At 32.7% G+C, this 56,075-nt stretch carries 60 protein-coding genes, 1 other RNA gene and 1 pseudogene; 28 read left to right on the forward strand and 34 right to left on the reverse strand.

Annotated elements, in window-relative coordinates; genetic code table 11:
• Positions 1-114 precede the first annotated feature (114 nt).
• Positions 115-960, reverse strand: a complete 846-nt coding sequence (locus TD18_RS06920; RefSeq protein ID WP_040250402.1) for a hypothetical protein — start codon at positions 958-960, stop codon at positions 115-117.
• A 44-nt stretch (positions 961-1,004) separates the two neighbouring features.
• The gene (locus tag TD18_RS06925; protein WP_040250405.1) at positions 1,005-1,586 is read right to left on the reverse strand and encodes a non-canonical purine NTP diphosphatase; all 582 of its coding nucleotides are present in this window, start codon (positions 1,584-1,586) and stop codon (positions 1,005-1,007) included.
• Between the two features lie 107 nt (positions 1,587-1,693).
• Here TD18_RS06925 and TD18_RS06930 point away from each other — a divergent pair, with 107 nt between their 5' ends.
• The 4 genes from TD18_RS06930 to TD18_RS06945 all read left to right on the forward strand — a co-directional run bounded on the left by TD18_RS06930 (position 1,694) and on the right by TD18_RS06945 (position 6,588).
• Positions 1,694-3,334, forward strand: a complete 1,641-nt coding sequence (locus TD18_RS06930) for an AMP-binding protein (RefSeq protein WP_040250407.1) — start codon at positions 1,694-1,696, stop codon at positions 3,332-3,334.
• Between the two features lie 107 nt (positions 3,335-3,441).
• On the forward strand, positions 3,442-3,741 hold the full coding sequence (hpf, locus tag TD18_RS06935; RefSeq protein WP_040250411.1) for a ribosome hibernation-promoting factor, HPF/YfiA family: 300 nt from the start codon (positions 3,442-3,444) through the stop codon (positions 3,739-3,741).
• Positions 3,742-3,864: 123 nt separating this feature from the next.
• Positions 3,865-5,934 carry a M3 family metallopeptidase gene (locus TD18_RS06940; RefSeq protein ID WP_040250414.1) on the forward strand — a complete coding sequence of 690 codons (2,070 nt, stop codon included), beginning with the start codon at positions 3,865-3,867 and terminating at the stop codon, positions 5,932-5,934.
• A 6-nt stretch (positions 5,935-5,940) separates the two neighbouring features.
• Positions 5,941-6,588, forward strand: coding sequence for a hypothetical protein (locus tag TD18_RS06945; RefSeq protein ID WP_152611329.1), 648 nt, complete (start codon positions 5,941-5,943; stop codon positions 6,586-6,588).
• A gap of 3 nt (positions 6,589-6,591) precedes the next feature.
• On the opposite strand, the gene rlmH is transcribed toward TD18_RS06945, so the two are convergent.
• Entirely contained in the window at positions 6,592-7,065 is a 474-nt protein-coding gene (gene rlmH / locus TD18_RS06950; RefSeq protein WP_040250419.1) for a 23S rRNA (pseudouridine(1915)-N(3))-methyltransferase RlmH, read from the reverse strand.
• A gap of 89 nt (positions 7,066-7,154) precedes the next feature.
• On the opposite strand from rlmH, the gene nadC reads away from it, so the two are divergent.
• A complete protein-coding gene (gene nadC / locus TD18_RS06955) occupies positions 7,155-8,015 on the forward strand; it encodes a carboxylating nicotinate-nucleotide diphosphorylase (RefSeq protein WP_040250421.1) in 861 nt (286 codons plus the stop codon).
• Between the two features lie 149 nt (positions 8,016-8,164).
• Here nadC and TD18_RS06960 read toward each other — a convergent pair whose 3' ends face one another.
• Entirely contained in the window at positions 8,165-9,586 is a 1,422-nt protein-coding gene (locus TD18_RS06960) for a CCA tRNA nucleotidyltransferase (RefSeq protein ID WP_040250424.1), read from the reverse strand.
• A 273-nt stretch (positions 9,587-9,859) separates the two neighbouring features.
• Between TD18_RS06960 and TD18_RS06970 the strand changes: the two genes are divergently transcribed.
• Positions 9,860-10,576, forward strand: a complete 717-nt coding sequence (locus tag TD18_RS06970) for a sulfotransferase family 2 domain-containing protein (RefSeq protein WP_160289456.1) — start codon at positions 9,860-9,862, stop codon at positions 10,574-10,576.
• A 10-nt stretch (positions 10,577-10,586) separates the two neighbouring features.
• On the opposite strand, the gene TD18_RS06975 is transcribed toward TD18_RS06970, so the two are convergent.
• Positions 10,587-11,657 carry a glycosyltransferase family 2 protein gene (locus TD18_RS06975; protein ID WP_040250433.1) on the reverse strand — a complete coding sequence of 357 codons (1,071 nt, stop codon included), beginning with the start codon at positions 11,655-11,657 and terminating at the stop codon, positions 10,587-10,589.
• A gap of 113 nt (positions 11,658-11,770) precedes the next feature.
• Here TD18_RS06975 and TD18_RS06980 point away from each other — a divergent pair, with 113 nt between their 5' ends.
• Positions 11,771-12,991 carry a glycosyltransferase family 4 protein gene (locus TD18_RS06980; protein WP_040250436.1) on the forward strand — a complete coding sequence of 407 codons (1,221 nt, stop codon included), beginning with the start codon at positions 11,771-11,773 and terminating at the stop codon, positions 12,989-12,991.
• Here the strand turns inward: TD18_RS06980 and TD18_RS06985 are convergent.
• Complete coding sequence (locus TD18_RS06985) at positions 12,981-13,871, reverse strand: glycosyltransferase family 2 protein (protein ID WP_040250438.1); 891 nt, start codon at positions 13,869-13,871, stop codon at positions 12,981-12,983. The genes TD18_RS06980 and TD18_RS06985 overlap by 11 nt on opposite strands.
• A 90-nt stretch (positions 13,872-13,961) precedes the next feature.
• Here TD18_RS06985 and TD18_RS06990 point away from each other — a divergent pair, with 90 nt between their 5' ends.
• From TD18_RS06990 to TD18_RS07000, 3 genes are read left to right on the forward strand one after another with little or no spacing between them, the layout of a single operon-like run.
• The gene (locus tag TD18_RS06990) at positions 13,962-14,825 is read left to right on the forward strand and encodes a hypothetical protein (protein WP_040250441.1); all 864 of its coding nucleotides are present in this window, start codon (positions 13,962-13,964) and stop codon (positions 14,823-14,825) included.
• Positions 14,826-14,844: 19 nt separating this feature from the next.
• Entirely contained in the window at positions 14,845-15,636 is a 792-nt protein-coding gene (locus TD18_RS06995) for a glycosyltransferase family 2 protein (RefSeq protein ID WP_040250443.1), read from the forward strand.
• Entirely contained in the window at positions 15,629-16,402 is a 774-nt protein-coding gene (locus TD18_RS07000; protein WP_040250446.1) for a Kdo domain containing protein, read from the forward strand. Before TD18_RS06995 ends, TD18_RS07000 begins: the two co-directional genes overlap by 8 nt.
• Positions 16,403-16,508: 106 nt before the next feature.
• Here the strand turns inward: TD18_RS07000 and TD18_RS07005 are convergent, their stop codons facing one another.
• Complete coding sequence (locus TD18_RS07005) at positions 16,509-17,264, reverse strand: glycosyltransferase family 2 protein (protein WP_040250448.1); 756 nt, start codon at positions 17,262-17,264, stop codon at positions 16,509-16,511.
• A 44-nt stretch (positions 17,265-17,308) separates the two neighbouring features.
• Here TD18_RS07005 and TD18_RS07010 point away from each other — a divergent pair, with 44 nt between their 5' ends.
• Positions 17,309-18,130 carry a glycosyltransferase family 2 protein gene (locus tag TD18_RS07010; protein ID WP_040250451.1) on the forward strand — a complete coding sequence of 274 codons (822 nt, stop codon included), beginning with the start codon at positions 17,309-17,311 and terminating at the stop codon, positions 18,128-18,130.
• A gap of 13 nt (positions 18,131-18,143) precedes the next feature.
• On the opposite strand, the gene TD18_RS07015 is transcribed toward TD18_RS07010, so the two are convergent.
• The gene (locus tag TD18_RS07015) at positions 18,144-19,202 is read right to left on the reverse strand and encodes a glycosyltransferase family 9 protein (protein ID WP_040250454.1); all 1,059 of its coding nucleotides are present in this window, start codon (positions 19,200-19,202) and stop codon (positions 18,144-18,146) included.
• An 82-nt stretch (positions 19,203-19,284) separates the two neighbouring features.
• The gene (locus TD18_RS07020) at positions 19,285-20,100 is read right to left on the reverse strand and encodes a 2,3,4,5-tetrahydropyridine-2,6-dicarboxylate N-succinyltransferase (protein WP_040250458.1); all 816 of its coding nucleotides are present in this window, start codon (positions 20,098-20,100) and stop codon (positions 19,285-19,287) included.
• 406 nt (positions 20,101-20,506) lie between these two features.
• On the opposite strand from TD18_RS07020, the gene ruvX reads away from it, so the two are divergent.
• From ruvX to mazG, 4 genes are all read left to right on the forward strand, one after another.
• Positions 20,507-20,920, forward strand: coding sequence for a Holliday junction resolvase RuvX (gene ruvX, locus TD18_RS07025; RefSeq protein WP_040250461.1), 414 nt, complete (start codon positions 20,507-20,509; stop codon positions 20,918-20,920).
• 65 nt (positions 20,921-20,985) lie between these two features.
• Positions 20,986-21,576: a peptide deformylase gene (gene def / locus TD18_RS07030; protein WP_040250464.1), complete on the forward strand. Its 591-nt coding sequence runs from the start codon at positions 20,986-20,988 to the stop codon at positions 21,574-21,576.
• A gap of 25 nt (positions 21,577-21,601) precedes the next feature.
• Positions 21,602-22,030: a DUF5606 family protein gene (locus TD18_RS07035; protein WP_040250467.1), complete on the forward strand. Its 429-nt coding sequence runs from the start codon at positions 21,602-21,604 to the stop codon at positions 22,028-22,030.
• A gap of 9 nt (positions 22,031-22,039) precedes the next feature.
• Entirely contained in the window at positions 22,040-22,813 is a 774-nt protein-coding gene (mazG, locus tag TD18_RS07040; RefSeq protein WP_040250470.1) for a nucleoside triphosphate pyrophosphohydrolase, read from the forward strand.
• A 237-nt stretch (positions 22,814-23,050) separates the two neighbouring features.
• Here mazG and TD18_RS07045 read toward each other — a convergent pair whose 3' ends face one another.
• The 11 genes from TD18_RS07045 to TD18_RS07095 form a co-directional block, all read right to left on the reverse strand.
• Positions 23,051-24,157 carry a phytochrome family protein gene (locus TD18_RS07045; protein WP_040250471.1) on the reverse strand — a complete coding sequence of 369 codons (1,107 nt, stop codon included), beginning with the start codon at positions 24,155-24,157 and terminating at the stop codon, positions 23,051-23,053.
• A gap of 91 nt (positions 24,158-24,248) precedes the next feature.
• A complete protein-coding gene (locus TD18_RS07050) occupies positions 24,249-25,055 on the reverse strand; it encodes an alpha/beta fold hydrolase (RefSeq protein WP_040250473.1) in 807 nt (268 codons plus the stop codon).
• Between the two features lie 128 nt (positions 25,056-25,183).
• Complete coding sequence (locus TD18_RS07055) at positions 25,184-25,906, reverse strand: YebC/PmpR family DNA-binding transcriptional regulator (RefSeq protein ID WP_040250476.1); 723 nt, start codon at positions 25,904-25,906, stop codon at positions 25,184-25,186.
• Positions 25,907-25,976: 70 nt separating this feature from the next.
• Positions 25,977-27,014 carry a hypothetical protein gene (locus TD18_RS07060; RefSeq protein WP_040250479.1) on the reverse strand — a complete coding sequence of 346 codons (1,038 nt, stop codon included), beginning with the start codon at positions 27,012-27,014 and terminating at the stop codon, positions 25,977-25,979.
• A 1-nt stretch (position 27,015) separates the two neighbouring features.
• Entirely contained in the window at positions 27,016-29,073 is a 2,058-nt protein-coding gene (locus tag TD18_RS07065) for a S41 family peptidase (protein WP_040250482.1), read from the reverse strand.
• A 36-nt stretch (positions 29,074-29,109) separates the two neighbouring features.
• Complete coding sequence (locus TD18_RS07070) at positions 29,110-29,400, reverse strand: 4a-hydroxytetrahydrobiopterin dehydratase (RefSeq protein WP_040250485.1); 291 nt, start codon at positions 29,398-29,400, stop codon at positions 29,110-29,112.
• Between the two features lie 113 nt (positions 29,401-29,513).
• The gene (locus TD18_RS07075) at positions 29,514-30,347 is read right to left on the reverse strand and encodes a sugar nucleotide-binding protein (protein ID WP_040250489.1); all 834 of its coding nucleotides are present in this window, start codon (positions 30,345-30,347) and stop codon (positions 29,514-29,516) included.
• Between the two features lie 23 nt (positions 30,348-30,370).
• Positions 30,371-31,453: a glycine cleavage system aminomethyltransferase GcvT gene (gcvT, locus tag TD18_RS07080; RefSeq protein WP_040250492.1), complete on the reverse strand. Its 1,083-nt coding sequence runs from the start codon at positions 31,451-31,453 to the stop codon at positions 30,371-30,373.
• 179 nt (positions 31,454-31,632) lie between these two features.
• Positions 31,633-32,061, reverse strand: coding sequence for a DUF4268 domain-containing protein (locus TD18_RS07085; RefSeq protein ID WP_040250495.1), 429 nt, complete (start codon positions 32,059-32,061; stop codon positions 31,633-31,635).
• A gap of 5 nt (positions 32,062-32,066) precedes the next feature.
• Positions 32,067-32,741, reverse strand: a complete 675-nt coding sequence (locus tag TD18_RS07090) for a ZIP family metal transporter (protein ID WP_040250498.1) — start codon at positions 32,739-32,741, stop codon at positions 32,067-32,069.
• 32 nt (positions 32,742-32,773) lie between these two features.
• Complete coding sequence (locus TD18_RS07095) at positions 32,774-33,505, reverse strand: class I SAM-dependent methyltransferase (protein ID WP_040250502.1); 732 nt, start codon at positions 33,503-33,505, stop codon at positions 32,774-32,776.
• Positions 33,506-33,593: 88 nt separating this feature from the next.
• On the opposite strand from TD18_RS07095, the gene TD18_RS07100 reads away from it, so the two are divergent.
• Complete coding sequence (locus TD18_RS07100; protein WP_040250504.1) at positions 33,594-34,748, forward strand: THUMP domain-containing class I SAM-dependent RNA methyltransferase; 1,155 nt, start codon at positions 33,594-33,596, stop codon at positions 34,746-34,748.
• 48 nt (positions 34,749-34,796) lie between these two features.
• Here TD18_RS07100 and TD18_RS07105 read toward each other — a convergent pair whose 3' ends face one another.
• The 5 genes from TD18_RS07105 to rlmD all read right to left on the reverse strand — a co-directional run bounded on the left by TD18_RS07105 (position 34,797) and on the right by rlmD (position 38,390).
• Entirely contained in the window at positions 34,797-35,021 is a 225-nt protein-coding gene (locus tag TD18_RS07105; RefSeq protein WP_040250508.1) for a hypothetical protein, read from the reverse strand.
• Between the two features lie 43 nt (positions 35,022-35,064).
• Positions 35,065-35,589: a DinB family protein gene (locus TD18_RS07110; RefSeq protein ID WP_040250512.1), complete on the reverse strand. Its 525-nt coding sequence runs from the start codon at positions 35,587-35,589 to the stop codon at positions 35,065-35,067.
• Between the two features lie 92 nt (positions 35,590-35,681).
• A complete protein-coding gene (locus tag TD18_RS07115) occupies positions 35,682-36,431 on the reverse strand; it encodes a DUF6048 family protein (RefSeq protein WP_040250514.1) in 750 nt (249 codons plus the stop codon).
• The gene (locus TD18_RS07120) at positions 36,397-36,951 is read right to left on the reverse strand and encodes a DUF6452 family protein (RefSeq protein ID WP_052461075.1); all 555 of its coding nucleotides are present in this window, start codon (positions 36,949-36,951) and stop codon (positions 36,397-36,399) included. The genes TD18_RS07115 and TD18_RS07120 overlap by 35 nt, the downstream gene beginning before the upstream one ends.
• An 11-nt stretch (positions 36,952-36,962) precedes the next feature.
• Positions 36,963-38,390 carry a 23S rRNA (uracil(1939)-C(5))-methyltransferase RlmD gene (gene rlmD / locus TD18_RS07125; RefSeq protein ID WP_040250516.1) on the reverse strand — a complete coding sequence of 476 codons (1,428 nt, stop codon included), beginning with the start codon at positions 38,388-38,390 and terminating at the stop codon, positions 36,963-36,965.
• A 107-nt stretch (positions 38,391-38,497) separates the two neighbouring features.
• Between rlmD and TD18_RS07130 the strand changes: the two genes are divergently transcribed.
• The 4 genes from TD18_RS07130 (at position 38,498) to rocD (ending at position 41,337) form a co-directional block, all read left to right on the forward strand.
• A complete protein-coding gene (locus TD18_RS07130; protein ID WP_040250518.1) occupies positions 38,498-39,004 on the forward strand; it encodes a hypothetical protein in 507 nt (168 codons plus the stop codon).
• Positions 39,005-39,556 (forward strand): RNA polymerase sigma factor, encoded by a 552-nt coding sequence (locus TD18_RS07135; RefSeq protein WP_040250520.1) that lies wholly within the window; start codon positions 39,005-39,007, stop codon positions 39,554-39,556.
• Positions 39,546-39,932: a DUF6768 family protein gene (locus tag TD18_RS07140; RefSeq protein WP_040250522.1), complete on the forward strand. Its 387-nt coding sequence runs from the start codon at positions 39,546-39,548 to the stop codon at positions 39,930-39,932. The genes TD18_RS07135 and TD18_RS07140 overlap by 11 nt, the downstream gene beginning before the upstream one ends.
• Before the next feature lie 124 nt (positions 39,933-40,056).
• The gene (gene rocD, locus TD18_RS07145) at positions 40,057-41,337 is read left to right on the forward strand and encodes an ornithine--oxo-acid transaminase (RefSeq protein WP_040250524.1); all 1,281 of its coding nucleotides are present in this window, start codon (positions 40,057-40,059) and stop codon (positions 41,335-41,337) included.
• A gap of 46 nt (positions 41,338-41,383) precedes the next feature.
• On the opposite strand, the gene TD18_RS07150 is transcribed toward rocD, so the two are convergent.
• From TD18_RS07150 to TD18_RS07170, 5 genes are all read right to left on the reverse strand, one after another.
• Positions 41,384-41,791 (reverse strand): DUF2752 domain-containing protein, encoded by a 408-nt coding sequence (locus TD18_RS07150; protein WP_040250526.1) that lies wholly within the window; start codon positions 41,789-41,791, stop codon positions 41,384-41,386.
• Positions 41,781-42,059 carry a CD225/dispanin family protein gene (locus TD18_RS07155; RefSeq protein ID WP_040250527.1) on the reverse strand — a complete coding sequence of 93 codons (279 nt, stop codon included), beginning with the start codon at positions 42,057-42,059 and terminating at the stop codon, positions 41,781-41,783. Before TD18_RS07155 ends, TD18_RS07150 begins: the two co-directional genes overlap by 11 nt.
• An 82-nt stretch (positions 42,060-42,141) precedes the next feature.
• Positions 42,142-42,474, reverse strand: a complete 333-nt coding sequence (locus tag TD18_RS07160) for a CCC motif membrane protein (protein ID WP_040250530.1) — start codon at positions 42,472-42,474, stop codon at positions 42,142-42,144.
• 10 nt (positions 42,475-42,484) lie between these two features.
• Positions 42,485-42,766, reverse strand: coding sequence for a DUF2752 domain-containing protein (locus TD18_RS07165; protein ID WP_040250533.1), 282 nt, complete (start codon positions 42,764-42,766; stop codon positions 42,485-42,487).
• Between the two features lie 55 nt (positions 42,767-42,821).
• Positions 42,822-44,666 (reverse strand): T9SS type A sorting domain-containing protein, encoded by a 1,845-nt coding sequence (locus TD18_RS07170; protein WP_040250535.1) that lies wholly within the window; start codon positions 44,664-44,666, stop codon positions 42,822-42,824.
• Positions 44,667-44,808: 142 nt separating this feature from the next.
• Here TD18_RS07170 and TD18_RS07175 point away from each other — a divergent pair, with 142 nt between their 5' ends.
• A complete protein-coding gene (locus TD18_RS07175) occupies positions 44,809-45,006 on the forward strand; it encodes a hypothetical protein (protein WP_040250538.1) in 198 nt (65 codons plus the stop codon).
• Complete coding sequence (locus tag TD18_RS07180; protein ID WP_040250540.1) at positions 45,003-45,557, forward strand: Smr/MutS family protein; 555 nt, start codon at positions 45,003-45,005, stop codon at positions 45,555-45,557. The genes TD18_RS07175 and TD18_RS07180 overlap by 4 nt, the downstream gene beginning before the upstream one ends.
• On the opposite strand, the gene TD18_RS07185 is transcribed toward TD18_RS07180, so the two are convergent.
• Positions 45,550-46,470 carry a hypothetical protein gene (locus TD18_RS07185; RefSeq protein ID WP_040250543.1) on the reverse strand — a complete coding sequence of 307 codons (921 nt, stop codon included), beginning with the start codon at positions 46,468-46,470 and terminating at the stop codon, positions 45,550-45,552. The two genes, TD18_RS07180 and TD18_RS07185, sit on opposite strands and share 8 nt — an antisense overlap.
• A gap of 135 nt (positions 46,471-46,605) precedes the next feature.
• Between TD18_RS07185 and TD18_RS07190 the strand changes: the two genes are divergently transcribed.
• Positions 46,606-47,745, forward strand: coding sequence for a cysteine desulfurase family protein (locus tag TD18_RS07190; protein WP_040250546.1), 1,140 nt, complete (start codon positions 46,606-46,608; stop codon positions 47,743-47,745).
• Here the strand turns inward: TD18_RS07190 and TD18_RS07195 are convergent.
• On the reverse strand, positions 47,742-50,219 hold the full coding sequence (locus tag TD18_RS07195; protein ID WP_040250549.1) for a TonB-dependent receptor: 2,478 nt from the start codon (positions 50,217-50,219) through the stop codon (positions 47,742-47,744). The two genes, TD18_RS07190 and TD18_RS07195, sit on opposite strands and share 4 nt — an antisense overlap.
• Positions 50,220-50,230: 11 nt before the next feature.
• The gene (locus TD18_RS07200; RefSeq protein WP_040250552.1) at positions 50,231-51,916 is read right to left on the reverse strand and encodes a M23 family metallopeptidase; all 1,686 of its coding nucleotides are present in this window, start codon (positions 51,914-51,916) and stop codon (positions 50,231-50,233) included.
• A 273-nt stretch (positions 51,917-52,189) separates the two neighbouring features.
• On the opposite strand from TD18_RS07200, the gene TD18_RS07205 reads away from it, so the two are divergent.
• The 4 genes from TD18_RS07205 to rny all read left to right on the forward strand — a co-directional run bounded on the left by TD18_RS07205 (position 52,190) and on the right by rny (position 54,680).
• A complete protein-coding gene (locus tag TD18_RS07205) occupies positions 52,190-52,480 on the forward strand; it encodes a hypothetical protein (protein ID WP_040250554.1) in 291 nt (96 codons plus the stop codon).
• Between the two features lie 15 nt (positions 52,481-52,495).
• Positions 52,496-52,789 (forward strand): cell division protein ZapA, encoded by a 294-nt coding sequence (locus TD18_RS07210; RefSeq protein WP_040250558.1) that lies wholly within the window; start codon positions 52,496-52,498, stop codon positions 52,787-52,789.
• A 58-nt stretch (positions 52,790-52,847) separates the two neighbouring features.
• Positions 52,848-52,976, forward strand: a non-coding RNA gene (ssrS, locus tag TD18_RS16985) — 6S RNA.
• Between the two features lie 126 nt (positions 52,977-53,102).
• Complete coding sequence (rny, locus tag TD18_RS07215) at positions 53,103-54,680, forward strand: ribonuclease Y (protein WP_040250561.1); 1,578 nt, start codon at positions 53,103-53,105, stop codon at positions 54,678-54,680.
• A 53-nt stretch (positions 54,681-54,733) separates the two neighbouring features.
• Here the strand turns inward: rny and xerA are convergent, their stop codons facing one another.
• Complete coding sequence (gene xerA, locus TD18_RS07220; RefSeq protein WP_040250563.1) at positions 54,734-55,642, reverse strand: site-specific tyrosine recombinase/integron integrase; 909 nt, start codon at positions 55,640-55,642, stop codon at positions 54,734-54,736.
• A 240-nt stretch (positions 55,643-55,882) separates the two neighbouring features.
• On the opposite strand from xerA, the pseudogene TD18_RS07225 reads away from it, so the two are divergent.
• A pseudogene (locus TD18_RS07225) lies at positions 55,883-56,075 on the forward strand (hypothetical protein); the annotation flags it as partial.

Here is a 56,075-nt window from a genome sequence, read left to right on the forward strand (position 1 = left end):
TGTATATAAAAAAGACCTTACTCAAAAGTAAGGTCTTTTTAGTTGTTGAATTATTTAGTAGTAATTATCGAACGACCTTGTTGTGATGAGCTCCACTTTTATATCTCAGAACAGTCAGTTGTAAAAATAATCAATTTTAAAAACGAGATGATTGTTCTCATCTATTGTCACTCTACTGGTTGGATAACCATTAGTATAAGTCCATTCGAAGGTGTGCGAAAATAAACTGTTTGCTACTGATAGGTGATATTTTGGAACAATTGCAATATCACTAAATACAGCGCTTCCAATATTGTTTTCATATAGCACGTAATTGTTTTTATAGTCTCCAAACATAAAATTTCTAAAAAATTGGAAATTATTAGGAGGAAGTAGATTCTGATCGTAAGTGTAAGTTGATAAAGGTATTGCTGATGAATTGAGTGACATTACATTATAATCTTCATCATATTGAATTTCAATAGTTTCATTAGAATTAACCTCTTTGTAAATAATTCCATCATTATTAAGCTGAAAAATTTTTGTGGTTATTTCTCCATTGTCATTGTTTTCACTAGTTATAAATTGATCTTCATATGTGAAAGAAGTCGTGCTTGTGTAGGTATTAGTTATCTCAGTTGTTTGACTTATTCTACCTAAACCATCATAATCTATAAGAAATTCTTCAATTTGATTTGACGCAGAACTACTAACTTTTCTAAGAACTAATCTGTCATTTTCATAAAAGAAGTTGATGTAAATCCATGTATCATTTGAAATACTGTAAATGGAATCAACTATTGGCCTGTTATTTACATAGGTTTTACTGTTGATGATTTCTGGTTCACCAAGCACAAAAGAGGTTGAAATAATTTTAGATACTAAGTGTTGTTGTGAGACATCATTTACAATAGAGGGAGAATCGTCTGTGTTACAAGAATAACAAGTAATGATAAAGAAAACCAGTAAAATTTTTTTCATACAATAAATATTTATGTCTAAAACTAAACTAAAAAATTAAAGAATCATCTTGATGTAATCATTAGAAAATCAATCAGCTTTTGAATGGCTTTGCCACGATGTCCAATCTTGTTTTTCTCTTCTAAAGACATTTCTGCGAATGTTTTATCATAACCTTCGGCTTTAAAAATTGGATCATAGCCAAAGCCACCTTGTCCATGCTTGGTTTGGGTGATTTCGCCTTTACAAATCCCAGTAAAAGTTTCTAATTCACCATGGAGATGCAGTGCGATAACTGTTTTAAACTGGGCAATTCTATGAGCTTTTTCTTCAAGATTACGTAGTAATTGATTCATATTATCATTCGCATCGCGTTGTTCGCCAGCATAACGCGCACTATAAACACCTGGTTCATTGTTTAATGCTTTAATTTCTAAGCCAGTGTCATCTGCAAAGCAATCAAACCCATAATGTTCTTTTATATATTCAGCTTTCTGAATGGCATTTCCTTCAATTGTTAATTGGGTTTCCGGAAGGTCTTCAAAACAACCAATATCTTTTAGGCTTAAGAGTTTGATGTGCTTTGGAATTAGGGATTGTACCTCTTTAAGTTTGTTGAGGTTATTTGTGGCGAAAACGAGTTGCATGATCTTTAAATTTGTGCTATCAAAGATACTTTAATGCATTCATTTTTTTGTTATTCTTTTACTCAAAAACTTTAGCTATCTTTAGTTTCTACTAACTACAAACAAGAATGCAAGAATTTAAATCACCTCTTGAAGCCTTTCTTTATTGGGAAGCAGAATCACTAAACCAGATTTTTTTAAATCAGCCAGTTAGTGGAAATAAACTCACATTTACGTTCAAAGAGGCTGGACTAGAAGCTCGTAAGATAGCTGCTTATCTCAAATCTTTAAATCTTCCTGACCGAAGTCATATTGCTCTGTTTTCAAAAAATTGTGCCCATTGGGTTATGGCAGATTTGGCTATTATGATGGCTGGTTTTGTTTCAATTCCCATATATCCTACATTGAATAGTACAACAATGCACCAGATTTTGAATCACAGTGATACCAAAGCTATTATAGTTGGTAAATTAGATGATTATAAGTCTCAAAAAGAAGGCATACCAGATATTCCGAGAATTAGTATTGGACTTTTTGGAGTTTTTGATGGAATTGTATGGGAAGATATTATTGAAAACACAAAACCGTTAATTGAGGTGCAACAAACAGATTCAAACGCACTTCATACTATTATTTACACTTCTGGAACTACAGGAACACCCAAAGGTGTGATGCATTCTGGTAGTAATTTTATGGAATCGTCGTCTACTTTAGTTCGTGAATTTACCTTAGATAACAAACCAAAGTTATTTTCTTATTTGCCTTTAGCTCATGTGGCAGAACGATTGCTTATAAATGCAGGAATGGTATTGGGAGGATCTATTACGTTTGCCGAATCTCTTGATACTTTTGCTAAAGATTTAGAAGCCGTTCAGCCAAATTTGTTTTTTGCTGTACCAAGAATATGGACGAAGTTCAGGGAAAAAATTCTAGAGTCTATTCCACAGAAAAACCTTAATGTTTTATTGAAAATTCCATTTATTAATAAATTAATTATCAATAAATTAAAGCAAAAATTAGGACTTAAAGAGGCTGTTTTTATTGCTTCAGCTGCAGCACCAATTGCTTCAGAAATTGTACAATGGTACCTGAAGCTGGATATCACAATCTATCAAGGTTATGGAATGACAGAAGATTGTTGTGTGTCTCATTTTAATAAACCTGGTGCTAGTAAAATAGGTTCAGTGGGTAAAACCTTTGATAATGTAAGAGCTAAATTGTCTCCTGAAGGTGAAATTTGTATTAAAAATAAATGTTTAATGATGGGCTATTATAAAGCTCCGGAGTTAACAGCTCAAGTTTTTGATGATGAAGGCTATCTGAAAACTGGTGATATGGGAGAATTTGATCACGACGGATTTTTAAGCATTGTTGGCCGTGTTAAAGATCAGTTTAAAACCGATAAGGGCAAATATATCTCTCCATCGCATATTGAGTTATTGATGGCAGGCAATACAGACATTGAACAAATATGTATTGTGGGAATTGGAATTCCGCAGCCTATCGCTTTAATAACCTTATCTGAACTTGGTAGGGCAAAGTCAAGTCAAGATTTAATTCGGTCACTTCAAACAAGTATGTCAGCTATTAATCCGTCTCTTGAAAAACATGAACGTCTAGAAAAAGTAGTGATTATGAAAGAGGATTGGAACGTTGCTAACGGATTGACAACACCGAGTATGAAAGTTAAGCGCAACAGTATCGAGAAAATTCATCAGGAGTTCTATTCAACTTGGTTTGATATGTCGGAAATTGTAATCTTTGAATAGATGTATAGAATGTCAAATTTACCAATACTTTATGATTTTTGTCATTCAAAAATACTTTTCAATTTCGTAAATTTAGATATTAAAATTAATTAAAAACAAGATCGATTATGAATGTAAATATCAGATATGTCAATGTTGACGTGAGCGAAACTTTAAACACATTTACAGAAGAAAAACTAGCAAAATTATTCAATAGATATGAATTTTTAATAGGAGCAGCGGTTAGATTCAAACAAGACGACAATAGTCACACGAAGGGTAAAATCTGTGACATAGAATTAAGTTTACCTGGCCCTCGAATATTCGCAACTTCTGATGAAGCACAGTATGAAGTCGCTGTAAGAGAAACTATTAAAGATTTAGAAAAGCAATTAAAAAAACGAAAAGAAGTGTTTAATACACATTAATTCTTTAAATTTTATACGTTAAGGCCTTGTGTAATTCGAAAGAATTTCATGAGGCTTTTTTTCTATATGAAGTATTTATAGTTTAGGAATGATATATTTGTAACGACTTAAATTTTATTTCAAATGAAAAAACTAACTGCTGTTATTGTATTATTGTCACTTATGAATTGTTCTGAAAAAGAAACTCAAAAACAACATACTGAATTACAAAAAGACAATCCGTTCAACGTTGCTTTGAATGAGCCTTTTGATTATGCTAAAGTTACTGGTGAATCTATTCAAGAGTATGTGAGTTACGAAATTGAAAAGGCCAATCTTATCCTTGAAAATATTAAAAAAGAAGCCTCTCCAACATTAGAAAATACGTTTCTTCCATTTGATGCAGCAATGAATAAATTAGGTCAGGCTGGTAGAAATTCATTCATGTTGTACTGGACATCAACTGATTCTATTACAAGAGCTAAAGGTTTAGAGTATTCGCAAAAAGTAGATTCTTTAAATACTGCTATTACATCAGATAAAACCTTATTTAACCAATTCGAAACCTTTAAGGCTTCTGATGCTTATTCTGAATTGAATGACAGAAGACAACGCTTTGTTGATGATATTATCAAAGAATTTGTGCAATCTGGCGTTAATCTTTCAGAAGATAAATTAGAAAAATTTAAAACTCTTAAGTCTGAAATTACCGATTTAACCTCTCAGTATTCCACGAATATGAATACGGCTAACTTAGTATTAACATTAGATGAAGCAGGAGCAGACGGACTACCAGAAAGTTTTAAAGACACCTACAGAACTGAAAACGGCACTTACGAAATTCCTGCTCAACCTTCAACTGGAGGACCAGTTATGGATAATGCCACGCGTCCTGAAACCAGAAAGCAATACCAAATGTTGTATTCAAATCGAGGTGCCGAAAAAAATATTGACATCTTAAATCAGTTGGTAAAAAAGCGTTATCAACTCTCACAATTAATGGGTTATAAATCTTATGCTGAATATAATTTAGTTCCTAAAATGGCTAGTAATCCAGAAACAGTATGGAAGTTTATTGAAGATTTAGTAGCCGAATCTAAAGAAAAAGCAATTCAGGATATTGAAATACTAAAAACAGCCAGAAAAAAACTAGATAATATTGATACTGACAAAGCTTTAAATCCTTGGGATGTTTCCTATTATAAAAATCAAATCTTAAAAACCGACTACCAGGTTGATACTGAAAAAATTCGAGAATATTTACCTGTTGACGCATGCTTAGAAGGCTTGTTCGACTTGTATCAAGAACTTCTGGACTTAGAGTTCAGAAAAATAGAAAATGCTTCAGTATGGCATGAAGATGTGCAAGCATATGAGGTATTTGAAAATGGCACCTTAAAAGGTCGCTTCTATTTAGATTTATATCCACGACCATTTAAAGAATCCTGGTTTTACGCAGTGCCTTTATCAACAGGTAAACAAATGGAAAATGGTTATGAAGTTCCTGTAGCTATGCTTTTAGGCAATTTTACAAAAGGAACTGATAAAATCCCGTCTATGATTTCTCATAACGAATTAAGTACGTTGTTTCATGAGTTCGGACATATTATGGATGCTATGGCTTATGAAGGCGAATACAGTTTACAAGCCGATACAAAAAGTGATTTTGTAGAAGCGATGTCACAAATTTTTGAAAACTGGATTTGGGATTATAACACCTTAAGTGCTTTTGCAAAACACTATGAAACAGGAGAAGTTTTACCTAAAGCACTGTTTGATAATATGGTCAATGCTAAAAACGTATCGTCTGGTTTATCAGCTCAAGGCTCATTGAGAAACTGTATTTATGATATGAATTTATATGACAAATATAATCCGAATCAACCTTTAGATACAGACCAGCTATGGAAAGACATTGATAAACAAATGGGTGTAATGGATTGGTATATTGAAGGAACTCATCCTCAGGCAAGTTGGATTCATATCAATACACATCCAGTATATTATTATGGGTATTTATGGTCTGAAGTCTATGCACAGGATATGTTTACCGTATTTGAGAAGAATGGATTGCGTGACCAGCAAACAGGTGTGAAGTATAGAAAATTAATTTTAGCAAATGGAAGTCAGCGACCAGTTGATGAAACTGTTGAAGAGTTTTTAGGACGACCTATGAATAACAAAGCATATATCAAAAGTCTTGGCTTGGAGTAAACCGTAATGAAACACACAAAATACATTTTTATTTTTTGTTCGTTTTTGTTTTTGTCTAACTACAAAAGCTATAAAGAGTATGAGTTTGATTACATAATAGAATATTCATCTTCAATTCACGGTTCAGAACCTTATTCAGTTTTTTACTTAACGAATTCAAAAGACAATAGTTATTGGGCTAGTTTTTATAATTTAAATGAAGAGAGCTTTAATCTCACATTTAGAAAACATGGTAGTATAAGTAGAAGAGTTGTAATAAATAAAAAAGAGTTTTACAAAGCGGAAACTATTTTTATGGAAAGAGGATTTGCACACGTGAAAGCTATTTCAGAGCGTTCTGCAAAAAAGACTGGTTTTTTAAAATTAAATGATACTATAATTAATAATACAACTCATCAACATTTCGAATTCAAGACATTGAAGTCAAAAAAGAAGGATTTAGTTATTCATTATATAATTGAGCCTAGTACAGAAAATCATTTACCAGTACTTTTCTATCCTGATGCTTATATAGAATGGAAGGTTGAAAAAAACTTGCCTAATGGGATTTTTAAAGAACTTTATTATACCAATGACAATAATGAATTCTTAGAAAATCATTTAAAGCTGGTAGGTTATCAACCATACAATAAAGTGATAAGAATGAGATTTTAATTTTCATCTATGATGATAAGGCTCATTTCGTAAAATCGTAAAGCCACGATACAATTGTTCAATCACAAACAAGCGAATCATTTGATGGGAAAAGGTCATTTTTGACAAGGACAGTTTTCCATTTGCTTTTTGATATACTTCTTGAGAAAAACCATAAGGTCCACCAATAACAAACACCAGTTGCTTAATTCCAGAATTCATGTGTTTTTGTAAATAGTTTGAAAAGGCTACAGAATCCAGCTGCTTTCCATTTTCATCTAATAAAATCAGTACATCTGTAGGATTTAGTTTGTTTAAAATGAGTTCGCCTTCCTTTTGCTTTTGTTGGTCTTCACTAAGATTTTTAGCTTTTTTTAAATCAGGAATAATATCAAACTCAAATTTTACATAAAAGCCCAGACGTTTTTGATAATCATCAATAAGCGCTTGTAATTGTTTATTGTCGGTTTTGCCAATGGCAAGAAGTTTAATTGTCATAGGTCAAAGTTATACTTTTTTAGAATTTGAAATTTATTTTTTAAAATTTTTTAAGATGCAATTAGTATTTTTACAACAAATACTCATCTATGATTTCTAAAGAACAATTCAACAAAGAAATAGATTTAATTATCGCAAACGCTATCAGAGAAGATGTAGGTGATGGTGATCACAGTTCGTTAGCTTGTATTCCTGCAACTGCGATGGGAAAAGCCAAACTTTTAGTGAAAGATGAAGGTGTTATTGCTGGCGTGGAATTCGCTAAAATGGTCTTTGCTTATGTCGATAAAGACATGACTGTTGAAACTTTAATAGAAGACGGAAGTCAGGTAAAATATGGTGATATTGTGTTTTACGTGGAAGGCGCTTCGCAATCTATTTTGAAAGCTGAACGTTTAGTATTGAATGCCATGCAACGCATGAGCGCAATTGCTACAAAAACCAAGCAGTTTGTAGATTTATTGGAAGGTACAGGAACTAAAATTTTAGATACCAGAAAAACCACGCCTGGAATCAGAGCTTTAGAAAAATGGGCTGTTAAAATTGGAGGAGGAGAGAACCACAGATTTGCATTGTATGATATGATCATGTTGAAAGATAATCATATTGATTTTGCAGGTGGTGTTTCTAAAGCAATTCAGTTAACAAAGCAATATTTGAAAGATACTGGACGAGACCTGAAAATAATTGTTGAAGCCCGAAATCTGGCAGAAATCAAAGCGATTTTAAATGAAGGCGGTGTGTATCGAATTTTAATTGATAATTTTAATTACGAAGATACCAGAACTGCTGTAAAATTAATTGGAAATCAATGCTTGACAGAATCTTCAGGTGGTATTAATGAAAAAACACTTAGAAAGTATGCCGAATGTGGTGTCGATTATATTTCTTCTGGTGCATTAACGCACTCTGTTTTTAATAAAGATTTGAGTCTGAAGGCTGTGGAATGAGGTTTTTTTTAAAAAGGCATTAGGCATAAGGCATTAGCTAGGAAAACATAAGGCATAAGAAATTAGTGAGGAGTTATTTGAACGAGATAATTGAATTATTTTTCTTATCACTTATCACTTATCACTTATCACTTATCACTTATCACTTATCACTTATCACTTATCACTAGTCCCAAACGTTTTCCCTCTTTAAGCATTAACTCATAAGCAGCTTCATATTCGTTAGGAATATCGCCTTCTAAAATGGCTTCTTTTATAGCCTCTTTTATTTGTCCGATTTCACGAGAAGGCTTGATGTTAAAGGTTTTCATAATATCTTCACCAGAAATTGGTGGTTGAAAATTACGCACATGATCTCGAGCTTCGACTTCATCAATTTTCTGACGAACGATTTTAAAGTTGTTGTGGTATTTCTGAAACTTCTTCGGATTCTTGGTTGTAATATCAGCTTCACAAAGCGTCATTAAATCCTCTACATAATCACCAGCATCAAAAACCAAACGTCTTACAGCAGAATCAGTTACTAAGTCTTGAGCTAAAACTATAGGTCTGGAGCTCATAAACACCATTTTTTGAACAAATTTCATTTTGTCATTTAATGGCATTTTTAATCTTTTGAATAAATGATACACCATTTTTGCACCTTCAAATTCGTGTGCATGGAACGTCCATCCAACCTTTTTACTGAATTTTTTAGTTGGCGCTTTGCCAATATCGTGAAGAAGCGCAGCCCAACGCAACCAGAGATTGTCGGTGTGTTTCGAGATATTATCGACCACTTCAAGTGTATGATAAAAATTGTCTTTGTGTTTCTGACCTTCAATTTCGTCAATACCTTTTAAAGCCGTTAATTCAGGTAAAATATACTGTAATAAACCTGTTTGTTCGAGTAATAAAAAGCCAACCGAAGGCACATCACTTTCCAATACTTTATTCAGTTCAACTACAATACGTTCTTTGGTAATGATTTTAATACGATGCTTATTTCTGGTAATGGCTTCGAGTGATTTGGCTTCAATTGTAAAGTTGAGTTGTGTTGCAAATCTTATGGCTCTCATCATTCGTAATGGATCGTCGCTATACGTAATATCTGGATCTAAAGGTGTACGAATGATTTTGTTTTTTAAATCTTCAATACCATTAAAAGGATCTAATAAGTCGCCAAAATGTTCTGTACTTAAATCTAAAGCCAAAGCATTAATCGTAAAATCTCTTCGGTTTTGGTCATCTTCAAGCGTACCGTTTTCAACAACAGGATTCCTACTGTCTTCATTATAACTTTCTTTACGAGCACCAACAAATTCAATATCCATATCTTCATAAGGAAGCATCGCAGTTCCGTAGGTTTTAAACACTTGAACTTTTGGTTTGTTTGGGAGTTGTTTTGCAACCTCTTTGGCTAGAGCAATTCCACTACCAACAGCAACAATATCAATGTCTTTATGTAATCCTCGATTTAAAATGTGATCACGAACAAAGCCGCCAATCACATACGAATCAAGGTCAAGAGTCATAGCAGCATCAGATATGATTTTAAAAATATCGTTTTGTAAGGCATTTTTATAATTCATGAACGGAATTTTTACTACAAAACGTAGCTTTTTTATGTATCTTAAAACTAGTAAAACTTAGAATCCTAAAACCTATGGAATTTACATTCATAAATACAGCTGGTTTTGTGCTTGATTCGAATGACAAATTTACGATATACTCTACATTATTTAAAATTTCGGTGTCAATATTCATAATAAGTTTTTGCAATGGTATGGTATAATCGAAAATTAAAGGATAACTCGCCTTTGAAATTAATATATTTGCTGAAATTTATTAATCTTAATGATAGTATGAGCATAAAAATTGGGGAATTATCACTTTCAAAATTTGTAAAAGGATTTTTAGGAACAAGGCTCATTGACCCAATAGAGGTGTTTTATTTAAAAGAAAAAAATACCTTTTATCCTATCATTTCAAAATCGGGTTGCTCAACGATTAAACTGTTTTTAATCAGATTATATAATCCTGCATTTGTTAGCAAATTTCCTGGTATTCATGCTATTGATCCTTCAGGTGAAACGAATGGCAAGGTGTTACGATTATATTTTAATAGCTTTTCAAAGTACAGAGCGTTTGCAAAAGACAAGGACATCGTTTTAGTAATAAGAAATCCTTATGAACGAATTTATTCGTGTTATTTAGATGTGAAATTAGAAAAAAACACGATGTATTTAACGCCTTCTGGTTTACACAATTTTTTCGGAATAAATAGTACCTATAGTTTTAATCAATTTTTGAAAAAGGTGATATCACTTCCTGATTATTTATCAGACAGACATTTTAGAACTCAAACATTTTATCTGAAAAAAGGTGTTGATAAAGTTGTCAACTCAATCAAAGTTATTTTATTAGAAAACTTCAATTCGGAAGTCAATAACACTACTAATCTGAATAAAAATTCTAAATCATTACCCGACGATATTTTAAATCAGTTGAAGTCAAACACGAAGTTCAAGAAACGATTTTATAAGGATATTGAATTGTATTCGAAAGAATTAAGCCATTAAATTCAAACGTTTAAAAGTGATTTGAACTGGCTTTCTTGTTCCATAGCATTGCTTTAAGTTTTAGTTTTCTAATCCAACTTTTTGAACGTTCATACTTAAACAATTTCACTAAAGCATCTGCGTCTAAATGACTGTAGGTCTGAAATAGTTTAAATTTTTTATTGTTTGATTGATTTAATGTCGGTTCAAAATCATCCAGTTTGATGGTTTTAAAAGTCTTCTGAATTAAAATGTTAGCTTCTTTTTTGTCTTTTACTTCTAATCTTTGATAACAATTTACAATGGTTAGAAATTGCAAATAACTAATATAGCTTGCTATGGTGTTTTTATTAGAAGTTGCCTTCAGATAATAGGTGTTGTAAACAATGCTTACAATCTCAAGATAGGATTTTAAGTTTCTTAAACTGTAATTATTAGTGATAGAATCTGCATTTCCTAAATTGTAATAATAGGTTGGCTGGTCATTCAAAATAATACCTTTGGCATAAAATAAGGTTTCAAAAAACCACAATTCATCTTCATGTAAGAGTCCACTCTTAAATTGTAATTGGTGTTGATCTAAAAATTCTTTTCGGTATAATCTATTGCATGCAACACAAATCAGAGGTTGATTAATCACCAGATTTAAAAGATTTTTTTCTTTGTTGTCATGAATACATAAGCGTTCTGGCTGATGATTCATTAACTCTTTAATCTTGTTATTCTGACGTTCAGTAATTGCAATTAAGCCAAAAACAATATCACAATGTTGTGTTGCTAAGCCATGTAGATTTTCTAAGGTGATTGAGTCTAATAAATCATCACTATCTAAAAAATAGATAAACGTTCCTTTTGCTATGTTTAATCCTGTATTTCTTGCACCTGATAACCCTTGATTTTCTTGATTTATCAGCTGGAACCGTTGATCATTTTCCACCCATTTTTCAGCAAGATGTTGAGTATTGTCCTGACTACCATCATTAACCAAAATGCATTCCCAGTTAGAGTAGGTCTGTTTCGAAACACTTTCAAGAGTTTTATCTAAAAATTGTTCTGCATTATAGCAGGGAACAATTACAGAAATTAAATTTTGAACGGACATCTTTCAGTGGTATCGGTTTTAGGTTCTCAAAATTAAAATTTTAATTTGTTATAATACAGTTTATATGTTTTTAATCATATAGCTATCTTTACTACCATTAATTTGCCGTAAGAATGTACAAAGCACTTAAGATAAAATTCAGAAACTGGAAATTGAAACAGCAGTTGATAAAACAAGGAACGTTATTTTCTGAAGACAACTTTGTTTTTAAAGACGTTAATGTTTTATTGATTGATGAAATTATACCAGAATTCAACAAAGATTCAGGTTCCAGACGTTTAACTGAAATCATTAAGTTGCTTTTGAAGAATGACATTTCGGTGTTTTTAGTTGCCGATTTAAAACAACACAAGTACAAAAGCGATTATATTCAAAAGTTCAAAAACTTTGGTGTTAATGTTTATGAACCAAGTGTTACTAGTCACGGAAAATTAATAACTAAAGAAGCGTTTATAAAGCAGATTGCTCCTAAGATGCAAATTGCTTGGTTACACAGACCATTGATATTTGATAAGTTTCAGCATCTGATTAAAACGTCTAATCCAGATATTAAGTTAGTCTTTGATATGGTCGATTTTCACTATATCAGATTATTGCGAGAGTATGAGCTTCATAAAGACGAATCCTTAAAAAGTGAAGCTGAAAAATTCTTGAAAATTGAATTGGAAAATTGTAAAAACGCAGATGTAGTCATTGCCATTTCAACTACTGACAAAGCATTGTTAAAACAGCATTTTAACGAAGATGAAAAGGTGATTTTAATCAGTAACATTCATCAGCATCTTGGAAAAGCGAAAAATTTTGAAAATTTTCAAAAGCGAAAAGATGTACTGTTTGTAGGTAGCTTTAGACATGATCCGAATATCGATGCAGTTAATTATTTGAAAACGGAGATTATGCCTCTTGTGTGGCAGGAATTACCAGAAGTAAAGGTCAATGTTATTGGTAGCTATATAAATGAAGACATCAAAGCTTTAGCATCTGAAAGATTTCATCTTCTGGGTTTTGTTGAAAATTTAACTACGCAGATTAATAGTTCAAAGTTATTTGTTGCGCCTTTACGATTTGGAGCGGGAATTAAAGGTAAAATCGGACAAAGTTTAGAGCACAGTTTACCATTGGTAACTTCACATATTGGAGCAGAAGGCTTTGATTTTGGATCGCAAAAAGACGTTATGATTGCCAATACAGCTGAAGATACAGCTCAAAAAATCATAGATTTATATACCAATGAAGCTCTTTGGAATGCAGCGAGTAATAGCTGTGAAGCAATTTTAGAACCCTTTTCATTGACTACAACAGAAGCTCAAATACTTAAAATAATTAACGATTAGCTCGCATCGAATGCCTTAAACTGTCGCCACCTTGTAATACTATTTTAAAAGGGACAAAATGTTTTTTAGGTTTGAAAATACTTTTAATTCCGTATTTCAGAATCAAAATAAACCTTAAAAACTGATAATATAGCCAGCTGTAATTTTTCTTAATAACATACAGGTAAGATACCGTAAACTCTTTTCTTAGTGCAACACTACCTGAACTTTTTCCCATATAGTGTATAAACGTAGATTTAGGATAAAACTTCGTAGAATACCCTTGTTTTTTAAGTCGTAAACAAATATCCATTTCTTCATAAAACAAAAATAGTTTCGGATCAAAACCTCCTGCTTTCTCATAAGCTTCTCGTTTAAAAAACATAAATGCTCCAGATACTAAATCGACAGTGAAAGGTTCAGACAAATCTGAATTATGTAGCTTACTGTAATATTTGACAGGTTTTTTGTGGTTAAATAAGTGATAATTTAAATCTATAAATTGCCTGTAGCTATATTTAAACGTATGACCTTCAGCATCAATTTGTGGTAATCCCAAACAACCGACTTCTGGATGAGCATTGCTATAGTTTAATAATTTAAGTAAGGTGTTTTCGGTTAATTCAGCATCATTATTTACAAACGCTAAATGATGACCAGTTGCTGCTTCATAACCTAGATGGTTTCCGCCTCCAAAACCTAAATTTTCCTGACTTTTAATCAATTTGAAATCAGCAGTTTTCAAATGATTTTCTAATGTGATTACATCTTCAGTTTGAGACAAGTTATCAACTACAATAATCTCAAAATCAAGGTCTTTTGTGAATTTATAAATAGAGTCAATACAATTAATGGTATAACTGGAAGAGTTGTAGTTTACGATAATTATCGAAACATCCATAAGGCTATTTTTGAGTAAATATAAATAAAACTAAATGATGACTCATATAAGTTTTCATTATTTGTTAGCTTTGTTTTAATAATCAATTATATGAAAAAAATTCATGTTGGCTTTTTAATGTCCTATGATTATGAGAAACTCAAGTTCTCAATTCCTCCTGTGTATAAGGAAGCTGACGCTATTTTTATTGCTTTAGATAAAGACCACAGAACTTGGAAAGGAAATCCGTTCACTGTTGATGATAGTTTCTTTTCTTGGTTAGAGGCTTTTGATGTAGATAACAAAATCACAATCTATAAAGACGATTTTTTTATTCCCGATTTGGATACCATTCAAAATGATACACGTGAACGAACTATGCTTTCTGAACAAATGGGAATGGGAAACTGGTTGGTTCAGGTTGATGCTGATGAAATCTTTTTAGATTTCAAGAAATTTGTTACAACCTTAAGAACATATGATCATTTTTTAGATAAACCTGAAAAACAACCCATTCAAATTGCTGGGTTTTTAATCAATATTTATAAGTATTTAGATAATGGAATTCTCTATGTCAATGAACCTACAAAGGTGATGTTAGCGACAAATTATCCAAATTATAAACGCGCACGAAATACTAAACAACGCGTTATTTATACTGATAATGTACTTTTGCATGAGTGCTTGGCAAGAACTGAAGAGGATTTAAAATTCAAACTCGAAAATTGGGGACATAGTCATCAATTGAATGATGAGTTTTTTCCGAAGTGGAAGAAAGCAAACGAAAACAATTACAAGGAATTGAAAGATTTATTTTATATGGATCCCAAAATCTGGAAAGGATTAGGCTATCTACCATCTCGAAAACTTGATACTATGAAAAACCTTATAAAAACTCAGGACAACTTAAAATTGAGTTCATGGTTCTTAATGAAAAAGAATTTCGGACAATGGTTTAAATTTTTATTCAAATAGAAAGCTATTACGTAAACCAATGAAATCAACCTTAGTCATTTCAACCTATAATTGGCCTCAAGCATTAGAACTTGTGTTGTTAAGTGCGCTTAATCAAACACAAATGCCTGATGAAATTATTATTGCTGACGATGGTTCAACACCTGAAACTAAAGAGTTAATCGAAAGTTTTAAACCTAAATTCAAATGCCCATTAATTCATATTTGGCACGATGATGATGGTTTCAGAAAATCAGTCATTTTAAATAAAGCCATAGCTCAAGCCAAAGGCGAGTACATTGTTCAGGCTGATGGTGATTGTATCTTGCATTCCAATTACATCGAAGATCATTTGCATTTTGCTCAAAATGGCATGTATTTATTTGGAAGTCGAGTGAACATTCAGGAAGACTATTTAAATACTTTGTTTGAAAATAAACAGATTCGATTTACCGCATTTTCAAAAGGAATAAAGAAACGAACACGAGCATTGCATATTCCCTTATTAAGTCAGTTTTATAAAGCAAGTGATCAGTTTTCAAAAAAATACAGAGGTTGCAATACGTCTTTTTTTAAATCCGATTTTATTGCTGTCAATGGTTATAATGAAGACTTTAAAGGTTGGGGAAGAGAAGATTCTGAGCTCGCTTTAAGGTTTCACAACTACGGACTTCAAGGTAGAAGAATTCGGTATAGAGGTATCGTATTTCATATCTATCACAATGAAAAATCAAAGAGCAGACTTGAAATTAATAATGAAATTGAATTGAATACTATCGCTAATAAAACAGTTTGGTGTAAACATGGTGTAGATCAATATTTAAGTGAATAGAACTAAAAACATACATAAAGATTTCAAAGCTTCGGAAGCTTTTTTTGATGATATCATATTAAATTATGATTCTAAAGGCGAGCCTTTCGGTAATCAGGATAGAAATTCACTTAAACTTTTTGATTTAAACGGCAAGACGGTTAATGTGAAGTCGTTTCGTATCCCAAATGTAATCAATCAAATTGCCTATCGATTTTTCAGAAAAAGTAAAGCACAGCGCTCTTTTGAATATGGCAACTGGCTTAAGAGTTTAGATATTGGTACACCACAACCCTTGGCTTATTACGAATTTAAAACCGCTTTTCTCTTTAAAAAAAGCTATTATATAAGTGAGCAACAGGATTGTGATTTAACCTATCGTGAATTAACTACAAATTTTAATTATCCAGATTTTGAAGCTATTCTTAGAGCGTTTACCAGATTTACGTACAAATTACATCAAAAAAAGGTTCACTTTTTAGATCATTCTCCAGGAAACACGCTTATACAAAAGGTTGATAATGGCTATGAGTTTTATTTGGTGGATTTAAACAGAATGGAGTTTAAAGAATTGGATTTTGAAACACGAATTAAGAACTTCTCCAAACTAACGATTCATAAATTTATGATTGAAATTATGAGTGATGAATATGCCAAATGTAGTGGTGAAGCGTATGACAAGATTCTTGATTTAATGTGGTCTTCCACTGAAGCATTTCAAAATAAATATCATAAAAAACGACGTCTTAAGAAGAAACTTAAGTTCTGGAAAACGTATCAAGATTAATCGTTTTTTTTGATTTTGTTTTGCCAAGCTAGCGAGAAATCTCATGAGCTTTATTGAAAGTTAATTTATTCTTATAAAATAGAGATGTAGTGTATTCGTAAATGCTTCAATTATTACTATATAATTTCCTCAATTTTTTATACTTCAAATACGTGATTTTACCGGTTTCTTTACTTATAATATAACCATTGTTACCATCTAAAAAACCGAGTCTTAAAAAGTAAGCTTTAAAAAAAGCCCAAAACGGATTCCATATTAGTTTATAAAAAGGCGCTTTTTTTCCTTTTTCAAAATAGGCTTGGGCAGCAATAGTAGAAAAGTATTCGGTTTTTGCATTAAATTCTGAATAGCTTTGATAGGTCCAATGCAAAATATCGCCTTTTAATTTGCCAGCTTTACGATGGTCTTTTAATACAATTTCATCGTGCGGATTGATACCTTTCCATTCGGCAAATCGTTTGTCGAATACTCGTAATTTCTTATTTGGATACCAATCGGAATGCTTGATCCATTGTCCACAAAAATTATTAAAACGGTTACAATAATAGCCATCAAATTGCCAGTTCGATTTTAGAGTTATAATTGATTCCTGAAGCTCTTCAGACAAGGCTTCGTCACCATCTAAAGAGACAATTACATTGTTCGAAGCATGCCCTAAGGCGAAGTTTTTTTGTTCAATATAACCCAGAAATTTCTGTTCTATGAATTTAACATTATACTTTAGGCAAATCCTTTTGGTGTTATCTGTTGAAAATGAATCTACCACAACAATTTCATCAACAACATTCACTAAAGATTGCAAACACTTTTCAATGTTTCGTTCTTCATTAAATGTAATAATAACACCTGAGAGTTTAATCATTCGAGATTCATCTTAATTAGGCAAAAATAACTATTTTTGAGGCAATGAAAGCTATTGATATTTCAGTAATTATAAGTACGTACAACAATCCGGAGTGGCTGGAAAAAGTATTGTGGAGTTATGATGTGCAAACGTTTAAAAACTTTGAAGTCGTCATTGCTGATGACGGTTCAAATCAAGACACAAAAACTTTAATTAATACCATGGCTTCTCAGCTAAGTTATCCTATTCAACATGTTTGGCATGAAGACAACGGATTTCAAAAAACCATCATTTTAAATAAGGCGACTGTTGCAAGTAAAGGAGATTATTTGGTTTACACTGATGGTGATTGCATTGCTAGAGCAGATTTTTTACATGTGCATGTGACTAGAAGAGAACCAGGATATTTTTTATCTGGAGGCTATTTTAAATTACCAATGGCTATAAGTGAGCTCATATCTGAAGCTGATATTAAAACACAACGTTGTTTTGAGATTCACTGGTTGAAACAACACGGACTCAAATCGTCGTTTAAAAATAACAAGATTACAGCAAAAGGTTTAAAAGAAAAATTGCTCAACGTTTTTACACCAACCACAGCCACCTGGAATGGTCATAATGCGTCTGGGTATAAAAGTGATATTATTGCAGCAAATGGTTACGACGAGCGTATGCAATATGGAGGAGAAGATAGAGAATTAGGTGAGCGATTGTTTAACGCTGGACTCAAGGCAAAGCAGATTAGATACAGTGCTATTTGTTTACATTTAGATCATGAAAGAGGATATGTAAAGCCAGAAATGATTGAAAAAAATAAGGCTATTCGAGCAACTACAAAATCTGAAAGATTAACTAAAACACCTTTTGGAATTCAAAAATTGTAGATTATAAGTGTAATCAATTGTAGTTTAAAAAGGTTTCAAGTTCTTTAAAAAACAAAGAGGGTTCAATCAACTCGTAAAGTGATTTGTAATTATCTTTAAGTTCTTTAGATGTTGAATTATCAACAATTTCTGGATTAAAATCTTTTAAATGTACGGAAACATTTCGTTGTCCATCTTCAAACATATTCCAAGCTTCTTTAATTATCCAAGGAGAAAAAATAGTAAAGGTCGGAACATTTAGAGCTTTTGCCATATTGACGGCTCCACCTTCATTACCTATTAAGGCAGTGCAATGATGTGTGATAGCTAAAAATGCTCTTAGACCATTCCCAAAAACATCGAAAAAGATATGTTTGCGCGTTTCCGAATTACAAAAATTATAAACCGTTTTTGCTTCGTCCACTTGTTTAGGCATATAATTGAATAAAATTTGGGCTTTGGTTTTAGCCACAACAAAATCGATGACTTTAGCCATATGAGGAAGTGGGTAGGTTTTATTATCTCCACTTCCTAGAACGCTAATCATGTACAAAGGTTTTGATAAATTTATATTAGAATCAGATAAAAACTGCTTAGCGGTTTCAATCTCCTCATTTGTAAGATATATTTTCGGACGAATAGGTTCTGGAATTTCTTTGACTAAAGGTTCTAATAATTGCAATCTGTTTTCTATGGCTAATCCAGCATTAGTTTGAGCTACTGTGGCTTCTTTAAACGTATGCGTATAATAATATCTGGTGTACCATTTATGTTTTGAGATTTTTATTGGAGCTCCAGAAAATTTGGTCATGAAGTTGCTTGATAATTTTGAATACACATCAATTACAGCGTCATAATTTTCAGACTTAATCTCTTTTAAAAAACTCAAAAACTTTGCTCTACTTTCTTCAATTTCAGGAGTTATAAATAGAAATTTATCTATAAATGGGTTATGTTCAACAACAGGAAAGGTGTGTGAATTTATGACGTAATGAAGTTCAGCATCAGGATGTTCGGCTTTTAAAGCTTCGAATAAAATGCTGGTAGTGAGTACATCACCAATCATTTTTTGTTGTATGATTAAAATCTTCAAACTCTAAAACGTTAAGCGTTATTTTATTATTTGTTTACTCAATCTTAAAAATATTTTGAACGATTTCTATGGTTCTATATAGTTATACAGCAACATCGTATTCTCGCAAAGCATCATTGAGCGATGTTTTTTTATTGGTACTTGCTTTACGTTTTCCTATAATTAAAGCGCAAGGCACATTGTAATTTCCAGCTGGAAATGTTTTCGTATAACTTCCAGGAATCACAACAGAGCGTTCAGGAACAACGCCTTTCATTTCAACAGGTTCATCACCAGTTACATCAATAATTTTTGTGCTCATAGTCAATACGACATTAGCACCTAAAACAGCTTCTTTTTCTACGCGAACACCTTCAACCACGATACAACGAGACCCAATAAAAGCACCATCTTCAATAATCACTGGAGCCGCTTGTAATGGTTCTAAAACACCTCCAATACCAACACCACCAGAGAGATGAACATTTTTGCCAATTTGTGCACAGCTACCAACAGTTGCCCAAGTGTCGACCATTGTACCTTCATCAACGTAAGCGCCAATGTTAACATAGCTTGGCATTAAAATCGTTCCAGATGAAATAAAAGCACCATGTCTGGCAACCGCATTAGGAACTACACGAATACCTTTCTTTTGGTAATCTCGTTTTAACGGAATTTTATCATGATACTCAAAAATACCAGCTTCAAGAGTTTCCATTTTTTGAATCGGGAAATATAAAACTACGGCTTTTTTAACCCATTCATTAACTTGCCAGCCTTTGTCAGTTGGTTCTGCAACCCTCAATGTGCCTTCGTCTAAAAGATCGATAACACTTCTTATACTATCTATAGTGACTTGATTAGTTAAAAGAGAACGATCGTTCCATGCATTCTCAATATTTTGTTGTAGTTGTTTCATTTCAATTTATGTCTGTTTTTACAAAGATAAGTCTATAAAATTCTTGTCATAATTTCTAATTCAGAAAAAAATAAAAACTTTATGTGACTAATTTAGAATTTAGGTGTCTTATTAGTGTGATTATTATTTTTTTAGTGTTGTCCCTAAGTAAGACACTTAAATTCTTTAATAATTAATAGCTAATTTTTAAAACGCCTTTCTTACCCTGGAAAGGTGTTTTTTTTTGATGAAAATATAAAAAGATGTGACCTTTTCAAGCTAAATGTGTCTTAATTATTAGAACATAGACTGTTTAAAATAGAGGGTAGACTAGTTTATGGATAATTATTAATGGTTGATTATTTTGAAACGCTTCTTTGACTTACAAAGAGGCGTTTTTTTGTTTTTTAAGAATTACCTTTGCAACATGGCAAGACTACTAGCAATTGATTATGGTACTAAGCGAACTGGAATAGCGGTAACAGATGAGTTACAGATTATTGCCTCTGGTTTAACTACAGTAGACACGAAAGACCTTATTGCGTTTTTAAAGACGTATACGTCTCAAGAATCTGTAGAATTATTTATTGTTGGAGAGCCTAAGCAAATGAATTTTGAAGCATCTGAAAGTGAAGCTGACATTTCTAAGTTTTTAAAAACCTTAGAAAAAGCATGCCCAGATATTCCTGTAAAGCGCATCGACGAAAGGTTTACTTCTAAAATGGCATTTCAAACAATGATTGATAGCGGACTTAATAAAAAGCAACGTAAAAACAAAGCTCTCGTTGATGAAATTAGCGCAACCATCATCCTACAGAGTTACCTCTATAACCAATCTTAATTATCTATTAAAAGTTCTAAAATCACAATAAGAATTGTATTTTTGCAATCGAAAAATAAAAGTACATGATATTACCAATAGTAGCCTATGGCGATCCTGTTTTAAGAAAAAAAGCAGAACCGATTACTAAAGATTACCCTAAATTAGATACGCTTCTTGAAAACATGAAGCAAACGATGTATGGTGCTTTTGGGGTAGGTTTGGCAGCTCCGCAAATAGGATTACCTATTCGAATTTTTTTAGTTGATACGTCGCCTTTTGCTGAAGATGATGTATTTACTGAAGAAGAGCAGGAAGAGCTCAAGAATTTTAACCGTACATTTATTAATGCTGAGATTTTAGAGGAAGCAGGTGACGAATGGGCATTTAATGAAGGATGTTTAAGTATTCCTGATGTTCGGGAAGATGTGTTTAGACAACCCAAAATAAAGATTCAGTATCAGGATGAAAATTTTAAAACACATACTGAAGAATTTGACGGTTTGATAGCCAGAGTGATTCAGCACGAATACGATCATATTGAAGGTGTTTTATTTACAGATAAACTATCATCATTAAAAAAACGATTGATTAAAGGTAAACTTTCAAACATTTCAAAAGGGAAAATCAATGTCGATTACCGAATGCGATTTCCAGCTTTAAAAAAGAAACGATAATAAAAAAGATCATAATACATAACTTATGAGTTTAGATAAAATACTTTCCATTTCAGGAAAACCTGGATTATACAAAATTATTGCACAAACTAGAAATGGTTTTGTGGCAGAATCGCTAATAGATGGTAAAAAAGTTAATGTAACTATACATAGTAATGTAAGCATCTTAAGTGAGATTGCTGTTTATACATTAACAGAAGAATTACCACTTAGAGAAGTTCTTAAAAAGGTGATGGAAAAAGAAAATGGCCAGCCAACATCAATCAGCCATAAAGACTCTAAAGATACTTTAGAAGAATATTTCTTTGAAGTTTTACCAGATTATGATGAAGATCGCGTGTATGCCAGTGACATTAAAAAAATTGTGCAGTGGTATAATTTACTTCAAAAGCATAATATGTTAGATGCTTTAGAAGAAGAAACTGAAAAAGTAGCTTCTGAAGAGGAAGAATAAATTTCAAACATGTCTGATAAAACATCGCAACTTCAAGCTTTTGAGCGTTTACTTATCATTATGGATGAGTTGCGTGAACAATGTCCGTGGGACAAAAAGCAAACCATGCAAACACTTCGTCATTTAACTATTGAAGAAGTTTATGAGTTAGGAGACGCGATTTTAGACAACGACTTAGATGAAGTTAAAAAGGAATTAGGAGATGTATTGCTTCACATTGTATTCTATTCTAAAATAGGAAGCGAATCCAATAGTTTTGATATTGCAGACGTTTGTAACAGTATTTGTGATAAGCTCATTGAGCGTCATCCTCATATTTATAGTGATGTTATTGTTGAAAATGAAGACGATGTTAAAAGAAACTGGGAGCAGCTTAAGCTTAAAGAAGGAAAAAAGAGTGTGTTAGAAGGTGTTCCTAAAAGTTTACCAGCTATGGTGAAAGCGAATAGAATTCAAGATAAGGTTGCAGGAGTAGGCTTTGATTGGGAAGAACCAAATCAGGTCTTTGAAAAAGTAGAGGAGGAGTTGGGTGAATTGCAAACTGAAATACACTCAGGAAACCAAGACAAAATTGAATCTGAATTTGGAGATGTACTATTTTCCATCATTAATTATGCACGCTTTTTAAAGGTAGATCCTGAAAGTGCTTTGGAGCGAACTAATAAAAAATTCATTAAACGGTTTCAATATTTAGAACAAAAATCTAAAGATTTGAATACACCATTATCTGATATGACACTAGCAGAAATGGATGTTTACTGGGAAGAAGCAAAAAAAATATAACTTTTTTTCACCTGTCGTAATCCAAACTTGTAAAACCATCCGTATATAAAATAGATAGAAACTTAGAAGTAAGTTTCATAATCATAAGTAGGTAATCTTAATTGTATAGTTAAGCGGATATCATTAAGATTTAAAATTTAGTTTAGTTAGGGGTAAAATCCTGTCTGTGTATTCAGGCAGGATTTTATTATTTTATAACTGAATTTTATTCTTTAATTAATGGACTTATAATTAAATTCAAGTAGATTTAAATGGAATCAATATTTTGTAATATACACCCTTTCCTTCAACTGATTTAGCTTCCATAATTCCAGAATGCTTTTCAATAATTTGTTTACAGTAAGCCAAACCAATATTCACTTTATTAAACAGATCAGTCTTATTTATAATTTTTTTCAAACTGTTATTGAAACCATACCCATTATCGCAATACGTAATTTTAATATATTTATCATAATGATATTTATCTGAGATTTCCACGTAACTATTTTGTATAGACTCATTAGCCAAAATTTCTATAATCAACTTGTCATTTTCATGATTTTGATCTTTTTGAGAGTTACGAAGCAATACCTTGAAAAGACGCTTAATTAAGGTTTCATCGCCTTGTAAATTAATTGGTTTTAGTGGATAAGTAATTTCAATATCTTGATTATTATGCATTTGTAATTCAATAATGGTATCACGTATAAGTTGTGTTAATTCAATGTCTTTAATAACCAATGCTTTATCTTCTAATTCTTTAAATCGGAGTAAGGTTTGAAGCATTTCACTCATATCTGCATTATAGCTACCAATTTTTGAAAGGCTCTCTACGATATCATTAGGCAAGTCATTGTGTTTGCTTAGGATATAACTCGTCATAAATATCGATTTTCGTAAAGGTTCCTGAAGGTCATGAGCAATTAATTTAAATACTTCTTGCTGTTGTACTTTTAACGATTTAACTTCTCTGTATTTAGCTTCTAAAGTTTTCTGATGATGAACTAATTCATTTTTGGCTTTTATTAGTTCAGCGTTTTCTTCTAAGGCCTTTTCTGCAGCTTGTTTTGCTATTAGTAACTCTTTTTCATACTTGTTTCTTTTAGAGATTTCCATACCACCACAATGAATTTCCTCTCCTTTCGAAGTTTGTATGCGTTCAAAATTCAGTAAAACCGGTATCTGAGCATTTTTGCCCTGGAACACGAGATAGATTTCTCGTACCGAATTTTGCATTTTTATTAGCGGGTTGAGGTGAGTTTGATAAAAGATTTTACTACCTACTGTAAGATAATGCTCTAATGATTGACCAATAGCTTGATCTTTTTCAACATTCAATTTCATTCTCATTTCCTTATTCATTTTCAAAAGTTTTCCTGCTATGGAAATAGAGAATAAAAAACAAGGGATGCCTTCATAGCTGTTTTCCCGAGGTGAGTGATTTGAGCGATGCTTAGTTATGAGATTGCGTATTTAAAAATTTTTGTATCAGATCTATTGTTTCTTGAGGGTGACTCAAATGCGGACAATGTCCTGTTGCCTTCATTTTCTCGAAGGTACTACTTTTAATTTGATCATGAATATATTCGCCCACCACATCAGGAGCTATAGCATCATCAGAACACTGAAGCACTAAGCATGGATGATCAATATTGGCAAGATCACTGCGATTGTCTGAAAAGAATGTAACTTCAGCAAATTTGCGAGTGATTACTGGATCTGTAGAGCAAAAGCTTTCTTCAAGTTCTTTAGCCAATTCTGGTTGGTCCTCATTCTTCATGACCACTGGAGCTAAGAAATTTGCCCAACCTAAGTAATTTTTGTCCATGACATCCATTAAACCTTCTAGGTCTTCTCGGGAAAAACCTCCTTCGTAATCTGTATCATTCACATATCTGGCAGAAGGGCCAATAAATATTAAACTTGAAAATAAATAAGGTTTTTCTATTGCAGCCAAAAGTCCGATCATTGAACTCACACTATGACCAACAAATATGACGTCCTTTAGTTGAAGTTCAGAACAGATATCTAACACATCTTGTGCATAACCTTGTAAAGCAGAATAACGTTCTAAACTATATGCAGTTACGTCAGATTTTCCACAGCCAACATAATCAAAAAGAATAATTTTATAATCTTTTTCAAATGCAGGAGTGACAAATCTCCACATATTTTGATCACATCCAAAACCATGGGCAAATATGATTGTTTTTTGACTGTTACCTTTTACAGTAACATTATTTCGTTTAATGATATCCAAAACTATTATTTTCAGAGATTGATAAAGTTACTAAAATTATAAATAGAGGAGGTGAAAATAGGTGCCAGCTAAAGCTTACTATTTAAAATGATGATTTACTTACTTTTATAACTACAATAAAATTCTAATTATTCCTCTGTAGATTCTTCCATAGTATGATACACGTTTTGTACGTCATCATCTTCTTCAAGCTTTTCTAGTAACTTTTCTACATCTTCAGCTTGTTCAGGTGTTAAGGCTTTAGTCACCTGAGGAATACGTTCAAAGCCGGAAGATAAAATTTCAATGTTGCGAGCTTCCAATTCTGCTTGAATGGCTCCAAAACTTTCAAAAGGCGCATAAATTAAAATGCCATCGTCATCGGCAAATACTTCTTCAGCTCCAAAATCTATAAACTCTAATTCCAGTTCTTCAGGATCTAAACCTTCAGCATTAATTCTGAAATTACAAGTGTGGTCAAACATAAAAACTACAGAACCTGACGTGCCTAAACTGCCATCACATTTATTAAAATAACTACGAACATTAGCTACAGTTCTTGTATTGTTATCGGTTGCAGTTTCAACTAAAACGGCAATACCATGAGGAGCATAACCTTCAAAAACAACTTCTTTATAATCACCTTGACTTTTGTCTGAAGCTCGTTTAATAGCACGTTCTACATTGTCTTTAGGCATATTTACAGCCTTTGCATTCTGTATGACAGCTCTTAATCTAGAATTAGCATCTGGATCTGGGCCACCTTCTTTAACAGCCATTACAATGTCTTTACCAATACGCGTAAAGGCCTTGCTCATCGCTGACCAACGTTTCATTTTTCTTGCTTTACGAAATTCAAAAGCTCTTCCCATTATCGTTCTATTTTAATAGTTTTTTGTTGGATTCAAAATTATTCAAATTTAATTGAATTGCAAACAAAGATTAGTCATTAGGAATGTGATTTGCTAAAAAATTGGCATTCGTATTATTGAGCTCATTAATAGTCTTTTGACGTTTAGTATTGAGTTCTGTATTGACTTTGTTGTAATTTTTAACAGCTTTATTAATGTCTTTAACCTTTTTGTTGTAGGCATCAATTTGTTCTTTGGTTCGTTTGCGCTCTGGCGTTTGTTCTAAAGTTGTTTTAATTTTTTCGAAATCCTCATTGAGAATTAGAAAATCTGTTATTTGAGGCATTTTGTTTTCAGTCTCATCAATAAAAAATTCAAAAGCATTTCTTGTAGCAATAATGATAGAATCATCATTTTTGTATGTTGCTTGTGATTTTAAAGCCTCAAGACCCTCTTTAGCAGCTGCATTTAGTGCATTTGAATTTTGCTGAATTGCGCTTACATCGTTTGCTTCAACGGCTTCCCAGAGATAAACTTCATTAATATAGACTTTAAAATAAATCAAATACATGTCGTTGTAATGTTCAAATACTTCATTTGAGATTTTCATCTTCTTTCCAAGATCATTTTCGCTTTCAATAATTTGAATGTTATGTTTTTCAGCAAAAGCATAAAAATTAGCTTCATATTCTTTTTGAGATTCTTCCATTTTTTTATCAGCCATTTCCTGAGCAATGATATAAGCTTCCATCGCATCATACGATTGTTCAGCTACTTCTTTCATATCTACAATGGCTGCATAGTCATGATTTAACAGGCTTTTATTAAGTCGCATGTGCTTCAAAACTTGATTTTTATAATCGTCACCATCGTATCCTTCAGCATTTTCAATTTTAGAGATTGCTCTGTCAATTGTTTTTAGCAAATTTTTCCGTTTACCATCAATACTTCTGTCACTTTTGCTATGAGCTACAGCTTTGGTGTATTTCCACATGTTTTTAGTAATGGCTTGTTGCTCTTCGGCTACAAAGTCTAAATATTCTGAAGCATTTTCAAAACTTTGAGCAGAAAGTGTAAGGTTTCCTATTAGTATGCAAAAAAGGCTGAGAGTTACTGTAAAATTTTTCATGTTAATCTGTAATGTTTAAGTTTAAAAAGTCTAATACTATATGATAAGCTTCAGAGATATAAATATCATTTTGAATAGTCTCTAAAATGGCTGCATTGATGTTTTTCTGATCCTCATTATAACTAAGCACCTCAGTTGTTGAACTGGTGTTATTTACAATTAGTGTAGATGGATTAGTATCGATAATTTCACTGAATTCTTTCCATTTAGAGTGGTACGTATTTATATTATGATATACGTGTTGTAAAGTGAGAGGATATGCAGTGTTTATCTCAAAATAATTTTCAATAATTAATTGGTTGAGTGATTTTACAGCATCAAAAGCAGAATTGCTTGCCAACCGTATGTGGCTTTGAGCAGTGAGTTTTTCTATTGGAAACGCTTTAAGTTTTAAGTATTTTAATGTTGGTTCTATTGAATCATTTTCGAGTGCAAATGCTGAATAGCGTTCTTCAGTTTTAAAATTGTCATATAAATCTGGCAATAGTATGTCTGGTATTACGCCAACAGATTGATGACTTTCGCCAGTAATACGATAAAATTTTTCAACCGTAAGTTTTGAAAACCCTAATTCTGAATCTTCATTTAAAGGCAATATCACCTGTGCAGATGCTTTTCCATGTGTAGGAGAACCCACAATAATGGCTCTGTTGTAATCTTGCATGGCTGCTGCAAAAAATTCAGAAGCTGATGCGCTAAAAGCATTAACAAGGATGACGATAGGTTTCATAAATAATGAACCTCTGTTCATATCTCTAACAGTAAATATCTCTCCATTTCCGTATTTTAAAATAGATAAAGGACCTCTATTTATAAACATACCCGAGAGATCAGCAGCTTCTTTCATTGATCCTCCACCATTAAATCTTAAGTCTAAAATTAGTGCGTCTATATGTTCTTTTTGTAGCTTGTATAACTCTTTAGCAACATCATTTGCAACTCCTAGTCCGTTGGGCGATTCAAAATCTGAATAAAAATTATTAATACTGATGTAGCCTACATTCGCTTTGTCTTTAATAACATAACCAGTGACCGTATTATCGTCAATTTTAGTTTTGGTTTTGGTTAGTTTTACAGCTTTTACAGAGCCATCCTGTTTTTTTATTTTAAAGGTGATGGTCTTGTTTTGTTCATCATTGGTAAAAGCAATAATATCTTCATTAGACACGCAATAGGTTTCTAAAATTACACCATTAGCCTGTAGTGATTTAATTACATCATTCGTTTCAAAATTGCCATCAATAAATGCTGGACTTCCTGGTGTTATATGTGCAATTACAATATCACCACTATCATTTTTTTGTGTTATAATCCCAAATGAAAGTTGGTCATTTGACAAGGCATTAACATACGTGTTTTTATCTGCTGCATTGAAAAATGATGAATTTGGATCATGAAAGGCTACATAAGCATTGAGAAAGGCTTCTTTTACAAATTGTGAAAGGCTTCCTTTTTTGTTCTGTAATTCTTCGAGTTTACACAATTCTTTTTGAATGATTTTTGGTTTTATATCTTTTTCTTGATTTTTAAAATTTGCTGAAAGATTTTTGAATATTGAATCCTTTTCTATGAGCTCAAATAAAATATTATAACGTAGGCGTTTACTCCAAAAATTAACTATTTCCGTATTATTTTTAAGATATCTGTAGGTTTCATCAGGAGCAAAATGTAGGGTGTCTTTTCCTGAATAGTCAAATTTCGTTTTTGAAAAGCTCTTAATAATCTCTTTTGAATTTTCAATACGATCAGTAAGAATAGTACTGTACTTATCAATAAATGAACAGTCATCGTTAGAAATATAATCATCTAATTGCAAACGATCTACTTCAAACAAGTCAATATCGTCTTGAGTAAAAAATCGTTTGCTGTCGTCTAATTGCTCTAAGAACAACTTATATACACCTACAGATAGACTGTCGTCAATAGGCTTAGGTTTAAAATGTTCGTTATTTACCAAAGCTTTAATAGCTTGTAACTGATTACAAAACTCTGTTTGTTCTTGAGATTGAACGATAAAAAAAGTGATTAACGAAGCAAATAAAAGAATATGTTTAAGCATGAGGGATTTCGTAGGTTAAAAAATTAGGTAATGTAATTACTCTTGTACTTCTACAATGGCCTCAATCGCTTCAGCTAATTTAAAATCTTTATCTGTAACACCATTGGCATCATGGGTTGATAGAGAAATTTTTAAAACGTTATAGACATTAGTCCAATTGGGATGATGGTTTTGTGCTTCACATTCAAAAGCGATTCTACTCATTGCACTAAAACAATCTTTAAAATTGTCAAATTCAAATTCGGCATGAATAGCATTTTTATGATAGTCCCAATCTGGAAAATGAAGTAGTTTTTTTTCGATAATATCTTCAGACAATAAACTCATAGTTGAAATTCTTTCTAATAAATGTATGAAATTTTATCGTAAAATAAGAACTTATACATTTCGACAATACAAAACGAGATAAACTGACAAAATAAACTTTAAAAGGCAGGTTTTTACTTATTAAGTTCTTCAAGTACTTCAAGGCTGGTTACCTGAAGATGTTTGGGAAGTTTATTAAATTTAGGTAATACAGCCAGATAACGATCTTCATTGGTCGTGTAAACATGTTTGTAAAGCACACCATTTTTTGTCGTTATTTGATTTACAATATCTTTGATATACTCATCGTGATGTACTAAATCTGTACTCCCTAAATGAAATACACCAGATTTATTTCTGTTGATAATGTAATGAATTTGTTGTGTGACTTTTGAATCGGTTGTCACATTCATAATGATATTTGGGAAAATTTCAATGGCGGTTTTATCACTTAGATGTTGTTTTAATTCTTTAATTCTTGGCGACTGTACTCCTAAAACCATTGGAAGCCTGACGATTGCTACTTTTTTCTTTGGAAGGCGTAACAACATGTTTTCAATTTTAATCTTGAAATGGCCATAAACACTTCCACTAAAGGTTTTGTCTAGTTCGTAGCTTGGATACTTACTATAAGCATCAAAAACATTGGCAGATGACAGAAAAATGATTTTACAATCGTGATCTAATACATATTGTGAAATATGCTGATGCGCAATCGTTTGTGCATGAAAATCACCTCGTAGTGCTGAAATAATGATGGAAGGTTTGGTAGCTTCCAAAACCTCATACACATCATCTTGTTCTACATTATAATGTAAAAAATGATTGTTTGAAGTAAAGGTTTTATGTGGAATACGATACGTTCCGAAAGTTTTAAAATAAGAACACAATTCTTTATAAATAGCATTTCCTATAAAACCACTGGCACCTAAAATTAATATGCGATGTTTACTTTCGTTCTCCTTCATAAATCATAACATCATACGATGCCTTAGCCTTTGTAGAATGGTAATTTTACAACAGTTGCCGGAATAGCATTTTTACGCACTTGAATATGGATTTTACTACCAAAATCTGAAAATATTGGAGCCACATAACCTAAGCCAATTCCTTTTTTCAATGAAGGTGACATGGTACCTGAGGTTACTTTACCAATTTGCTTTCCATTAGAATCTACAATGTCGTAACCTTGTCTCGGAATTCCTTTTTCATCGAGTTCAAACGCAACTAGTTTTCTATCGAGAATTCGTTTTTTCTGTTCAGATAAGTTTTCAGAATTGGTAAAGGTTTTAGTGAATTTTACAATCCATCCTAAACCTGCTTCAAAAGGCGAGGTGGTGTCATCAATATCATTTCCGTAAAGACTGTAACCCATTTCTAAACGAAGTGTGTCTCGCGCAGCTAGTCCAATAGGTTTAATGCCATAAGGCGCTCCAGCTTCCATGACCTTATCCCAAATTTGTTTTACTTCAGAATTTTTGCAATAAATTTCAAATCCGCCACTTCCTGTATAACCCGTTGCAGAAATAATAACGTGATCAACTCCAGCAAAATCCCCAACTAGAAAGTTGTAAAAATTTATTTCGGATAAATCATGAGAAGATAATGTTTGCATGGCTTCAACAGCTTTCGGACCTTGAATAGCGAGTAACGAATAGTCTTCGCTTAAATCACGCATTTCAGCTCCAACATCATTTTTTGATACAATCCAGTTCCAGTCTTTTTCAATATTACTCGCATTAACCACTAAAAGATAGGTGTCTTCTTTTATTCTATACACTATTAAGTCATCTACAATACCACCATTATCATTAGGAATACAGCTGTATTGAGCTTTTCCAACCGTGAGTTTTGAAGCATCATTACTGGTCACTTTTTGTATTAAATCTAAAGCTTTCGGACCTTCAATTAAGAATTCGCCCATGTGCGACACATCAAAAACACCAACTGCATTTCTAACGGTTTCATGTTCAATATTAACACCTTCATATTGTACTGGCATATTGTATCCAGCAAAAGGAACCATTTTTGCTCCAAGTGCGATGTGTGTTTCAGTTAAGGCTGTATTTTTCATTCAAAAATTGGTTTATATCATCCGTTAAACGGAAATCATAATATGTAATGTTAAAGGTCAAATTCAATCTTAGAATTTTCACTACAAATGTATCGAAAAATATCTGTTTTATTAAAGACAAAGTGGCTTCATGTACTAAATAATTGTTAATATAAAAAGATGAATTCCGATCTATAAATCTAATCTTTTAAGATGTCTTCAAAATCGGTAAAGAACGTTTCAAACTTATCCATCGTTGTATTAAAAAACACCATCACTTCTTGCCAGGTATTTTTATTGTGAATGGAAACTTTTTGCTCAAGTGGTATGTAAATTCTTGAGATTTCTTTCCCATTATCAAGATAATATTCCTCTTCAAAAATTGCTTCAGGAAGATAGTCGTCTTTCAAAATGGTTTTAAGACTTAGTAGCTTTTCCCAGGTATTGATTCGGGTTTCTAAATCGTCTTCTAGATCTAATGCTACTAAAGCTGATTTAGTATCGAAATGAAATTTAAATGAAAAACCTTTAATTTTAGTATCGTATAAAATCCATTTTCTAGGAAATGACTTTCCGAAGCTTGTCCAGAATTCTTGTCGTAATTGTCGTGATTCTTCCTTAGAAAACATGATTATCAAATAAAATAAGCTATTCCAACACCTAAAACAATAGCAATGAGTTTGGATAAGTTGAATTTATGACCTTCACCAGTTTCAAATAAAATGGTCGTAGAAATATGAAAAAAGATACCAATTACAATAGCATTGATGGTATAAATGTAATCTATACCTAAATTAGAAGTGTTAGATACTAAAGTGCCTAAAGGCGTCATCGCTGCAAATGTTATTAAGAAAAACGCAATATGTGACTTGCTATAATTAGATTGTAATAAAAAAGCTGTAATTAAGGCTGCAATTGGAATTTTATGGATGAGAACACCATAAACCATATCGTTATGGACATGAATAGGGAAGCCTTCGAGAAAACTATGAATACATAAACTGATAAATAACAACCAAGGAAATGATGTTTCATGTTTATGAATATGTACATGACCATGTTCTGCACCTTTAGAGAAAAACTCCAGAACAATCTGAAGCAAAATTCCAAACATGATACAAAGTCCAGTGCGTTTAACTTCTAAATGTTCATAAACTTCAGGCAATAAATCAAAAAGAGTAAGCGCCAATAAAAAAGCACCACTAAAGGATAGTAAAAGCTTTGTATTTATAGTTTTTTGATGTTTACTGATAAATGCTAAAACAACTCCAAAAATTACTGCAAATATGGGTAAGAGATATGTGTTCATATTTTTATAATATCCTTTAATAAAATCATGGACTATTTAAAGACCATGACTAAACGTTCTGAAGTGTTTTTGTAAAATCTATTTAATTTATAATCACCAAAAACATCCAGTAAATGCACACCTGCTTTTTCAAAAAGAACCTCAAAATCGGTTAAGGTTAGTGCTTTAACACGTTCCTGAAAACTATAATCTTCATTATTGACATTAAAGGTTATGGTTTTAATAATGTAACCATCTTCAACTCGTCGCTTTTGATGAAAGTCAATGCCTTCAACTGTTTTGACATCTTCATCAACTAAGTTATTAATTACAAAGTCACTATTCATAAAATCAATGACACCGAAACCATAATCGTTTAAATTGGCTTTAATTGCTTTTATGGTCTTAAGATTGTCGTCTTCATTTTCAAAATATCCAAAGCTGGTAAACAGATTAAAAACAGCATCAAATGTTTTTCCGTAAGGTTTGCACATGTCGTGCACATCAAAATGCAAGGTATCATTTTCAAATTGCTTGGCATAAGCAATGCTATTTTCAGATAAATCTACACCTGTAACATCATAGCCTAGAGAGTTTAGATACATGGAGTGGCGACCTTTTCCGCAGGCAAGATCTAGAATTTTACCATGTTCAGGGACATTTAAATATTCTGTGAGGTTATCCATAAACATTTGTGCCTCACTATGATCTCTATCTTTGTAAAGAATATGATAGAAAGGTGTATCAAACCAAGATGCATACCATTGTTGTGTGTCTTCTGCCATGTTTATTTCACTAAGTAAAGGGAATCTTTTTAATTCTTCTTATAAGCCACAAAAATACTTTATTTTTGCAATCTATTAGTCGTATCGTATGGAGAATAATTATAAAATGGTCGCTAAAACCTTGTTTGGTTTTGAAGATTTGCTAGAACGTGAGCTCATTCAACTAGGAGCAATACATGTCAAAAAAGGGGTTAGAAACGTTAGTTTTGAAGGTGATAAAGGGTTCATGTATAAGGCTAATTTAGCCTTACGAACAGCGATTAAAATTCTGAAACCAATTCACACATTTAAAGTACGAAATGAACAAGATCTCTACGATAACATCTATAAAATGCCCTGGGAAGACTATTTAAAACCAACAGGAAGTCTGGCAGTTGATGCGACGGTTAATTCTCAAGTCTTTACGCATTCATTGTATATAGCTCAAAAAACAAAGGATGCTATTGTAGATAAATTTAGAGATATGGATGGACAGCGACCAAATGTAGATTTGAAGTTTCCTGATGTGAAAATTAACGTCCATATTGATAGAAATACCTGCAATATTTCATTAGATTCTTCTGGCGATTCATTACACAAAAGAGGTTATAAAACGGCGACGAATATAGCCCCAATTAACGAAGTTCTTGCAGCTGGTTTGGTGATGCTTTCGGGTTGGGACGGACAAACAGATTTTATGGATCCAATGTGTGGTAGCGGAACTATTTTGGCTGAAGCCGCTATGATTGCGTGTAATATTCCACCCAATTTAATGCGAAAGGAGTTTGCTTTTGAGCGTTGGGCAGATTGGGATGTTGATTTATTCGAAAAAATTGAAGAATCCCTTCTGAATAAAACCAGAGATTTTCATCATAAAATTATTGGTTATGACAAATCACCAAGTGCTGTCACTAAAGCAAAAGAAAATATTAAAAATGCACATTTGGAAGAATTTGTCCATATTCAGCATGAAGATTTCTTTAAGACTCAAAAAGGAGGTGATGAAAAATTACATATGGTTTTCAATCCGCCTTATGGTGAGCGATTAGATATCGACATGGAAAACTTTTATAAAACTATTGGAGATACACTAAAACAAGGTTATCCAGGAACTGATGCCTGGTTTATTACCTCAAATTTAGATGCTTTAAAACATGTTGGTCTGCGTCCATCACGAAAAATTCATCTCGTCAATGCGAAACTAGAAGCGCGTTTTGTTAAATATGTGATGTACGAAGGGAGTAAGAAAGCTAGTAAGCAGTAGGCATTAAAATGTAACTAGTAGTTAACCTTGAACTTTCAATAAGTTTCTTTATTCTATAATTTCGTAATCGATACTTAGTTTTCGTAAAGCTCTCAATGTAGAGCCAGAGTTTTTAGCTTTTGTTTCTATAGCTACCTGATCTCCTTCTAAAAGGATGTCGGTAAGAAGATTTGCCTTAGATTCATTTATGTTAGAGGAAATTTCTGAAATGCAACTCGCAATAGCTCTTCTATCAGGTTTTTGAGCAACACATGACAATAAGTTTAAATTCATAATTGAAAGTTAGTCATTTTAATGATCTACAGCGCAAAGGTAATCAATACTTTTCCTTTAAGGTATTTGTGTGATGTTCAATATGATGAGCAGTCCACATAATTATTTCCCGAATCGGCATTTTTCCCATAAGTGGATGTGGTAGGATTAAGGAATCTAAGTTTTTATCTGAAATTCTCCTCGTTTTATATTCTAGTTTTTTGCCTTCAACCAATAGTCTGTCTAAGATATATTGTTTGTCGGTTAATTCAGGAATTTTCATGTGTTGTGAAGGACCGAAAGTTTGACCTTCCGCATCTTTTAAACGTTCCTGATAACGACTTACAACAGTTTGATAATCTCTAACGTCTCTATTAGATTTTCCGAATTTATAGCGCAAGACAAATTTTGGCATACTCAAGGCGTCGTTAAGCGGTTTAACACTTTGAAGCAAATGAAGCGCATGTTGACCAGTAGTCCATTTACCTTCAGGACCTTCAAGCCATTTATCATTATCCTGATTAGAAATCCAATTGATTAACGCCTGGTTTTTGTCTTCTATAAGATCTGCAATCGAATCTTTATCCATAAAGGTTGTAGTGATATATATGTAAAAGATATAAAATATTTATGATATTTTAGTCTTGAAAGCAGAGATGTTCAGAAATAAAATAATTTTAGTTATTCCTCTTTTTCTACAGCAACTTTTTTATCCTTTTTTATAATAGGAATAAGATACGACAAGTTGTAACCAAAGCCTATTCCGAAGCGTCCACTGTCAAATGTTCTATTAAATCCTGGAATATATAGATTTTCAAAACCCTCAGGTTCATCTTCAGTGATTAAGCGTTTTATCTGAACATTAAGACCTAAAAACAAATTGCTAAATAATTCAGCTTTTATACCAACAATTAGTTCGGCCCAAATCGCTGTTAATCCGTTTGCTTCAATAGCTTCTTCAGAAGAAAATTGTGTTGGCCAATATTGATTGGTATTATAAACTGTATAGTTATTTAAGGATTGCTTAAACGAACTTACGCCAGCACGAAAACCGAAGTAAATCATATTTTGCATATCAAGCCAGTTTTGATATGAATTGTAATCAATACCAGCCTTAAAATAGCTACCCGAAGCCGTTATGTCCAGAAAATCTGTTGAGAGTGTGCGTTCTTCTGTTCCTAATTCTCCAGCCAAATATATTTTCTTTGTTAATCGATAATCACCAGTAACTTCAAAACCTGTAAAATCATCATCAATAAAAGATCGAGCTATTTTACCCAAATCGGCACCAAGTCTCAAACCATATTTTTGTTTATAAATTAAGGTGTCTGTTTGCGTTTCTCCATCAATGGTGTCTTGAGCATTCAACACACAGCAGAAGAGTAAAATGCAACTACTAATGAAAAAATTTAAAATGTGTTGTTGTTTCATCTTCAATTGATTGATTATCGTTTAAGGGTTGCGCTAGAACAATCCAACGTTCTGTATCATCAGGATCAAACTGTATGTTGACAGCTTTGTACACGGTTTTGTAGCCACAAGCTCGGGAAACATAAACGTTTTCAGTAATATAATTTATGGTAATGATATCTTCATTTCCATTAAAAATATCATCAGAGGTATCATTCGGTGTGCCATTGTCATCAACTAATTCGTAATTAGTAATAAATCTGAAACTGGTAGAGTTTTCATCGGTTTTTAGTGGTAACTGTACCTCAAGTATATCTGAAGAACCAGAAAAACCTGTTAGTACTTGAGAATTTCCAATACCTTGGATGAATAAATCAGGAACAATTTTAGTATTCTCCTGATTGGAAACATCGTAAAATTCTAATATTAATCTTGGAGTTGTGGGTATATCTTCCGGACAAATATCATCGCGTTCGCATGTACTTAGAGTAGCAAAAATTAAAACTACAAAACCTACTTTTTTTATAATGTTAAATTTCAATGCTTTTTAATTTATAAATCAGATGAATTACGTTTTTCCAAAAGTACAACATTTTCAACATGATGTGTTTGTGGGAACATATCAACAGCCTGTGTTTTTGTGATTTTATAAATATCTTTCATCAAGGCTAAGTCTCTCGCCTGAGTAGCACTATTGCAACTTACATATACGATTTTGTCTGGAGCTATATTTAAAATCTGTTGTACAACATTTTTATGCATACCATCACGAGGTGGATCTGTTATAATTACGTCTGGCTGACCATTTTTGGTTATGAAATCTGTATTAAACACATTTTTCATGTCACCTACATAAAAGTCAACGTTGGTAATGTCATTTAATTGTGCATTTTCCTTTGCAGCTTTTATTGCATCTGGAACCGCTTCAACACCCACGACAAATTTTGCCTGCTTTGCAACAAATTGAGCTATGGTTCCTGTTCCTGTGTATAAATCATAAACTAATTCATCACCTTTCAATCCTGCAAAATCACGAGTAATTTTATATAATTCGTAGGCTTGATTAGAATTGGTTTGATAAAACGATTTGGCATTTATTTTAAAACGCAAGCCTTCCATTTCTTCAAAAATGTGATCATTACCTTTATAACATATCACATCCTGGTCGTAAATAGTATCATTAGCTTTGCTATTGATGATATATTGTAACGAGGTAATCTGCGGAAAGGATTCAGCAATAAAATCTAAAAGCAACACGCGTTTGTCTTTATCTTCTTTAAAAAACTGAACAACAACCATCAAATCACCAGTTGAAGACGTACGAATCATCATTGTTCGCAATAATCCAGTTTGTTGTCGCGTATTAAAAAAGTCCAAACCATGTTTAATTGAAAACTCACGAACAGCATTTCTGATGTCGTTTGAAGGGTCTTCCTGAAGCCAGCACTTATTGATGTTTAATATTTTATCCCACATTCCTGGAATATGAAAACCCAAGGCATTTCTATCGCCTAAATCTTTATCAGAATCGACTTCTTCCTGAGTAAGCCATCTGGAATCACTAAATGAAAATTCCATTTTATTTCGATAAAAATAATGTTCTGCAGACCCTAAAATAGGAGAGACTTCAGGCAATTCTAAATGACCAATGCGTACAAGATTATTTGTAACTTCTTTTTGTTTGAATTCCAGTTGGTATTTGTAGTCCATGTGTTGCCATTTGCAACCACCACAAACGCCAAAATGTTCACATTTAGGTTCAGTACGTTTATCAGATAGTGTATGAAATTTTATGGCTTTACCTTCATAATAGGCAGTTCGCTTTTTAAAGGTCTGTACATCTACAACATCACCAGGAACTGCGTTTGGAAGAAACACGACGCGACCATCTGGTGCTTTAGCAACGGTTTTTCCTTTCGCTCCAGCATCAATCACTTCAATGTGTTCAAAAATTTGTCTTTTATTATTACGTCTTGCCATAAGGCAAAAATAACAATCGCCTTAAATAAAAATGTAAGGAATTAGGATTATCTTTAAAAAACTTCAAAATAAAATGAACCTTTTTGTTTTTTGTGCGTCTTTAGGGTATGAGAGTTGTTAACAGACATAAACGAATCATCAATCAGCCTAAGGAAACGGTGTCTCAATTATTTAAAACATTAGCAACTGCTAAGGATCAGATTTGGCCATCTCAAAATTGGCCTAAAATGTATTTTACGGAAGGTTTAAAAGTTGGAAGTCAAGGTGGACACGGACAAATTCGATATACGATAATTGACTTTAAACCTGGAGAGCATATTAAATTTGAATTCACCAAACCAGAAGGGTTTAAAGGCACTCATGAATTGAATATTAAGGCATTATCTAATGACGCTTCGGAAATAAATCACATGATAAAAATGAATACCACGTTTAAAGCCAGTTTGTTATGGGTATTCATGATTCGTTGGTTGCACGATGCTCTAATTGAAGATGCTTTTGATAATGTTGAGAATCATTTTTCCGAAGAAAAGATAAAATCATCTTACAATCTTTGGGTGATAATTTTAAGGGAAGTTTATAAGCGAAAATCATTTCAAATTAAAAAGGCATAATTGAAAAACCATAGCCAGATAGATACCGAACTCATCAAAGCTTATCAGGCTGGAGATCAAAAAGCAATTGCAAAATTAGTAGAACGATGGCACTTGATATTTTGTAAAAAGGCGTATTGGATTGTTAAGGATGCTGATTTGTCTAAAGATATTGCTCAGGAATGTTGGCAAACAATTATGAATAAGGTGCAAACATTACAAAAACCATCGAGTTTTAAAAGTTGGGCGTTACGTATTGTATATTCAAAGTCATTAGATGCGTTGAGAGACATCAATAGGAAGCGGGAAAACGAAATGGAATTCGGTATTTCGAAAACATCTTCTCTAGAAGTAGATAAAGAACACATTGAAATTAAACAAGTGCTCTTAAAGGCAGTTAATACATTGCCTGAATCACAGCAAGTCGTTTTGAGATTGTTTTATACTGAAAATTATACACTTAAAGAGATTAGCGCTCTTTTGAATATATCTGTAGGAACAACAAAGTCAAGATTATTTCACGCCAGAGAAAAATTAAAATTAATTCTAAAACATAAAAATTATGAAAACTAATATGGAAGATATTGATCAATTAATTAAAGAGACCTTAACAGAAGAAGAATCTAAATTTTATGATTCACTGGAAGAACAAAATGTTTTAGGAATGATTGAAGGATTGTTTCAAGGAAAGAACAAATGGATGTTAATTTTAATGAACCTAATGACTTTAGTGTTCTTTGGTTTATTTGTTTATTGTGTCGTTAGTTTCTTTGATGCAACCGAAACCAATGAACTTATAAAATGGGGAATTGGAAGTCTTGTATTTTTGCTAGGAGTAAGTATGCTTAAGATTTTTGCCTGGATGCAAATGGATAAAAATGCCATCTTAAGAGAAATGAAGCGTTTAGAATTACAGGTATCATCATTATCAGGAAAAATTTCCGAATAAGATTTTAAAGTATTAATTTGCAAACCCTAGGGATGATTTCTTTCCCACGCTGAATTTTCGGACTCTTCGAAAGGATAAAGGTAGATAAGGAATGGTTATTTTTTAATTTAAAAACTCAATTAAAATGGCTGTTTTAGACCACATTTCATCGCAAGAAGCGATGGCACTAGAAAACAAGTATGGAGCTCAAAATTATCATCCATTACCAGTAGTACTTACTAAAGGTGAAGGTGTTTTTGTTTGGGACGTTGAAGGCAAAAAGTATTATGATTTTTTATCGGCTTATTCGTCGTTAAATCAAGGGCATTGTCACCCAAAGATTGTTAATGCAATGACAGAGCAAGCACAACGACTAACATTAACTTCTCGAGCATTTTATAACGACATGTTAGGAAAGTATGAAAAGTATGCTTCAGAATACTTTAAATTTGACAAAATGCTACCTATGAATTCGGGAGCAGAGGCTGTTGAAACGGCTTTAAAGCTTTGCCGTAAATGGGCTTACGAAGTAAAAGGAATCGATTTAAACAAAGCTGAAATTATTGTTTGTAAAAACAATTTTCATGGAAGAACAACGACCATTATTTCATTTTCTAATGATCCAGTTGCAAGAAAAAATTTCGGACCATATACTGATGGATTTATAAAGGTTGAATATGATAATTTACAAGAATTAGAAGCCGTTTTAGATAGCAATCCTAATATTGCTGGATTTATGGTAGAGCCTATTCAAGGAGAAGCCGGAGTTTTTGTGCCAAGTGAAAATTATTTAAAAGATGCTAAAGCCTTGTGTGAGAAGTATAATGTTCTTTTCATAGCTGATGAAGTTCAAACTGGAATTGCTCGTACAGGTAGATTATTAGCAAGTTGTGGTAACTGTAGTTGTCCGAATAAAGATTGTTCTGGTACTCCAGATGTAAAACCTGATGTATTGATTTTGGGCAAAGCATTAAGTGGAGGCGTGTATCCAGTTTCAGCTGTTATGGCAAATAATGAGATTATGAATGTGATTCAACCAGGAAATCACGGAAGTACTTTCGGTGGTAATCCAATAGCTGCTGCAGTGGCTATTGCTGCATTAGAAGTTGTAAAAGAAGAAGCCTTAGCTGAAAACGCATTTCAACTAGGAGAACTCTTCCGAAGTGAAATGAATAAATACATTGAAGACAGTGCAATAGTAAAATTAGTAAGGGGTAAAGGCTTGTTAAATGCTATTGTAATTAATGATGATGAAGATAGTGATACGGCATGGAACATCTGTTTAGCGTTGCGTGACAATGGCTTATTGGCCAAGCCAACACATGGTAACATTATTCGTTTTGCTCCGCCATTAGTCATGACTAAAGCGCAATTACTAGATTGTGTTTCGATTATTACTAAAACTCTTCAAGAATTTGAAAACTAGAAATAGAGACTCAATAAATTTAAAGCGACTACTAGGTCGCTTTTTTTTATGGTGCTAATTCTGTAAAAGGAAATAGGTTGATGTTTCTCAATGCCCAAAAAAGCAGAACAAGTACTAAAATAACTTTTGTTACTAATGATCTATGAAATATATCGCTGTATGTTTTATTAAAAATGGTATTTAAAACAAATAATCCAGCTTTGTAACTTAATACAGCAAACACCAAAATCAATAAATAATTGTGTCTAATGCCAGTAAGGATATTTCCATTGATAATTTGATGAATCGCTCGCTGACTTCCACAGCCTGCACAATAAATACCAGTGTACGAGTAGAGCGGACATTTAGGAAAAAAATTATATTCTGAGGGGTTTATAAAAAAGTATAGTGATAATACACCAAAGAGTATGATCACTATACCTACAATAAATATGATTTTAGTTTTAGTAGCCATTACTATTTGCAAGCGCTCCAAACATCGCAATTCCAAAAATTAAGATGTATAAAACCCAACCTAATACAGCAATTCCAATAGAGACTAATCCCCAGGTTTTCGCATTTTTAGATGCTTTTGTTGCTTCATTGTAATTTCCGTCTTCATAAAGACTATTAACTTTAGTTGCATAGATAATACTTACAATTCCTGTTGGGAGGCAACATAAAATTGTACTAATAATTGCTAATGCTAAATAACTGCTTGGTCTTTGAGGTTTGTTTTCCATTATTTTAATTGGTTAGATTTATGACTCAAAAGTAATAAAAAAAAAGCGACCAATTGGTCGCTTTTTTATTGTTGATACAATATTATAATCCTTGCATTTCTTTGATTTTTTCTTGAAGTAATTCTGGATCTTGAAGTGTTTCCCATCCAAAGTAGGAAATAACCCAAAATAAATATACAACAAAAAGAATACTTAAAACCACACCTATAATACCCATGATTTTACCAGCTTTAACATTTCCGTAGTCTGAATAGGTTTCTGGAGCTAATTTATAAACTTTTGTTGCTTTAGATGCTAAAGCAATTGCTACGATACCGCAGATTAATCCTGGTAATCCATAACAGCAACATCCTACAATTGAGAGAATACCCATTACAAGTATTAATGTTGCATTTGGTAATTTTTGTGTTTCCATAGTATAGTGTTTAAAAGTGTTTGAGATAGTAATTTATTATTATAATACTAATATTCAAAATAAATAGACCCAATATTATTTTATGCCCATTTTTTAATTGAAATTTTAAATGAATTATTAAAAATATAAAAAGTAGAATAAGCGAATATATAGCTGGATACATATAAAATGCACCTACAAAATCACCATGAATCAAAAGCGATAGCGATCGCTGAATTCCACATCCAAGACATTCAATTCCAAAAGTTTGTTTCCAGAAACATGGCAGCATGAGTTCTTCAAAAGAAGACATAATATCAAAATTTAAAATCAAAAATAATAAAACTAACAAAAGAAGAAGGTCTTCTTTACTTGTTTTTTATGACTACTTTTTTGGAAAGTGAATTATTGTCATCTAAACTTAGAACCGTTACATAAATTCCTTCACTCAGATTCTTTGTGGAAAACGTGTAGGTGTCTTGAGTATCGAGATCAACGACATTAAAGATTTGTTTTCCTGCAACATCGAAAAGTGAAACACCATTTATTGGCAAGTTGTTTGGGTTTTTAATTGTTAATTGTGAGCTAATATTGTCTTGAAAAACTATGAAGTCTGAAATTGTAACAGCTGCAGTGCCAAGTGTATCGTCATTAGTAAACGTAATTTCAAAACGTTCTGAATATTCTCCAGAGGCTAAATTTAAATCATAATTTTGCTCTTTTAAATTAACGTACAAGTTAGTTTCGATATCATGCAAGTAAATCGGTTGGTTGTCAAAATGTTGTACATCAAATATCCGAAATCTCACGGCTTGTTGTTCGGCAACATTAATCACAACTGGAATTTTTAAATCCATATCGAAATTATGAGCTTGAGCTACATAGCTCTCACCATCTAAGATCCACGATGCATCAGATTGCAAATTAGACGGACTTTTAGATTCTAAGCCATAATCGAAACCATCAGTAGCTGTATCATGGAAGTTGTGTAGCAATTGTCTTGTGTAGGTTTCATTAAAATCTACATTCAATCTAAAACGCTTGTAGTCATCTGGTATGAGTTGTAAACCGTCTTCATTATAAATAAACGCATCATAGGACACTGAATTGTTTTCAGCAGCTCTAAAAAATTCACTTTGAGCACCTTCCTTTACATAAATCCGCATCGCATTAGTTGTCCTAACTGTAGTATTGACAGCACTATTGCCTTCAACCATAAAACCTTGACCTACTGGAATATATCTATATACATTTTTTAAACTTGTACTTGAAGGTCCAATAGTGTTTATAGTTCCATCTGGATTATGGGTATTAAAAGTTGCAGGAGTAAACGTTGCTAAAGTTGCTAATTCATTTATGGTATAAGTTGCGTAACCTCCAACATAATCGGCTATGTAATGAGAATTTACACTAAGATCTTGTTCCCAAAAATAAAGTGTACCATTTATAGAATTTCTATTAATGGCATCCCAAATGTAAGCTCTAGCATCAATTGCAGAAGGATAAGGATTTCCAACTAAGGTCTGTTCGCCATTTAAAACAGCAGTTGTGATTGTGCCATTATTAGGTTTGCCTCTAAAATCATAAAGCTGATTGTTTCCAGAACCGCTCGTGCCTTTCATCGTGAATCCGTAACCAGGATCCACATCTCCCAAGTCGCCTTCGTAATCCCATTCGCTATAGACCGTTCCGGGATCATAAGTATAAATCCATCTGTTAGAAATTTGTAAGGGACTAGAAACACCATCGTAGTTTGAGAAAAAAGTGGCTGGTGTACTTGTAATGGGATTTAATGCAGGATTAGGATCTCCAATAAAATCAAACAATTGATTTGTTGCTTTGAAAGGATTATTTACACCGTTATCAAGAGGTGTAGTGCCATCAGTTTGAAAAACATTACCTACAGGAGAACACCAGTAATTGTAAGCCCAATTATGAACTGTACCATTTTGAAACACACTTAATCTTCCTAAGCCAGAATTACCTGTGTTGTTCCCTTGTAACAGTTGCGCACCATCTCTTAAATATACAAATCCGTTGTTTTCTAAATCAATATCATTGGTAACATAAATAGGTGCAATCGCAGGATCTCCATCAGTAAACCCATCGCCATCTACATAAACGTAGCTTCCATTACTAACAAATAAGTCAGCCTGAGAAAATGACGTTTGAATAAAACAGAACATAAATACTAAACAATATAACTTTTTCATGGCTTTACGATTCTTGTGATACAAAGAAATAAATGAAAATAAATGTAGGGAATACCATAAAAATAGACATTTACATTTTGATTATTTGAAGTATATAGCGTAATTTCGATAAATTGTATTTTTTACCGATAAAAAGTGAAATATGTCTAGAGTGATAAGTTATTTATTGATACTAATTGGCGCATTTGTAGCGATTTACGCTCAGGCAGGAGAAGATCAGAACCCATATATTTTAATTGGAGGAATCGTGACTTTAATGTTGGGTATTTATAGAATATCAAGAAATATTCCAAGTAAAACGAAACAAAGTGAAGAGTCACAAAATAATGAAGATTTATGAAATTTGAAGTTGGCGATAAGGTTTCAGTATTAGATGATGATATCTCAGGAATTGTCAAAGAAATTAATAATAATGTCGTCGGTATTACAACTTCTGATGGTTTTGTTTTAGAGTTTCAGTCGCATGAACTTATTAAAGACAAATCGTTTTCCAGTGATGTGTTTTCCACAGAAGGTTTTGAGGAGATTATCAAAGAAAAGGAGCAACATTCAAAAAAACGTTCGGTTAAAACAAAACCTAAAGAGCGCAATCAACCTACAATGGAAGTCGATTTACACATTCATAAGCTAACAGATTCTGAAAGGCGAATGACTAATTACGATATGTTAACACTTCAAATTGATACTGCGAAGCGACAATTAGAATTTGCCATGCGTAAACGTATCCAGAAAATAGTATTTATTCATGGTGTCGGAGAGGGCGTTTTAAAAATGGAATTAGAAACGCTTTTCAGACGTTATGACAACATTAAATACTATGATGCTGATTTGCAAAAATACGGTCTTGGTGCAACAGAGGTTTATATTTTTCAGAATGTAGCTGTTAATTAAACACAGGCATACCAGTTCTTGTATCGCTGGTAACATCTGAGTCGTCTAATGTCCCGAAATCTAAAGTTTGTTGGGTAATAGAAGGCAATGAGATATTAGTAACAGTGGCCGTTATGGTGTAAGTCATTCTAATGGTATGAGTTCTAAAGGCTGTTGCAACAACTGTGGTGCTCACTTGGTCATTTAAATAATCGGCAACTCCAGAATCAGGATCAGAAATATCATCCGTTGGGTTAAGATTGGCGTTGCTATTTTCTTCATCTCTCGTTAATACACCATCTCCATCGTCGTCAGTGTCTAAATAATCAGGAGTGCCATCGTCATCAGTATCTTTAGGATTTGTTAAAGGATCATCATCACCATCAGCATTTAAAGTGTCTAATTCTGTTTTAGTTAACACATTATCACCATCGTCATCGGCATCTAAATAATTGGGTATACCATCACTATCAGTGTCATCATCATCATAATTTCCATTACCATTTAGGTCTTCTTGCTCTGATGGAATCCCATCATTATCATCTTCAACCAAAACAGTTCTAATGTATACCTGACCACTAAGACTCACTTCATCAGTGATAATGCCAAGATTTGAAGGCGGAATATCATTACAAAACAATAGGTTGTCAGCAGGTAAGTTGGTATAGCTTCGATAGTTAAATACATTTGTACTTCCTAAAGGTAAAGTGTTTTCATATAGATTGTCTTCGCCAACTTCTAAAATGTCTTCAATAGTTAAAGCAGCAAACTTAATTGATAAAGATTCCGAAGTGCTTCCATTCGTTTTATAAAAAACCAAAGTACCACACTGACTAAAAGTATCTTCAAAATCGAAAGTGACTTCAAAGATATTACCATCATCACAGGTTGTCAATAAAAATCCGAAGCAAAGGATGTACAGAAATTTTCGCATGCTATAATTCATTTAAAACAAAAATAGAGATTTGTAGAGTTTTAACGATAGGATTAACAAATAATTTTGAATGGTTTCAAAACGTTTTATTTACCATAAGAATATTGCATCTTTGCATAATTATTTTACTTGTTTATGACGACTGTTTATTTTGATAATGCCGCAACAACTCAACTACGTAATGAGGTTATTGATTGTATGACTGAATGCATGAAAAATAATTTTGGAAACCCTTCTTCTACACATAGTTATGGAAGGCAATCTAAATCAATTATTGAAACATGTAGAAAGTCAATCGCATCGTATTTTAAGGTGTCTGCTTCTGAAATTGTATTCACATCTGGTGGTACAGAAGCCGATAATTTGATACTGAGAAGTGCCGTAAGAGATTTAGGAGTATCTGAAATTATCACATCTAAAATTGAGCATCATGCTATTTTACATACGGTTGAGGCGCTTAAAAAAGAATACAATATTAATGTGAAATTTGTTGATTTAAAGCCCGATGGTCACATTGATTATACGCATTTGGAAATGTTATTGCAATCTGAAGCTAAACAATTGGTGAGTTTGATGCACATCAATAATGAAATTGGAAACAAATTAGACATCGCATTAGTTGCTGATTTGTGTAAAAGTAGCAAGGCCTTGTTTCATAGTGATACTGTCCAGTCTGTTGGACATTACCAATTGGATTTGGAACAAATGCCGTTGGATTTTTTAGCTGCAAGTGCACATAAGTTTCATGGACCAAAAGGTGTAGGTTTTGCTTTTATCAGAAAGCATTCTGGGATTAAAGGTTCCATTTTTGGAGGCGAGCAGGAGCGAGGTTATCGTGCAGGAACAGAAGCTATCCATAATATTGTTGGTTTAACTGAAGCTTTAAAATGCTCATATAATAATCTTGAAACTGAACGTCAGTACATCTCAGAGATAAAAACCTATTTTATTGAACAATTACGTGATGTTTTTCCTGAAGTTACGTTTAACGGAAGTTGTCAGGATTCTGAAAGTAGCACATATACACTTATTAACGTCTGTTTGCCAATTGCTACTGAAAAAGCATCGTTATTGCAGTTTCAGCTCGATTTAAAAGGGATTGCTTGCTCTAAAGGGAGTGCTTGCCAGAGTGGAAGTTCGCAAAATTCTCATGTATTAAGTGAAATTTTAGACGAAGACCATCTCAAACGACCATCAGTCCGTTTTTCATTTAGCATTTTCAATACGAAAGCTGATGTTGATTATGTGATTGAAGTTTTAAAGGAATTTGTTTAAAACCTCGTACTCAAACGTACATTAAACACACGAGGTGTTAAATAGTTTGGAATAGCAAACTGTCGCTTACTGTATACATCACGAACCCAAGTATTGGTAATGGAGTTTTGGGCATTGAAAATATTGAAAATTTCAAAGCCAACAGACAATTCTTTAAAACGCTGTTTCCACTTTGTTGTATATTCTTTGTTAGGATCCACCAAAAGATATGAAATACCAACATCAGCACGTTTGTAATCTGGTAAGCGATTTTGAAACTGATACGGATTGGCATAACTAGGCGAACCGCCAGGAACACCAGTATTGTAAACCAAGTTTAAATACATTTTTAAATCTGGAAGCACTTTCATATAATCCTGAAATAAGGCACCAAATTTTAAACGTTGATCGGTAGGTCTTGCAATATTTCCTTGATTATCGATATTTTCTTCTGTTTTTAAAAACCCGAAACTAAACCAACTTTCTGTTCCAGGGATAAACTCACCATTTAAGCGCATATCAAGTCCGTAAGCATAAGCCGTGGCATTATTTCGCGCTCTGTAACGGATTCTAACGTTTTCCAAAGTATAAGGATTAACATCAGTAAGATTTTTGTAATACGCTTCAGTAACCAGCTTAAAAGGGCGTTCCCATATTTCAAAACTATATTCATTACCTAAAACAAAATGAATAGATTTCTGAGCTTTAACGTCTGGTTGTACAATACCTGAAGAATCTCTTAATTCACGATAAAAAGGTGGTTGATAATACAATCCTCCAGCAACTCTAAAGAGCATATCTTTTTCCCAGTCTGGTTTGATGGCGAATTGTGCTCTCGGACTGAAAACAGTTTGTGTAGAGCTGGTTACACCATCTTGATTTGGAACTTTGCTATTTACAGTCCAGTTGTGAACTCTAACACCTGCATTGTAAAATACTTCATTGTTCCCAAGCATTGAGCGTTTGCTCCATTGTGCATACGCTTGCAATCTGTCAATTTGTACTTCGTTAGTTGCCCGAACATTTTGAAACGCAACTAAAGGACCTTCAAAAGGTTCGTAAGGTTGTTCATTTAGCACATCGAAAATTGGAGGACGTACTGAAAAACCAGCACTATCAATTACTTCCCATTCTACCAAACGATCTCTGATGTCTTCATGCGTGTATTTAAGTGACCACTCGAACGTACTTTCTTCGTCCAGTTTGTAATCACCTTTATGTTCAATATTAAAGATTAAGGCATCTAAATCATTTCTGGCATGTGTTAATTGAGAGCCTATACCTTCACTAAATTCAACTTCTCCTAAGTTTTCATCGCCAATATTACTATTTACTTCTCCAAGTCTGTATTGCGCTAAAATATCAAAATATTCTTCTTCAGTAGTGTGATAAGCTGAAGCTATTAATTTTAAGGTAAGGTCTTCAGAAGGAAAATAATTAGCTTTAAAAGCTCCGAAAGACGTTAAGTACTGATCTTTTTCCTGACCTTCATAAAACACTAATAAAGCTACAGGCTCGTCTAGAGTACCAAAATTGGTTTGTCTGTTTTGAGGTTGAAAATTGTATTTGTTAAGTGAGATATTTCCGAGGAAATTTAAATGAAATTTATCCGAAAACTTATAGGTTAAATACGTTTGTGCATCAGCAAATACTGGAACGACATTGGTTTCCGTTTCCAAAGAATTTATAAACAAACTATTATCTCTGTAACGTAAACCCATAATACCTGAAAACTTAGAATCTTTGCTAACGTGTTCTGCGGCAAGACTTCCGCCTAAAAGACTGGCTTCAGCGCTAATACCAAATTTAATAGGTGTACGATAGGTAATATCTAAAACTGAAGATAATTTATCGCCATACTTGGCCTGAAATCCACCAGCCGAAAAATCAACATTTTGAACCAGATCAGTATTGACAAAACTTAAGCCTTCCTGTTGTCCTGAGCGAATTAAAAACGGACGGTAAATTTCAATTTCATTGACATATACAAGGTTTTCATCAAAGTTTCCACCGCGTACAGAATATTGCGTACTCAATTCGTTTGAAATATTGACACCAGGTAAGGTCTTTAAAATATTTTCAACTCCAGGTTGTGCACCTTTAATCGTTCTTAATACCGCAGGAGGAACAGAGACAATCCCTTCAACAGACTGCTTAGTATTGCTATTGATAATAATTTCGGTGATCTGTTCTATTTCAATTTTCATCACTGGATTAAACTCAATTTCTTCACCGTTTTTTAAGTTAAAGGTGACTTCAACTTTTTTGTGAGACAAGTGGGTGAAAACGACCGTTACATCAGTATTTGCAGGAATTTTAAGCTCATAAAATCCGTTTTCATTTGTCGTTGTTCCTGTGTCACCAGCTTTAATATTTACATTATAAATGGGTAGTTGCTGATCGTCAAGAATAACACCTTTAATGGTTGCATTTTGTGTAATACCAATGAATGGCAGGCTTAGTAAGAGTAATAGGAGTAAACTTTTTATTTTCAAAAGACTTCTTTTTATTTTCTAAAAAATGTTGCTTCAAATGTAGAACTATTTCCAATATTATCGATAACAATTACTTTCAAATTATTTTCAGTATCAGAAATTACAGCATCTTCAAAATTGTAAGTTAACGTATCTTTTTTGTAATCATACTCCATTAAAATCCATTTTCCGTTAATGGTAGCTCTGTAATTACTAATTCCTGAAAGATCATCTTCAATTTTAATTTTAATGTTTTCAGACTTACTTAGCCATTTGCCATCTTGAAAATTTAAAGGCTTAATTGTTGGGCTAATAGAGTCTATTGCCAAAGTAAAGGTTCCTAAAGATTTCGTTCTTGCGGTTAAATAATCACCTTGTCTAGTCGTGCTTACATAATATGGCTTTTTGTAATAACCATAAAGCTTTGCAATGAAGAGTTTACTTTTATCTTCTTCGGAATAGTTTTCAATGTTGTAAGTAATCGTACAATTTTTCATTAGCGGAACAACATCTTTGTGCAATGTTAAAGTATCACTGCTAACGGCAAAATCGATATGAAAATTGTCATAAAAGGTGTTCTTTGGAAAGAATACAGAAATATTCTTGTCCTCTAACCTCAGTGATTCATTGGCTTGAACATAGTAAGCTGGCTGCACGTCGTAGCCTTCAAGTCGTTCTTTAGCTTTTTTACCTTTAATAGGAATATTTACCCAAGTTTCATTGCCTTTAAAATCTTGAATGCGAATTTTATATACTGATGACGTGCTGTCTTCTACACGAATATAGCCATTGTCGGAAACATCTTTCAGCATGCTTAATGTGTTTCCGGGTTGGACAAATAGTTTTTGTACACGTGATTTTTCAGTTTTAAAAATTTCAAAATCGATATAACGGTTGAGATGTTTAGTTTCATCAAAGCTGAAACGTTTAAAATCCATTTCAAAATTTTTGTTTCCATTGAAAAAGGTTTGAATGTTATTGACGCCATTTTTATTATAAGCCAAGTCTTGCTGGTCGTAGCTTACAACTCCAAATCCAATTTCGCCAAAAGCTTCAATAGGCTCAACATTATAATCGCCATTTTTAAGAGGAATAAGGCGTAACTCTTTTTTGACTTTGATATCGTTTACATGAGATTTTCGATCTTTAGGATAGGCATAAATAGCAGAAACGATAGGACGTTTAGTGTCTTTAATATCAATTCCGAAGAGCATGGGATTGATTGGTCGTTCTGCATTATCTCTGATTTCAAAATGTAAATGTGGACCACCAGAACTTCCTGAATTTCCAGAAAACGCTACGATTTCATCGGTTGTGATTGGTAATTCTTCAGGAGAAGGGAAAACTTCAATTTCGTAAGATTCTTTTTCGTATTGCTTAGATTTAATATACTTCTCGATGGTAGGTGAAAATTTTTCTAAGTGCGCATATACTGATACATAGCCATTAGGATGTGTTATGTAAAGCGCTTTACCATATCCAAAGTGTGAAATTTTAATGCGACTCACATAGCCTTCAGCAACAGCATACACATGTAATCCAGTGCGTTGTTGCGTTTTAATGTCTAATCCAGAGTGAAAATGATTGGAACGTAATTCGGCGAAAGTTCCAGATAATACTAAGGTAACATCTAATGGGTTTCTAAAATAGTCCTGAGGATAAGGCAATTGGGAAAAGCCAAATTGTGTGATGAATAAGAGTAGATAAAGATATTTCATGTGTGCTCTGAAGAATATTAGAATTCTATAACGTAAAATTATTGAATTATTTTAAATATAGAAAATATTCTACAAATAGATTTTGGATTATGGTTGTAATTAGTTTCAAAAATAATAAAGTTATCATTTAAAAGAGCAATTCCTTTAAAATTAAATTGTTCGCTAAGTCACTGTATCACTGATGTTAAGATATATATTCAAAATTTATTATAAAACTATTGCTATTTTTCATTTGGTATGTTAACTTTGTTACATCAGTATTGAATTTTGTAAATGAGTAAAATTGAAGATATTGTAGATTCGTTAGAGAACAAAATTAGCAAGGTTTTGCATAAATTAGAAGTATTAAAGCAGACCAATGCTAAAATCTCAGAAGAATTAGCAATTCAACAGAAAAAAAATATGAGTCAACAGGAAGAAATTAGTTCTTGGGCTGATAAATATGAAGCACTCAAAATGGCAAATTCATTGCTGGGCAGTGACGAGAATAATAGAGAAACTAAGCTTAAAATAAACTCATTAATTCGAGATATTGATCATTGTATCGCGCAATTATCTGAATAATGTTAATAAAATTTAATGGCAGAACAGCTTAAAATAAAGCTATCTATAGCAAACAGAGTCTATCCTTTAACGATTGCACCAAGTCAGGAGGAAGGATTGCGAAAAGCAGCTAAAAAGATTGAAGCCATGATAAGCCAGTTTGAACAAAATTACTCTGTTCGTGATAAGCAAGATGTATTAGCCATGTGTGCGTTACAATTTGCTTCTCAGGTTGAACAGAAAACAATAGATAAAGCCGAAGTGAGTGAAGAAGTTGAGACAAAGTTAAATGCTTTAAATCAACTGTTACACGAACATTTAAGTGCTTAACGTTCTTTTAAATACAACATTAGGTTACTGCCTACATTAGTTATTTTATTTTTGATAAACTCAACGTTAATTCTTTAAAAAGGGTGAGTTTAAACTGTAAAATCGAGCTGCTAGTACTAAACTTGTTTTAGTATTCAGGCAGATTTTTGATCAGTTTGTTAGCCCTAAACTTGTTTTTAAGGAGTTTATACAAAATCTGAAACTGATGTAGGCTTTTTTTTTAACTCAACTCATATTAAAACTGAGATGAGTGACTCCCAGGTATATTGGGAAATTTTGATGACATCAAATACATTTTAAAACTAACTAAAACATGGATACGAACACAATTTTAATGATTGTTGGAGGCGTAGTATTAGGAATAATACTCGGATATATTATTGCAAAATCTCTTGAAAAGAGCAATGCATCTAAACTTATTAAAGATGCTAAGAATGAAGCTGATTCTATTTTAAAGCAAGCTAAAAATGAAGGAGAATCTATAAAGAAAGATAAAATACTTCAGGCTAAAGAAAAGTTTATAGAGCTTAAGTCGGAACATGAAAAGGTCATTTTATCACGAGATAAAAAAATGGCTGAAGCTGAAAAGCGAACCAGAGATAAAGAATCTCAGGTGTCTAGCGAATTAGCCAAAGCAAAAAAATCAAATCAGAGTCTTGAAGATAAAATCAAAGACTACGATTTTAGACTTGAGTTTTTAGAAAAGAAAAAAGACGAGGTTGAAAAGGCACATAAAAGCCAGATTAAGCAACTGGAAGTGATTTCTGGTCTGTCTGCTGAAGATGCGAAAGCACAATTGGTAGAATCGCTAAAAAGCGAAGCTAAAACTGATGCGATGAGTTATTTACAAGATACACTCGAAGAAGCTAAGCTGACAGCTCAACAAGAAGCTAAGAAAATCATTATCAACTCAATTCAACGTATCGGAACAGAAGAAGCGATTGATAACTGTGTGTCCGTTTTTAATATTGAATCTGATGATGTTAAAGGTCGAATCATTGGTAGAGAAGGTCGAAACATTAGAGCGATTGAAGCTGCAACAGGCGTAGAAATCATTGTTGATGATACACCTGAAGCCATTATTTTATCTTGTTTTGATTCTGTACGACGTGAGATTGCACGTTTGTCATTACATAAGTTAGTGACTGATGGAAGAATTCATCCTGCCAGAATTGAAGAGATTGTTAAAAAAACTGAGAAGCAAATTGAACAGGAAATCATTGAAGTCGGAAAACGAACGGTTATTGATTTAGGAATTCACGGCTTACATCCAGAACTTATAAAACTTGTTGGTCGAATGAAATATCGTTCGTCTTACGGACAAAATTTACTGCAACACTCACGTGAAGTAGCTAAACTATGTGGTGTTATGGCTGCGGAATTAGGTTTAAATCCTAAGTTAGCTAAGCGAGCTGGTTTACTACACGATATTGGTAAAGTACCATCTTCTGAAGCAGATATGGAAACACCACACGCTATCTTAGGGATGCAATGGGCTGAAAAGCACGGTGAAAAACCTGAAGTGTGCAATGCAATTGGTGCGCATCACGATGAAATTGAAATGACGACTTTGCTATCGCCAATTGTTCAGGTTTGTGATGCAATTTCAGGAGCAAGACCAGGAGCAAGACGTCAAGTTCTTGATTCTTACATTCAACGTTTAAAAGATTTAGAGGATGTAGCCTTCGGATTTACTGGAGTTAATAAAGCTTATGCGATTCAAGCTGGTAGAGAGTTACGAGTTATGGTAGAAAGCGAAAAAGTAACCGATGAACAAGCTGCGAACTTATCATTTGAAATCTCTCAAAAAATTCAGACAGATATGACATATCCTGGACAAGTAAAAGTGACTGTAATTAGAGAAACCAGAGCAGTAAATATTGCTAAATAGGAATCTTAAAACTTATATGTAATAAAGCATTCTAATTTTTTTAGGATGCTTTTTTATTTTCTGGGATGATGTTTCAATAAGATGTTTTTTAAATGTGAACGATCCACATGCATGTAAATTTCAGTAGTTGTAATACTTTCATGACCAAGCATTAGCTGAATAGCTCTTAAATCGGCTCCATTTTCTAATAGATGCGTCGCAAACGAGTGTCTTAATGTATGAGGAGAAATCACCTTATTGAGATTGATTGCTTTTGCTAAATCTTTTATGATAGTAAAAATCATGGCTCTGGTTAGTTTGGAGCCTCGATGATTTAAAAACAACGTGTCTTTATCATCTGGACTGACATCAATTTTAGTTCGTTCTTGTTGCCAGATGTTGATATACTTTTGGGTATTTAAACCGATAGGTACAAATCGCTGTTTATCTCCTTTTCCAGTGACTTTTATAAAGCCTTCTGCAAAGAAAAGATCAGATAGTTTTAAGTTGATAAGTTCACTAACTCTTAAGCCACAACTATATAAGGTTTCCAAAATAGCACGATTGCGTTCACCTATATAAATATTGTTATAGCTTTTAGTTAGGTCTATGGCACTAATGAGCGAGTCAATGTCTTCAATACTCAATGTATCGGGTAACTTTCTTCCAGTTTTGGGAGACTCAATATGATCTAAAGGATTAGTTTTCCTATAATCTTCAAAGACCAAATAAGAAAAGAAACTTCGCAAGCCAGATATTAATCGTGATTGAGATCTTGCATTGAGATCTTTTGAGACATCATATATGAAAGATAGCACAATACTTTTATCTATTTTAGTCGGTGAACTATTAATGTTATGCTGTTCTAAATAGAGTATTAGTTTTTGAACATCACGTACATAACTTTCTATTGAGTTTTGAGATAAGCCACGCTCTATTTGAAGGTAATGTTGGTAATCTTTTATCGCATTTAACCATTTCATAGCGTTTTTTCTCTAAAAATTAGGTTTAATAAAGGTAAAAATAGGTGTTTTAAGATGAAATTAGTACGTCATTTGACGTATTTTTTATATTATTTGTTAATAACATTTAATTTAAAATACTGATAATCAATTATTTGCTTAAATTTGTTTACAATATTGTTAATAAGTCGCTAAATATTGTTTATTATTTCAAAAAAAAGTATTTAGTTTGTACTAATCAATTTTAAAAACTTATAAATTATGAAAAAATTAATGTTATTAGCTGCTGTTGCAGTTTTTAGTTTATCAAATGTAAATGCTCAAGAATTAAGAGCAGGTTTAAATGGAGGTTTACCAATTGGTGATTTCTCTGAGTTTTACTCATTTAGCTTTGGTCTTGATGTAAACTACTTATGGGAAGTATCTGACGATTTTAGTGCAGGTATTGCTACAG

The organism is Psychroserpens mesophilus (genome assembly GCF_000826645.1).
GTDB lineage: Bacteria > Bacteroidota > Bacteroidia > Flavobacteriales > Flavobacteriaceae > Psychroserpens > Psychroserpens mesophilus.

Coding starts and splice junctions, on each gene's coding strand:
- TD18_RS06920 (WP_040250402.1), bottom strand. CDS start 960: ATGAAAAAAATTTTACTGGTTTTCTTTATCATTACTTGTTATTCTTGT.
- TD18_RS06925 (WP_040250405.1), bottom strand. CDS start 1,586: ATGCAACTCGTTTTCGCCACAAATAACCTCAACAAACTTAAAGAGGTA.
- TD18_RS06930 (WP_040250407.1), top strand. CDS start 1,694: ATGCAAGAATTTAAATCACCTCTTGAAGCCTTTCTTTATTGGGAAGCA.
- hpf (WP_040250411.1), top strand. CDS start 3,442: ATGAATGTAAATATCAGATATGTCAATGTTGACGTGAGCGAAACTTTA.
- TD18_RS06940 (WP_040250414.1), top strand. CDS start 3,865: ATGAAAAAACTAACTGCTGTTATTGTATTATTGTCACTTATGAATTGT.
- TD18_RS06945 (WP_152611329.1), top strand. CDS start 5,941: ATGAAACACACAAAATACATTTTTATTTTTTGTTCGTTTTTGTTTTTG.
- rlmH (WP_040250419.1), bottom strand. CDS start 7,065: ATGACAATTAAACTTCTTGCCATTGGCAAAACCGACAATAAACAATTA.
- nadC (WP_040250421.1), top strand. CDS start 7,155: ATGATTTCTAAAGAACAATTCAACAAAGAAATAGATTTAATTATCGCA.
- TD18_RS06960 (WP_040250424.1), bottom strand. CDS start 9,586: ATGAATTATAAAAATGCCTTACAAAACGATATTTTTAAAATCATATCT.
- TD18_RS06970 (WP_160289456.1), top strand. CDS start 9,860: ATGAGCATAAAAATTGGGGAATTATCACTTTCAAAATTTGTAAAAGGA.
- TD18_RS06975 (WP_040250433.1), bottom strand. CDS start 11,657: ATGTCCGTTCAAAATTTAATTTCTGTAATTGTTCCCTGCTATAATGCA.
- TD18_RS06980 (WP_040250436.1), top strand. CDS start 11,771: ATGTACAAAGCACTTAAGATAAAATTCAGAAACTGGAAATTGAAACAG.
- TD18_RS06985 (WP_040250438.1), bottom strand. CDS start 13,871: ATGGATGTTTCGATAATTATCGTAAACTACAACTCTTCCAGTTATACC.
- TD18_RS06990 (WP_040250441.1), top strand. CDS start 13,962: ATGAAAAAAATTCATGTTGGCTTTTTAATGTCCTATGATTATGAGAAA.
- TD18_RS06995 (WP_040250443.1), top strand. CDS start 14,845: ATGAAATCAACCTTAGTCATTTCAACCTATAATTGGCCTCAAGCATTA.
- TD18_RS07005 (WP_040250448.1), bottom strand. CDS start 17,264: ATGATTAAACTCTCAGGTGTTATTATTACATTTAATGAAGAACGAAAC.
- TD18_RS07010 (WP_040250451.1), top strand. CDS start 17,309: ATGAAAGCTATTGATATTTCAGTAATTATAAGTACGTACAACAATCCG.
- TD18_RS07020 (WP_040250458.1), bottom strand. CDS start 20,100: ATGAAACAACTACAACAAAATATTGAGAATGCATGGAACGATCGTTCT.
- ruvX (WP_040250461.1), top strand. CDS start 20,507: ATGGCAAGACTACTAGCAATTGATTATGGTACTAAGCGAACTGGAATA.
- def (WP_040250464.1), top strand. CDS start 20,986: ATGATATTACCAATAGTAGCCTATGGCGATCCTGTTTTAAGAAAAAAA.
- TD18_RS07035 (WP_040250467.1), top strand. CDS start 21,602: ATGAGTTTAGATAAAATACTTTCCATTTCAGGAAAACCTGGATTATAC.
- mazG (WP_040250470.1), top strand. CDS start 22,040: ATGTCTGATAAAACATCGCAACTTCAAGCTTTTGAGCGTTTACTTATC.
- TD18_RS07045 (WP_040250471.1), bottom strand. CDS start 24,157: ATGAATAAGGAAATGAGAATGAAATTGAATGTTGAAAAAGATCAAGCT.
- TD18_RS07055 (WP_040250476.1), bottom strand. CDS start 25,906: ATGGGAAGAGCTTTTGAATTTCGTAAAGCAAGAAAAATGAAACGTTGG.
- TD18_RS07060 (WP_040250479.1), bottom strand. CDS start 27,014: ATGAAAAATTTTACAGTAACTCTCAGCCTTTTTTGCATACTAATAGGA.
- TD18_RS07065 (WP_040250482.1), bottom strand. CDS start 29,073: ATGCTTAAACATATTCTTTTATTTGCTTCGTTAATCACTTTTTTTATC.
- TD18_RS07070 (WP_040250485.1), bottom strand. CDS start 29,400: ATGAGTTTATTGTCTGAAGATATTATCGAAAAAAAACTACTTCATTTT.
- TD18_RS07075 (WP_040250489.1), bottom strand. CDS start 30,347: ATGAAGGAGAACGAAAGTAAACATCGCATATTAATTTTAGGTGCCAGT.
- gcvT (WP_040250492.1), bottom strand. CDS start 31,453: ATGAAAAATACAGCCTTAACTGAAACACACATCGCACTTGGAGCAAAA.
- TD18_RS07085 (WP_040250495.1), bottom strand. CDS start 32,061: ATGTTTTCTAAGGAAGAATCACGACAATTACGACAAGAATTCTGGACA.
- TD18_RS07090 (WP_040250498.1), bottom strand. CDS start 32,741: ATGAACACATATCTCTTACCCATATTTGCAGTAATTTTTGGAGTTGTT.
- TD18_RS07095 (WP_040250502.1), bottom strand. CDS start 33,505: ATGGCAGAAGACACACAACAATGGTATGCATCTTGGTTTGATACACCT.
- TD18_RS07100 (WP_040250504.1), top strand. CDS start 33,594: ATGGAGAATAATTATAAAATGGTCGCTAAAACCTTGTTTGGTTTTGAA.
- TD18_RS07105 (WP_040250508.1), bottom strand. CDS start 35,021: ATGAATTTAAACTTATTGTCATGTGTTGCTCAAAAACCTGATAGAAGA.
- TD18_RS07110 (WP_040250512.1), bottom strand. CDS start 35,589: ATGGATAAAGATTCGATTGCAGATCTTATAGAAGACAAAAACCAGGCG.
- TD18_RS07115 (WP_040250514.1), bottom strand. CDS start 36,431: ATGAAACAACAACACATTTTAAATTTTTTCATTAGTAGTTGCATTTTA.
- rlmD (WP_040250516.1), bottom strand. CDS start 38,390: ATGGCAAGACGTAATAATAAAAGACAAATTTTTGAACACATTGAAGTG.
- TD18_RS07130 (WP_040250518.1), top strand. CDS start 38,498: ATGAGAGTTGTTAACAGACATAAACGAATCATCAATCAGCCTAAGGAA.
- TD18_RS07140 (WP_040250522.1), top strand. CDS start 39,546: ATGAAAACTAATATGGAAGATATTGATCAATTAATTAAAGAGACCTTA.
- rocD (WP_040250524.1), top strand. CDS start 40,057: ATGGCTGTTTTAGACCACATTTCATCGCAAGAAGCGATGGCACTAGAA.
- TD18_RS07150 (WP_040250526.1), bottom strand. CDS start 41,791: ATGGCTACTAAAACTAAAATCATATTTATTGTAGGTATAGTGATCATA.
- TD18_RS07155 (WP_040250527.1), bottom strand. CDS start 42,059: ATGGAAAACAAACCTCAAAGACCAAGCAGTTATTTAGCATTAGCAATT.
- TD18_RS07160 (WP_040250530.1), bottom strand. CDS start 42,474: ATGGAAACACAAAAATTACCAAATGCAACATTAATACTTGTAATGGGT.
- TD18_RS07165 (WP_040250533.1), bottom strand. CDS start 42,766: ATGTCTTCTTTTGAAGAACTCATGCTGCCATGTTTCTGGAAACAAACT.
- TD18_RS07170 (WP_040250535.1), bottom strand. CDS start 44,666: ATGAAAAAGTTATATTGTTTAGTATTTATGTTCTGTTTTATTCAAACG.
- TD18_RS07175 (WP_040250538.1), top strand. CDS start 44,809: ATGTCTAGAGTGATAAGTTATTTATTGATACTAATTGGCGCATTTGTA.
- TD18_RS07180 (WP_040250540.1), top strand. CDS start 45,003: ATGAAATTTGAAGTTGGCGATAAGGTTTCAGTATTAGATGATGATATC.
- TD18_RS07185 (WP_040250543.1), bottom strand. CDS start 46,470: ATGCGAAAATTTCTGTACATCCTTTGCTTCGGATTTTTATTGACAACC.
- TD18_RS07190 (WP_040250546.1), top strand. CDS start 46,606: ATGACGACTGTTTATTTTGATAATGCCGCAACAACTCAACTACGTAAT.
- TD18_RS07200 (WP_040250552.1), bottom strand. CDS start 51,916: ATGAAATATCTTTATCTACTCTTATTCATCACACAATTTGGCTTTTCC.
- TD18_RS07205 (WP_040250554.1), top strand. CDS start 52,190: ATGAGTAAAATTGAAGATATTGTAGATTCGTTAGAGAACAAAATTAGC.
- TD18_RS07210 (WP_040250558.1), top strand. CDS start 52,496: ATGGCAGAACAGCTTAAAATAAAGCTATCTATAGCAAACAGAGTCTAT.
- rny (WP_040250561.1), top strand. CDS start 53,103: ATGGATACGAACACAATTTTAATGATTGTTGGAGGCGTAGTATTAGGA.
- xerA (WP_040250563.1), bottom strand. CDS start 55,642: ATGAAATGGTTAAATGCGATAAAAGATTACCAACATTACCTTCAAATA.